The following is a 49,757-nucleotide window of genomic DNA, read 5'->3' on the forward strand; positions in this document are numbered from 1 at the left end:
CGTGGATGGCGACACGGTGGTGGCCAGCGAGAAAACCGCCCCGGCCCATGGCAGCGTGCTGATCAACGGCACCGACATCCAGTACACCCCGGTGGCGGACTATCATGGCGAGGACAGTTTTGTCATCACCTTGACCGATAGCAACGGTTTTAGTGTGGACAAAACCGTGAGCGTCAGTGTCAGCAGCATCAATGATGTGCCCACCATCACCATCGACTCCACCCTGAGCACCGATGAAGACAACCACAGCACCTTGAGCTTCAGCTTCAATGACGTGGATGGCGACACGGTGGTGGCCAGCGAGAAAACCGCCCCGGCCCATGGCAGCGTGCAAATTGACGGCACCGACATCCTCTACACCCCGGTGGCGGACTATCATGGTGAGGACAGCTTTGTCATCACCTTGACCGATGGCAACGGTTTTAGTGTGGACAAAACCGTGAGCGTCAGTGTCAGCAGCATCAACGATGCCCCCGTGGCAACCGATGATAATGATTTTGCCTTTAGCGCCAATGATCAGGGCCGTTATGTTCTGGATGTGCTGGCCAATGACACCGACATTGATCAGGATGTGTTGCACTTGTTGTGGGTGACCACGGATGTGGGACAAGCCAGCATTGACGGCGCCAGCATCGTGCTGGAAACCGCCTCAATCGGTAAGGTCAACCTCAAGTACGGCATCGCCGATCCCCACGGCGCCAGCGCCATGGGACACGCCAAAGTGCAGATCACCTCAGATAATGCGTTGGCGCCTACCATTGTGGCGCCATCGCCCGTGGAAGTGGATGCCACCGCCTTGTTTACCAAAGTGGATTTGGGCGTGGCCGTGGCAGAAGACAGTCAGGGCCGGCCGTTGCCGGTATCCCTAGTGGATGGTGACACCTTCTTTGCGCCCGGGCGCCATACGGTGTACTGGCACACCCAGGATGAAAATGGCCTGGAAGCCCGCGCCAGTCAGGAAGTGATTGTGCATCCGCTGATCTCCATCAGCAAGGATGACACCACCATTGAAGGCACCACCCATACGGTGAAAGTCTTCCTGAACGGTGAAGCCCCCAGTTACCCGCTGACCATTCCGTATACCGTCAGTGGCAGCAGTGATGGTGACGATCACTCCCTGACCGATGGCGAAGTGGTGATCAATGAGGGCACGGAGGGCAGCCTGAGCTTCACCCTGCAGGCCGATGATCAGATTGAAGGCACCGAAACCTTGCAGATCACGCTGGACAAACAGCTGAACCTCGGGAGTAAATCCCGATATACCCTGACGGTGTACGAAGACAACGTGGCACCGGAAGTGAGTGTGTCGGTTGCCCAGCAAGGCGAGTTGCGGCCACTGATCGTCAACAACGAGCAACTGGTGACACTGACGGCAACGGTGAGCGATCCCGATGCCAATGATGACCACCAGTATCACTGGATTAACGACAATCCCCAGTTGGCCAACATCAGCCAGCAGGAGGCACAGTTTGTCTTTTCGCCGCAGGGATTAACCCCAGGCAACTATCAGCTGCAACTGGCGGTGAGCGACAGCCAAGGCGCAAGCGTCACCACCGACGTGTACTTCGAGGTGGTGGCCGAGTTAACCGTACTGGGAGATGAAGACAGCGACGGCGATTTGATCCCGGACAATCAGGAAGGCCTTGGCGACAGTGATAACGACGGCATTCTGGACTATCAGGATGCCATTGATGAATGCAACGTCATTCAGGAGCAAGCCCTGGAGTCGCAGCGTTATCTGGTTGAGGGCGAGCCCGGCGTCTGCCTGCGCAAAGGGGTGACGTTAGCCAATAACGCCACCGGCGGTGCCCAGTTGCTGCACCATGAGTTAACGGCGGACGCTGGCGCCACCAACATCGGCGGGATCTTCGACTTTGTCGCCTATGGCTTGCCCACTGTCGGGCAGACCTATCAGGTGGTCTTCCCCCAACGGCTGCCCATTCCTGCCGGTGCGGTATACCGTAAATACCGTGGACAGGCGGGCTGGAGTGACTTCCAGCAGGATGCCAACAACCTGGTGTCCTCCACCGCAGGGGAAGGCGGCTACTGTCCACCACCGGGGGATGCCGCCTGGCGTCCCGGCCTGACCGAAGGCCACTGGTGCGTACAGCTCACCATTGAAGATGGCGGGCCCAACGATGATGACGGCATGGCCAACGGCCGTATTGTGGATCCGGGCGGTGTGGCCACCGTGTCGGCCAATACCCTGCCGGCAGCCGTCAATGATGAAGTCTATGTAACCGTGGCCGGCAGCTTGCAAATTGACGTACTGGCCAACGACCATGACGACGATAACGACCGGCTGACACTGGTCAGTGCCAGCGCCCACTTTGGTCAGGTCTCCATGGAAAACGGCATGCTCACCTATCAGGCGGCCGATGAATTCCAGGGGATAGATACCATCCACTACAGCGTTACCGACAATAACGGCGGTACGGCCCATGCCCAGGTGACCGTGCATGTGACCCCGTCGGCCGGTGGCAATGTCAACAACCGGGCAGGAGGGAGTATGGACGGGCTACTGGTGTTATGTTTGGGACTGTGGGGCGCACTGCGCCGTTACGGTGGCAAACTGGCGGCCATGGTGCTGGCGTTGCTTAGCTTTAACAGCCAGGCCCACTGGTATCTGCAGGCGGATGCAGGTTTCAGCCAGGCTCATGGCCAATTGTCAGTGGCAGAAGCGCAGCGCCTGCAAAGCGATAACCAGGACCGCGCTTGGGCCCTGGGGCTGGGCTACCAGCTATCTTCGGACTGGGCCGCCACCGCACGCTATCTGGATTTGGGTGAAGGCCATGCAAGCCTGCGGCCCGATCCCCACATGGCGCCGGACGAGTACCATGCCCAAGTGGCCAAAGTCACCCCGGTATTGGCCAATGGGGTGGCGCTGGATATGGCTTACAACCTGTCTCAAAGTGAACGTTATGCGCTACAGACACGGGTGGGGGCCTTTCGCTGGCGAGCAGACTTTGACAGTGAATATCAAGGGCAGCACCTGCGCAGCAGTGAACATGGCCTGGCGCCCTACTTGGGGGTGAGTGCGGATTACCGCCTCAACCGCCAATGGCAAGTCGGCGCCCGGGTGGATCACTATTTCATCGAGCAAAATGATGTGACCATGTGGTCATTGCAGCTTAGCTGGCACTTTGATTAATCCGTAACCGCTTAGCAACAACCTCAAAGCCGGGAGCCATGCCTCCCGGCTTTTTCGTGGCAGACAAGCTTCAGCGCCAGCGCACTCCTTGAGCCTTTTATGGTGATTGGCCGTCAATACGTTCATTGTTGGTGGGTAGGTTGTCATGTGTTCTAGCCACAAGCTGGCAGCGCGGTTTGTTCGGCAGTTTTTACGGCAATATCGATTTGGTTCAGCTGGCTGCTATGGCATCAGCACCCGCTAATTTGTTATAACATCCCCCTTGGCTGCGGGGACGATTATCTCGTGGCACCTGTGACATAGTCTGAAAACGGAGACAAAGTCGTCTTGATGTGGAAGCCCCATGACAACTGCTAACAATAACCGCAAACCTGCCAGCCCTAAGCGTCGTGCTGGCCAGAAACCTCGCGGCAAGAAAAATCCCGCTCCCAGCGTGTGGCGCAAACTGTGGTCGTTGGGCTGGAAAATCGGCCTGGTGGCGGTGGCGGCGCTGACGATTTACTGCATTTATCTGGATCAGATTATTGCCCGTAAATTTGAAGGACAAAAGTGGTATCTGCCGGCACAGATTTTCAGCCGTTCCATGTCGCTCTACCCCGGCGCGCCGGTGAGCCATGCCCAATTGATTGATGAGCTGAAATTGTTGGGCTATCGCAAAGTGGCCAACCCCAAGCAAATCGGTGAGTTTTCGGCATCATCCAGCCGGGTGGAGTTATGGCGCAGACCCTTTTTGCATCCACAGGGGCAGCAGGATGCGCAGCGGGCCATGATCAGTTTTGACAGCAATGGCGTCACCCGGGTTGAGCGCATGAGCGACCGGCGGCAACTGGCCGTATTCCACCTGGAGCCGGTGTTGCTGGACCGGATTATCGCAGATGATGGTGAAGACCGTTTGTTTGTGCCTACCAAGGCGATACCTGCATCGGTGGTGGATGGTTTGCTGCTGACGGAGGATCGCAGCTTTTACGAGCACCTGGGGGTCAATCCGTTGGCCATTGTGCGGGCCGCCATGGTGAATATCAGTGCGGGTCGCACGGTGCAGGGTGGTTCCACCTTAACCCAGCAGCTGGCAAAGAATTTCTTTCTCAGCAGTGAGCGTTCTTTAAGCCGGAAAGCACGAGAAGCCCTGATGGCGGTGATTATTGATGCCCGTTACAGCAAGGAGGAGATCCTTGAAGCCTACCTCAATGAGGTTTACATGGGGCAGGATCGCAGCCGGGCCATTCACGGTATGGGGCTGGCATCCCAGTTCTATTTCGGTCGTCCCATCGGCGAGCTGACGCTGGCGCAGCAAGCGCTGTTGGTGGCTGAAATCAAGGGGCCTTCTTATTACAATCCCTGGCGTTATCCGCAACGGGCTCAAGAGCGCCGGGATTTGGTGCTGCGCTTGATGATGGAAGGCAACAAGATCAGTGTTGAACAGTACAAGGTGGCGGCCTCTTCACCTTTGGGACTGCGTAATGCCAAGCGGCCATCGCACCAGAAACTGCCGGCATTTTTTGCCCGGGTGAAGCAGGAGCTGCGTGAGCGCTATGGCGATGTCTTGCTAAAGCAAAATGGCATCAAGGTGTATACCACGCTTGACCCCTTGGCCCAGGAAGCGGCAGAAACCGCTGTCAGCAAGGTGGTGCAGTCACTGGATGGGAAAAACAGCGGATTACAGGCCGGGATGGTGGTGACGGAGCGCCATACTTACGGCATTGCGGCCATGGTGGGCGATCGTAACCCTACGTATGACGGTTATGATCGGGCTCAGGCCATTCGGCGACCCATCGGCTCACTGGTAAAACCCTTTGTTTATGCAACGGCGTTGGCACAGGGGAGCCATTATCATTTGCGCACGCCGCTGCAGGATCAGCCGATCACGCTGGAAAACGGTCAGGGGCAGAGCTGGTCACCGCAAAATTACGATCATCAATTCCGTGGGCAGGTGCCGTTAATGACGGCGTTGACCAAATCCATCAACGTGCCCACGGTCAATCTGGGCATGGCCGTGGGGCTGGATGCCGTGGTGACCACCCTTGAGCAAAGCGGCTGGCATGAAGCCATTGCGGCTTATCCCTCCATGCTGTTGGGCGCATTGAACGGCTCACCGTTCATGGTGGCCCAGGTGTATCAGACGCTGGCCAACCGCGGGCGCTACCAGCCGCTGCATGCGGTTACTGCCGTGCTGGATAAGGATAACCAACCGTTGGCGGCCGCGGGTCTGTCGCAACAGGAGGCACTGGACCCTGCGGTGAATTATCTGGTGCAGTACGCACTGATGCAGGTGGTGCAGTCAGGTACGGCAAGCAAGCTGGGCAGTGCTTTCCCCGGTGTGGAACTGGCCGGCAAAACCGGCACCAGTAATGATCAGCGGGACTCTTGGTATGCAGGATTTGATGAGCGTAATGTGGCTGCCATTTGGGTCGGACGGGATGATAACGGTAAAACCGGACTTTATGGCAGTAATGGTGCCATGGCCATTTACCGCAGTTTTCTGAATCACCGGGCGCCGTTGTCGTTGCGGCTGCCGCCGGTAAATGGCGTTGTGCAGGGCTATTTTGACCGGGATACCGGTGCGGCCAAACAACCCGATTGCCCTAATGTGGTTGCCTCTCCGGCGTTGGCCAGCAGTTATCATCCGGCTGCCAACTGTGGTGAGCCGCTTCCCTGGTGGCAGCGCATGTTTCGTGATTAGCCGGTCGTCGTCTGGGCAAACACCTCAAAACACAAAGGGCCGTTAAGGCCCTTTGTGTTTTTGGTCATCAAGTTTTACGATTGGCTTTAAGCCCGCCGGCGGCTGATGGCCGTGAGCGTGGCAAAGGCAAGAAACAGCCAACCCAGGCTGCCACCGGAGGATTTCTGAGGCTCGTCTTTTTCGGTCGCCAGATAATTGGTGATATCCACCAAATCCTTTACGCTGCGCATTTCTGACAGGTTAATCAAGTATTTATCATTCACGATAAAGGCTGGCACACTGTCGATGCGAAAATCATTTTGTTGCTGGCGCCACAACTTGATGGTGCTGTTTACCTCATTCCCATCGGCCACTTCATCATATTTGGCAGCATCCACGCCGGCTTGGGCAAAAATGGCCTTGATGTCATCACGGCTGTTAATGGTGGACTGGTGCTGATGATCGGGCTGACTGTGATCCGCATCGCCCTGAACCGCGGCAAACATCGGGTTTGCCAGCTGTTTTTCCAAACCCAGCTGTTCCATTACCGCCAGTGATTTCATCACCTCCGTCCCTAGGGCACTGTTCATGAAGTCCACATGCTTGCTTTCAAATGTCACTTCGGGCTTGAGGTTGCTTTTGATGAAAGGCAGGTATTTCTGGGACATCTGATAGCAGTGGGGGCAGTAAAAAGAGAAAAACTCGCTGATTTTTGGGGTGTCACTGCCTTTGTTGGCAATTTGGGTATAGTGTTTACCTTCAACAAAATCCGCTGCCTGGGCGGATAAAGATGCTACGGAAATTACCACAGCAGCCAGAATGGGCTTTAGCAAAATAGACTCCTTATTTTCGTTGAGTACCATCAGAACAGCTGTTGCCGAGCTTAGGTGGAAATGCTTAATTATCGCTTAATTGGTGATGCACACTTGCCGGTGGCTGGCATCGCAATGCCTGCAATTTATCCGGTTCTTTCTATGACGTCAGCTTTAACCTCAAGGTTCCCGTAAAATCTGCCACGCTTCGCACACTTCCCGAAATTTCTCCGCATCGCCCCCTTGGCGATCCGGATGCCAGCGCAGCGCCAGTTTGCGCCAGCGGCGACGGATGTCACTGGCACTGCAACCTGGTTCGAGTTCCATCGCCTGCAGCGCTTGCCGGTAAGCCAAACCTTGGGGTTTTACGCCTATATAGGCTTGATAAGACTGCCAAAACGATGCCAGCATCTGTTTGACTACATTGGCACATGTATCATAGTTCTGCCAGTCCAGATAATACTGGCGCAGTGCCTGATCCCGCTGCAGCTGCAGTTGGCCGTCCGCGGGCGGTACCCGATAAAGCCGGATATCCATGGCCTGTACCTGTAACCATTGTTGTGGCCAGAGTAATTGCTGCAATTGATACAGTGCATTCATCAGCAAGAAGTTCCGTTTGAACAGGTCCTTGTCCGGATTGTCATCCAATTGGCGCATCAAGTTGCGCTGCTGCAATTCTGTGGCGAGGTGATGCACTTTCCAGCCTCGCACCGACTGCTTTAGCAGTGTTAGCAGCGGCCATATCAAGGGATTGTCCTGATGCTGGCACAATTCATGCTCGCCGGCGGCGCCGGTTTGGCTGGCGTTTTCGGGCGCATTGGCAAGGATGGAGTGGCTGGGGGACATGGCCTCATGCTTTTTGAAATGGCGGTAATGGCCACTATGCCACAGTCGCCCGGCAGGGTGAAATTAACATGGGTTGCAAGGGAGGGGAGCGATGTAGTGCCGCTCCCCCAATGTTCAGATTTCTTCTATTACCTGCTGCTGGGGCAGCCGGGATTTTGGCAATGTGGCATTAAAATCCGTTTCATCGCTGTAGCCAAGAGCCACTATCACGCTGGCGGTGAAGCCTTTCTCCCGCAGCCCCAATACCTGGTTCAGGGTGGCGGCATCAAAGCCTTCAATGGGGGTGGCATTCACCTCAAGCACACTGGCGCCCAAAAGCAGGGTGCCCAGTGCCAGATAGGTCTGTTTCTCCATCCAGTGCTGCAAGTCCTTAAGCTCATAGCGGTGCAGATTGACGAAAAATTGCCGGCCGGTTTGCAATGCCTGTTTGGCGGTGTCATCGGGAATGCGGCCGTCCTGTTGCTCCTGCGCCAGCAGTTGCTGCAGGTAATCATCAGTAATGTAATTGCGGGTGCACAGCACTGCCACATGGGACGCGTTAAGGATTTTGGGGGTATTGAAGGCGTAGTTGGCAGTGGCTTCGGCAATTTTGGCTTTGCCTTCCTCGGTTGCGGCAATCACGAAGTGCCAAGGTTGGGAGTTTACCGAAGAGGGGGCGAAGCGCAGCAGGGTTTTGAGCTGTTCAATCTTGTCCTGCGGGATCTTTTTATGGGGATCCAGCGCCTTACTAGTGTAGCGGCGCTTAACAATTGTTGTTAAATCAGTCATTTGATTTTCCTGTATTACACTAGAGATGAGACTAGCATTCTACGAGCTTAAGCGGGTTTTACAATGCACAATCCGGTGAATATTTCACCTGTGCCGGTTTGCCAATGGCAGATGGCAAGAGTTTTGCGGCATTTCACAAAAGTATCTGCATAAAGCAAGGCAGCGAGTGGAAAATTGGTATAAAATGCGCGCCCAAAACCGCAGTCCGTATTTTTGCTTGGGCAGGAAACGGTGCTGTTAACGTCGGGTTGACAGTCTTCCGGCGGCAGGTAGTTGGCATGTTACAAGATGGGGTCGTTGCAATGATCGAAAAACGTTATATCACCGCACAGGAGTTGCTGGAGGATTCATTCCGCTTGGCAGCACAGGTCTACAACAGTGGTTTTAGGCCACAATTCATTGTGGGGATCTGGCGTGGCGGCGCACCTATCGGGATTGCCGTGCAGGAATATTTTGATTTCAAGAAAGTCGATACTGACCATATTGCCGTGCGTACCTCTTCTTATTACGGCATTGGTAACGACAAGCAAAATAAAGAGATTAAAGTGCATGGCCTGCATTATATCGTGGAACGTGCCAATGCCGGCGATGGCGTACTGATTGTGGATGATGTGTTTGATTCCGGCCGCAGCGTGTTTGCCCTCAAGGAAAAACTGTTTCAGGCGATGCGCCTGAATCTGCCACGGGACATTCGCATTGCTTGCCCTTACTACAAGCCGAAAAACACCATGGTGCCGATGAAGCCCGATTACTATATCCATGCCTCTGACGAATGGCTGGTTTTCCCACACGAGGTTTCCGGGCTGTCTCCTGAAGAGCTGTCTGAAGGCAAAAGCGATTTGCACAATATCCGCGAACTGTTTTTGTAACGGTTTTAAGATGAAAACGAAAGGGCGCCTTAAGGTGCCCTTTTTGTTGCTTGGCAATCGGCGTCAGTTTATAGATCGCGAAACTTTTGCCGCAGCATCTCGTCTCGGTCAATTACGATGGTTTCCAGTGCCGCCACCCGCTGTTTCAGTTCATCCACTTGTTGCTGCAGCGCAGCTGTTCGCTGTTGCTCCTGTTGCTGGCTATGGCGGGATTGCTGCAGTTGACCAAACAGCAGATAACCCAAGACAATAATGGCCAACAGTATAATCAAGCCCATGGGGCCTCCTGTCACTTGGGTGCCGGTCAGCATGGCTGCTGCCGGCACCAGCATTTAGTAGGTGATGTTTTCCGATATCATCACACATCGCCGGTCTTCTTGTAACCGCTCTTGCAGTGGTCGCATGGTGGTCACCGATAATCGGGGATTATCCTTGATGGTCTGTTGCAGGCGGTTGACCGATGCATGGTTGCAGGCAGCGGGGATGAGCTGCGGTGCATAACTGCGCATGAATACGGGTGATTGCTTTTTGTCCAGTGCGGGCAGCACCTCTAGGCGCTCCTCGGCGCTGGCGGCACTCAGGTGCTGCTGCTCAGCCGGGTACAGGTATGTCATGGCGATACGCTGCTCTGGAAACGGTGCGCCTTCATGGAGGATGCGGTTAAGCCAGTCACGCTTGATGGCTGCTTCCGGGCGACTGACCATGGCTGCAAGTGCCGCTTTGCGACCGCTGTCGCTGGGATCTTTTGCCGCCTCTTGTTGTAGCAGTTGCTTGCTGGCGGGATAGTCATAACGGTTGAGCTGCTGCACGATATGCCAGCGGCTGTCTTGATCCAGCGTGATGCCTTGTAGCCGGCTGTGTCCGGCCAGCAGTTCGGCCAGATGGTTCATGGATGCCATGTCTCTGGCAAAGTCCACATAAGCATTGAACCAGCGCCGTTGCAGATCCGGCGCGGCGGTATGCTCCATGGTCAGGCGCAGGCTCATTTGCGCCAGTGCGCGAATGGCCTTGTCCCGGTAGTCGGTATGCAAGGGCGCCATCTGTTCCAGCCACTGTTTGCTGGTGTGCAGGGTTTGCAGTATCTGTCCTGTCAGCGTGTAATCCCGTTCTTGGGGCAGATTGATAAACACCGTATCAAGGTAATCGTTCAGTGGCAGATGGCCACTCATGACACTGTCCCACAAACTCTGCCATAACATGGCCCGCAGCAGCGGATCCTCTACCCGTGCCAGCTGTTGTCTGGCGGTTGTAAATGAGCGTTTATCCAGCGCCACTTTGACAAAGCCCCAGTCATCATAGTTGGGGTAAACCAGATCCGGGCAGCGCTCGCCCAGCAGCGGGGTGACGGTGGTGCTGGCGCCCTGATAGGTTACCGGCAGCACCTTGGTGATGCTGAGTTGCTGCCCGTCTTGTTGTAGCAGGGCGATTTGCACTTTTTGTTCCCGCAGGATGCTTTGCCCGGTTGTTGCCGCAGATTGCGTGAGCGTGAAACTGCTGATGCTGCCATTATGGCACTGGAAGTCAGCCTGCAAGTGGTTGACGCCTGCCGTATATAACCAAGCCTTGGTCCATTGGCTCAAGTCCCGTCCGGCGGCCCGGGACAGACTGTTGATAAAGTCATCCAGGGTGGCATTTTGCCAGGCAAAGGTGTGCAGGTAATCACTCACGCCCTGGCGAAACACCTCGTTGCCCAGCAGATGGCGCAGCTGTTTTAGCACCGATGCCCCTTTGGAATAGGTGATGGCATCAATGTTATCAAAGGCGTTGGCTGTGCTGGCTACCGGCACTTCGATGGGATGGGTGGTGACCAGGCTGTCTTTGATGTAGGCCTGCTGCTTGCCGCTGGCGTAAAACCTGCGCCAGGTATCATCAAACTCCGTGGCATGGGCGGTGGCCAGGGTGCCCATGAATGAGGCAAAGCTTTCATTCAGCCACAGGCCGTTCCACCATTTCATGGTCACCAGATCGCCAAACCACTGATGGGCCATTTCGTGCATGATGACCCCGGCAAGCTGTTGCTGCTGGGCTTGGGTCATTTTGGCGTTATAGAGGAAACGGGATTCGGAGAAGGTAATGGCGGCGGCATTTTCCATGGCGCCGTACAGAAATTCCGGCACCAGTACCTGATCATATTTTTGAAACGGGTATTTCACGCGGAAATAGCGTTCAAAAAAGTCCAGACCCGCGGCGGTGTAGCGAAACCAGTCATCAGGCGTCACTTGGGATGCCACCGACTGCCGGGCAAACAAGCGCATGGGATAAGGGCCGCGGTCGTCCTGCCATACATGGTATGGGCCTGCGTGCAGTGAAAAGTTATAGGGGCTCAATTTGGGGCTCGCCGGGAAATGCCAGATGCGCTGACCGTCCCGCTGCTCTATGCGGCTCTCTCTCATGGCGCTGATCACTTGCCAGTCTGCCGGGGCCTGTACGGTGAGCTGGTAGCTGGCCTTGATGTCGGGCTGATCGAATACCGCAAACATCTGCTGAGCTGCGGCTGGCTCAAAATGGGAGTAGAGATACACCTTGCCGTCAACAGGGTCCACAAAGCGGTGCAAGCCCTCCCCATTGGTGGAGTGATGGCGGCTGAAACTGATGTTTATCAGATTGCTGCCGGTTTGCAGTAGTTTGGGATTGAGCGTGAGATAGTGGCCGTTGTAGTTGGGATATAACAGGTGGCCGTTGATTTCCAGGCGCTGGATGTGGGCCTGGCTGATGTCCAGTGTCAGGGGCCGCTCGGTGTCGGTCAGCTGGAAGCTTATGGTGGTTTGATTGCTAAAGCGTTCACTGCCGTCCAGCTGCATGTTCATCTGATAACGGACATCACTGACCCGCGCCGCCCGTGCCTGGGCTTGCGCCTGGGTCAGGTAAGGGGAGTCGTCTCTGGGAGCAATCTGGGTGGATTGGGTACTGCAGGCGCTAATGAGAAGGCTACTGAAGGCGGCCAGTGCAATACTGCGAAACAGGCGAGGCAATGGCATTGTTGGCATAGGCGATGTCACGGTGATTCCTTGCGGTTTTGTTATGGTTGTTTGCAGGTGATAAGACCAAGGCTATACGTTACGTCAAATTCCCCAGAATGCCCAAGCGGGCAGCCACAAAAAAGCCGCCCGCAGGCGGCCATTGTGTCAGGGTTTGCTTACAGCCCCAGGAAAGACTTGCTGCGGGTTTTGCGGATCTCTTTTTCATCAGACCACTCAATCAACCCGGTTTCCAGATCCATCAGGCGCATGGTCATTTTGTAGTAGACATCCTTGGTACTACCGTTTTGTTTCACAATGCTGGACAGGTTGCCATACAGCATGTACTGGGCGCCGATTTGGCGGCCGAATTTAATGGCGGTGGACGGGTCCACCATGCCGGCGCTGTTTTGGTAATCCAGCTGTTTGCGTACCGCATCCACCTTGGTCATGTCAATGAAGCGGAACTTGCCGGAGCGCAGCAGTTTGTTGCTGATGGAATCGGTAACCGACTCCGTATCAATATGTTCGGAGGTTTTGTTTTTAATGGAATCCACGAAAATGATCGGGCGGCTGGTGGCTGTCATGGCAACCACCGGGGGGAAGGTCATCATGCTGTCGACCATTTTACTGGTGATGGCCTGCAGATCGGTGGAACTGAAGTTTTCATTGACGGTTTCCACTTCGGTGGCATCGCCATATTCCACTTTTGATTGGCAGGCAGAGAGTCCGATGGCCATTACCATCAGCATAAGCAGCTTAGCGTGTTTCATAGTCAGTTCCATTTCCATGTTGTCAGATCAATTTAGTATAAAAGCGCGTGACATTGCCAGTGTCGATTACCCACACCAGCGTGGTTTTACCTTGTTGTACCTGAATCTGCGTTGTACCGTGCAACAGTTTTACCGGATACGTCCCCGCGTTGAGATAACGATGGGCAATTTGCGCCTCGGCGGGCAGTGTCAGCCAACTGCGGCGGTCAGCTTGCTCGGTGACCACGTTGAAAATCTGCACCAGTACACTGCCTACATTGGGGCCGTTACGTCCTTCCATCTGGTGTGCCAGTTCCGACTTGGCATAAACCCTTGCCACCTGCCGGGTCAGCAGCCAGGGTAACTGTTCTTTCAGGGCGGTAATGGCCAGTGCGCCGATGTTGGCAATCGGCGCTGTTGTCAATGGCGTGCCCAATCCCTCTACCTGAGCGCCCATGGGCATTTCATAGTTCCGGTAAGTGGGCAGCGAAATGGCCTGCCAGTTACCGTTAATGGTGAAAGGAACGCTGAAGCTGTCTTTGTAGGGCACAAACCCCTGCTCAACAATGAATACCACGCGTCCTTGACCTGCATCCGGCATGACCGCATCCCCCCAGCGCTGGCGAAATTCATCATGCTGGGGCATGTGCAGTTGTTTTGCCAAGCGGACTAAATCCTGTTGTAAATAAGGATTTTGCGGTGCCAGCAGGGCGGCTTTTCGATAGTCAATGAAAGCATCATTGGGCTCATTTAGCAATTCATGCAACAGCCCGGTGACATAATAACTGTATGGGTTGAGAAAGGAGCTGGCCAGATTGCCGGTGTGTTGGCTCAATCGCGCCATTTCAGCGCTTACTGTGCCATTGGCCATCTGTTGCACGGTTTTGTTGCCGGCTTCATAGCGTTGCTGTTCAAGTTGCTGTAATTCATTGCTGCGGCGCACTTCTACCAGCGCCCCTTGGGGATCGCCGCCAAACAGGTAATTCAGCGCCTGGTACTGGTGCAGTAAAATTCTTTCGTAGCCAGCGCCGCTGTAGGGGATCACGTTGTCGTTCACCAGCAGGCTGCTGCCTTTGGCTCCAATATCGGACAGGCTGACACTGGCCTGTTCATCCACTTGTCTGTAGCCCTTTTCCGCAGCCTGGTAATAGCTTTTGCTGGCGTTGAAATCGCCCGCTATCTGGGCGGCACGCCCGGCTTCACTGGCGTAGAGTAATCCGTCTTTGCTCTCAATACCCTCTGCCACCTGTTTAATGGCCGCTTGAGGCGTTGGCGTGTCTAGAGCGGTTTTAAGCGGGGCCAATTGGGCCGGATAGGGCAATAATACACTGTTATAGGCGCATCCTTGCAGCAGGCCCAACAGTAAAAAGACGACCCCGATACGTGAGCTGCAACGCACTATAAAGTCTCCTGTTGCATGGCTTGCCGTTCTCTTAAGGTAATGCCATGAAGGTGATCGTATTCGTGCTGGAAAATTCTGGCAATGAATCCGCTGAGCCGCTCTTGGCACCATTCGCCACTCAAATCCTGATAACGCACCTCAATGGTTTCATGCCGCAGAATGGGGCGGCGCTCGCCGGGCAACGACAGGCAGCCCTCATCCCCCAGCAGCAGTGTGGCTGAGTGGCTGATGATTTGCGGGTTTATGACCACTTGGGGGGCCATCACCGGTGCATCTGGGTAACGGGGATTGGGGTTGGAAGCCATGATGAACAGCTGCAGACGCTGATTGACCTGTGGCGCCGCAATGCCTACGCCATTGGCGTGCTGCATGGTATGCAACATCTGTTGCGCCAAGGCATGCAATGCTTCATCAAACTGTGTCACCGGCATGGCCGTTGCCATTAAGGTTGGCTGGCCGTGGGTTAAAATTGTCAGCATCCGTTATGCCTCCTTCGGGGCTTTCCCGTTACATCCTGTGCGGTTAATAATGGGGCGGCGGAGTTTCCTCACCCTGGGTGGCGATATTGCTGGGTTCAATCGCCTTGAGTTTTGAAAGCATTAATTGTAATTGGAATTGTTGCTCAGCCACGAGTTTATTCAAGGTAATCACTTCTTGGTTTAACGCTTCCACGGTTTCTTCCTGAAAGGCCAGTTTGGTTTCCAGCTCTTCAATTCTGTCCGCCATTTGTTGCATTTTTCACCTCTGTTGCGGGATGGGCCAGCGCTCAAGCAGACTGGTGCTGCTAAGGCTTTGCACGCTGTTTCCCTGCCATTGTGACACAGAGTAAACCACAGCGCTCTGTGGTTGCGGCCGCTTGGGTAAAGAAACCTGCCAGGTGGCGATTTTTTTGCCAGTTGCCACTTGCCACAGTTGCAGGGCGCGGGCCGGGGTTCCGGTCAGCAGCAATCTGTTGTCTTGGATGAACCGGGCGCTGGAAAAGTTCATCTGCCGGGTACGAATGTTCAGCTTGCTCAATGTGGTGCCATCCCGGGCGTGGCGTACCCAGGCATTGCCGGTACTGTCCGACATGAACAGCAGTGCGCCGTCATGGCTCATGGTTACCTTCAGCACCCTGGAGTCCAGTTGCCAATGCTGCTGTATTTGGGCGCTGCCGGTGTGCCACAACAATACGCGGGCGCTGTTGTCACCGCTCAGTGCCAGTGTGCCGTCGGCAGAGATGGCCACACTGTTGACCTTTTCATGATGCCCCAGAAATTTTATCAGCACCTGTTGCCGGGGATTGAGGGCCATGACACTGCCATCAATGAGCCCCACCAGGAATTGCCCGTTATTGGCAACGGCGGCGCTTTGGGCGGCCACGGGCAACGACCACCATCCCAGTGCCTGACCATCATCAGTGTTCCATAAGGCCACGGCATCCTTGCTCAAGGTCAGGGCGTAACGGTTATTGGGGGAAATGTCCGTGGCGATGACATTGTTATTGCCGCTGGTTTGGCGCCAGTGATAACGGGGTTGCGCTTGGGTGACATCCCAGAAAAACACCCCGTTGCGGTTACTTACCAGCGCATATTGGCCGTCATCCGACAAACTGGCGCTGTAACAGGCTTCTGCCAGCAGTGCCTTGCTGCTCTGGGGGGCCGGGGTGCAGCCACTGAGTAATGCGGCTGACAAACATGCAGTGCAAAATTGCAACAAACGGTAAAAATCCATGAACTAGTCCTGCGGTTAATGGTCTGTTTTCCGTAAAGGCTGTCATCGCTTCATTATCACTGTTGCTGTGTTTTGTAAGTTATCGGCAACTGGTATAAAGTGAGTCGCTCCAATTATTTTAGGTTAATTGTAACCAACTGAAGATCCTGAGGAAGCTTTTCATGAAACCATTTTACAAATTTTCATTGGTAGCGCTGGCGGTGCTTGGGCTGGCGGCTTGTAACCAGGAACAGAAAACTGCGGCAAGTGATACCAATGTTCAACTCAATACTGATGCACAAAAAGAAGCATACAGTGTTGGGGCTTCCATCGGTCGTTATATGGCTGGTCATATCAAAGAGCAGGAAGCCTTGGGATTGCCAGTGGATCGCACGCTGATTGTTACCGGTTTCACACAGGGGCTTGAGGGCAAAATTCAGCTTCAGGACGAAGAGATGCAAAAAATCCTCGAAGCGCTGGACAAGAAAGTGAATGACAAGCGTCAAGCCAAAGCCAAGGAAGTGTCAGATAAAAGCCTGAAAGACGGTGAGGCATATCTTGAGCAAAACAAGAGCAAGCCAGAGGTGAAAACCACTGAATCCGGCCTGCAATATGAAGTGTTGCAAGCGGGTAACGGGCCCAAGCCCAAAGCGGAAGATACCGTTAAAGTGAAATACAAAGGTACCCTGATTGACGGTACTGAATTTGACAGCACTGAAAAGCATGGCGGTGAACCCATTGAGTTTCCGCTAAACCGGGTGATCCCGGGGTGGACCGAAGGGGTTCAGTTGATGTCGGTAGGTGCCAAATACCGTTTTGTTATCCCTTCCAACCTGGCTTATGGCGAGCGTGACATGGGCACCATCCCTGCCAACTCCACGCTGATTTTTGAGGTGGAACTGTTGGGGGTTACGCCAGCAGATGCCCCAGCGGCGGATGAAGCCAAAGCAGAAAGCAGCAAATAGGCACGTTTTTCAAAGTGTAAAAAGGATGCCGCGAGGCATCCTTTTTTTGTGCCATAAAACGGCTCATAACCAGCGAAAACGGTAAAACAGCCAGAGTTGCCCTCCCACCAGCAATAACAGGAAACCGCAAAAAATCACAAAGGCCCAGGGGTTATCGGCACCGGGAATGCCGGTGATATTGACACCGAGCAGGCCGGTGAGAAAACTTAGCGGCAAGAAGATGGCGCTTATCAGCGCTAAAAAATACAGCCGTTGGTTAAGCGCCTCTGTTTGCCGGTTTAACAGCTCTTCCTGGGTGACCATCGCCCTGTCCCGAATGGCATCCAAATCTTCAATGCCCCGGATGAGGGTGTTGCTGACTTCGCTGAAAATCCGTTTTTGTGGGGCATCAAACAGTGTGAATCCGTCACTTAACAGCTTGATATAGGCTTCCCGCTGCGGTGCCAGATAGCGGCGCACACTCACGGATTGCCGCCGCAGCGCTGCCACATTGTTTTGCAGTGTTGCCCGGGGGGCGGACAGAGACTGCTCTTCCAGCTGTGCCAGCCGATCTTCCAGTTGGTCGATAAAGTCGATATGGCGGCTGGTCAACTGTTCGCACAGGGATAACAAAAACTCGCCACTGCTTTGGGGGCCGTCTCCGGCCATGATGGCTTGTTGCAATGCCTGGATGGAGAACAGTTGGCGACTGCAGGTGCTGATAATCCGCTGCTCATCCATGTACAGCCTGATGGACACCATATCCTCCGGCGCCGCCTGGGGATTCAAATTGATGCCGCGCAGCGCCAGTAGCCAGCCGGTTCCTGCACGCACCACCCGTGGCCGGGTGTCTTGCATGAGCAGGGCCTCGCTTTCCAGCTTGGGTAACTGGCACAGTTGTGTAAGCCAATGAGCGCTCTTTTTATGCTTGTAATCAAAATGCAGCCACAGCAGCCCCTGCTGCGGTTGCCAATTTTTTGCCTGTGCCAGCGTGACGGTTTGCCCCGCATTGGCACCGTTGAGTAATAATCCGCTGATAAGTCCTTCTGGCATGAAAACTCCCGCTTACTTTAGATAATGAAAAACTACCGCACTCAGGCATGAAAAAGAAGCCACCTATGGGAGGATTGGGCAGCATTCCCATGCTGGCTGGGTTAAAATCAGTAATAAGCATTGATTGGATGAGAATAGCCATGGAATATGAATTTCGGTGCAACCCCATTACCGGCCTGCCATCGGCCAGTTTCAGTATGGAACATGAAGCCATCGGCCGCTGGCTTTCTGAAGAGCTGGCCGATAACCAGACCTTATGTGATCAGGTCAAAAGCGCCATTGACACTTTGCAGCAAGGGCGCATTCAGGAGTGGCGCTGGGTTGGTCATGATTTAACGCTGGAGATGGATCGGGAACAGGTACGCTTTTATGCCAATGCCCTGGGCTTTGCCGATGGAGCAGAGGTGGCAAACGCCGAAGGTTTATCGCTTTATGACGCCGAGTCTGCCGCTGACTGTGGTCTGGAAGATTTTCAGGCCGTATTGAGTAGCTGGTGCGATTACCTGCAAGGCCTGCAAGGCCTGCATGGCTAAAGGGTGGCTAAGGGGGGAGAGATTAAACCAAACCACCACTTGATATTTCAGCCTATCATGTTTGATGTGACGGCAGGGTGGGAGAGCGCTGACTTACATTCCCAAACACGTTCCAGCCCCCGGGTATTGCCATTAATGCCGGGGGCTTTGCATTTTCTGGGCGCATTTTTTTGGCCACAACGCCAGGCAGCATTGGCAATGGGGGCATGCAGTTAGTGGTTCAGGTAGCGCACGGCCATTTCGGTTCTGGATTTGGCATTGGCCTTTCGCAGCAGGTTTTTTACATGCACTTTCACGGTGCCTTCGCTGATGTGCAGCACTTCGGATAAACCGCGGTTACTGAGCCCTTCGGCCAGATGTTGCAGCAATTGCAGCTCACGGGGGGTAAGGGCTCCAATCCAGTCCTCTTCTGTTTCGTTATTGAGCGCCAGCATGAATTCGGCGATTTGGCTGCTGACAACCCGCTCTCCGGACATGATTTTTTGCAATTGCTCCAGAAGCAGATCCGGCTCGGTATCTTTCAGCAGATAGCCGTCAGCACCGGCCTTTAACAGGCGCACCACATCCTGCTTGGCATCTGATACGGTGAGGATCACGATGCGGGAGGTGATGCCTTCCTGGCGCAGGGCATTCAGGGTATCCAGCCCTGACATGCCTTTCATGTTCAAATCCAGCAGCACAATATCCGGCTCATGCTCTGCCGTGGCCGATAAGGCATCCAGGCCGCTGCCCACTTCACCAAACAGGGTAAAGTGGCCGTCAGACTGCAGCAGCTGACAGATGCCACGGCGCAACAATGGATGATCGTCAACCACCAGTACGGAATAGGTTTTAGTCATGGCTGGACTCCTGTTGGGGCGGAAACATCAAGGTGACACAAGTGCCGCCTTCTGCATTGCCGGAAAAGCTTACCGTACCTGCCAGGCGATTGGCACGCTCATGCATGATGCCGATGCCGAAATGTTGATCCCGCTCCTGAATGTGCGCTAAGCCAATACCGTCATCACTGATTTCAATCACCACCATGTTATCAGCATTTTTTGTACAGGAAACCTTGATTTGCTGGGCCTTGGCATGTTTGATGGCATTGAGGGTGGCTTCGCGGGTGAGCTGCAAAATGTGGATATGCTGGTGGGCGCCCAGCAGGTGCAGCGGTAATGCGTAATCCAAGGTGATGCGGCTGTCAGTTTGGGCCCGCAATTGCTCAAGCATCACTTCCAGGGCATTGTGCAGATTGGGCTCTTTGACCGTTAAGCGGAAATTGGACAGCAGTTCACGCAGTTGCGCATAAGCGGTGCTGACGCCCTTGTTCAGTTCGTTGAGCTGTTGATCCACCGCTTGGGTGCGGCAACTGCCACTGAGGCTTTTTCGCAGCAGATTGAGCTGAATCTTCAGGAATGACAGCAGTTGCCCCAGCGAATCATGGAGTTCTCTGGCAATCACCGCCCTTTCTTCCAGCAGGGCCAGTTGTTGGCGTTCTTCACTGGCGTTGTGAATGACGATGGAGCGCGCCAGCATGATGGCAAAATTTTCAAATAGCGGCGCATTCAACGGTTGGGCACAAATGACTTCCAGATACCCAAGTTGCTTGTTTTCAAAGGTTAGCTCAACGCGGGTGCCAGAATGCTGCTGGGGCCAGGTGTCATCGGTGGCGATGATGTCCATCTCTTGTTCATCTTGCTGGATAACCAGTCGCAGATGTTGCAGATGCTCGTAATTTTGTAGTTGTATCAGTGAGTTTCGCAGCAACTCTACATTTAACTTGCCAGAGTTAAGCAGGATCAGATTGTCGTAGAGAAAACTCAGCTCATTGTTGGCCTTGGTAAGTGCCAGGGTTTTTTCCTGTACTTGGGACTCCAGATCCCCATACAGGGCCGCCAGCTCCTTGACGGTATAGCGCAGCGCTTCTGACAGGGCACTCAACTCCACATAATCGGTGGTGGGCAGGCTGACGTTGAAATCGCCGCTGGCAATGGTATTGGCAGATTCCATCATTTGTTGCAAAGGTGCTGCCACCTTTTTACGCATGAAGCGCACGGCAATCAGGGCAATCACCAGCATCAGTCCCAGGCCAATGACCTGAATTACCACCAACAGGCGTAATTTGAATGCGGCGTGATGTTCCATTTCCAGTACCAGCATGTCGATGGTATCCACAAAATCTTTCACCGACGCGGCATAGTCCCGGGAGTTTTCCTGCTGCACATAGGTTTTCATCACCTGCCATTTGTGGATCACCAGCTGGTACTGCTGCTGTAGCGCCCGTGGCGATGACCAGGCCATGGAGCGCTTCAATTCATCGGAGTGCAACGTCTGTTCAAACTCCAGGATTTTTTCATTGGCTTTGTCACTTCCTGAATTGGCATAAAACAACAAGCGATAACTTTGCATGCGCAGGGAGCCGGACGCATTAATCGCCTTGGCATCACCCAGACTGTAACTGAGGCTGATAATGGCAAAGGTCGCCAGACTGCTGGATAACAAAATGAGCAGTAGCATTGACCAAAAGATAGAAGCGGTGAGGCTGCCGCGTTTCATTGGCGCAACTCCCAGTCAGATTTGTTAAAAATGATGATTTTATTGGGAATGTTATGTCATTAGCCCAGTGCTGCCAATTGGTAAAGCCCCATAATCGGTGCTATATAACCTAGGACTGCTTTAGCATGGAATAAAGTTACTTAACAAAAGCTTAAAATGTGACCTGAATCGTGTTTACATTTTGATCTGGCGCATGTTTGGTTTCAGATACCCCCTTTGAGGTATTTTTTAGCACGCCTTTTGTAGCTAATTTCATCCTGTAAATGTCGTAGCTTTAGCTTATAAATACAATGACTCGGAGATGATATGGTGAACACATTTAATCAAAAATCTGTTGCACTTGGTGTCCTGGTTGCGGCCTCAGCCTTTGCTGCAGGCGCGTTCGCCAGTGACAAAACTGAGCCGCGCAGCGATGTCTACAAAGACAGATTCAGCAAACAATACAACAGCTGGCACGATACAGCCAAAAGTACCGAGAATACCGATCTGCTGGCGGCCGATCCTAATTTGGTCGTGTTGTGGGCGGGTTACGGCTTTGCCAAAGATTACAATGCTCCCCGGGGGCACATGTATGCGGTAACGGATGTGCGCAATACTCTGCGTACTGGTGCGCCGCGCAGTGCTGAAGACGGCCCCATGCCCATGGCTTGCTGGAGCTGTAAGAGCCCGGATGTACCACGGGTGATTGAAGAGCAGGGCGAAGCGGCTTACTTTTCCGGCAAATGGTTTAAAGGCGGTGCGGAAATCACCAATACCATTGGCTGCGCCGACTGCCATGAAAAAGGCTCGCCAAAATTACGCATCAGCCGGCCATTTGCCGAGCGCGCCTTTGACACCATGGGCAAGCCTTTTGATAAAGCCTCTCGCGCCGACAAACAATCCATGGTCTGCGGTCAGTGCCATGTGGAATACTATTTTGAAAAAGTGGATGGCCGTAAGGGCTTTGTGAAATTCCCCTGGGATGATGGCGTGACCGTGGATCAAATGGAAGTCTATTACGACAAGATGAATTTTGCCGACTGGACCCATAAAATCTCCAAAACGCCCATGCTCAAGGCGCAGCATCCCGGTTATGAAACCTGGTCATTAGGGGTACACGGGCAGAATAATGTGACCTGTGTTGACTGCCATATGCCAAAAGTGACCAACGCCGAAGGCAAACGCTTTACCGACCACAAAGTGGGCAATCCCTTTGATCGCTTTGAAGAAACCTGCGCCCGTTGTCACAGCCAGAGCAAAGAGTTCATGCTGGGGCAATATGATGCCGGTATGGCCAAAGTGAAAGAGCTGAAAGCCAAGGCGGAGCAGCAACTGGTGCATGCCCACTTTGAAGCGGGAGCCGCTTGGTCTGCCGGTGCCACTGAAGCCGAAATGAAGCCGATTTTGATGGATATTCGCCATGCGCAATGGCGCTGGGATTATGCCATTGCCTCTCACGGGGTATATGCCCACAACCCAACCGAAGCGTTACGCGTACTGGGCACTGCCGTGGATAATGCCGCCAATGCCCGGGTGAAACTGGCTCAGTTACTGGCACAAAAAGGGGTGAAGCAGCCTGTTGCCATTCCGGATATCTCCACCAAGGCCAAAGCGCAAGCGGCTGTGGGGCTGAACATGAAGAAACTGGTGGCAGACAAGGAAGCGTTCAAGAAAGAAGTGCTGCCCGCATGGGATGCTGAAGCCAAAAAACGCGAGGCCACTTACAAGTAAGCCCGTATATACATCAACCTCTGTCCCCGGCTTTGTTCGGGGACGCATCAAAGTGGCTCCTGTCGGCAATGCATATGATGAACATCTGCAGCGCCAACCGACAGGGGCTCTTTTTCTTTGGCGGATTTATCCTTTGGCATATGCCAGACATCAGCGGCGCAAGGTGGCATCACGGCAATCAATGGGGCAGGATGGTGTTGTTGCCACTTAAGGCGCGCCATGTTGGCCAAAGGCTATCATGAGGGTTATCGTCTTTAGCCGTTAAGCAATCACATAAGGAGCCACAATGCTGTTATCAACTACCGATACCATCCCCGGTTATGACATCACGGAGTTCAAGGGAATGGTTTGCGGCAATATCGTGCAGTCCAAGCATTTGGGACGGGATATCATGGCCGGGTTAAAAACGATTATTGGCGGCGAAATTGCCGGATATTCAGAGATGTTGTCAGAGGCTCGGGAGCGGGCGGTGCAGCGCATGGTGGCGTCTGCGGATGAGTTGGGTGCCAATGCCATTGTGAATGTGCGTTTTACCACCAGTACCGTATCTCAGGGAATGGCGGAAATACTTGCCTATGGTACGGCTGTCAGCGTGGGGCATATGTAACCGCAAAGGCTCGGGCGCATGGCTGCAGGCAATAAAAAACCCGCCAATATGGCGGGTTTTTTGTGACTAAGGCATGAAGCGATTATTTAGCCGCTTTTTTAGCCTTGGTGTCAGCGATAACTTTTTCTGCCACGTTGTTAGGACATGGTGCATAGTGGGAGAACTCCATGGAGAACTGGCCACGACCAGAGGTCATAGTACGCAGGTTACCGATATAACCGAACATTTCGGCCAGTGGTACGTCAGCTTTAACACGTACGCCAGTCAGACCGGCTTCCTGATCCTTGATCATGCCGCGACGACGGTTCAAGTCACCAATCACGTCACCCACGTTGGCTTCAGGTGTGAACACGTCAACCTTCATGATGGGTTCCAGCAGCTGTGGACCAGCTTTAGGCATGGACTGACGGAAAGCGGCTTTGGCAGCGATTTCGAACGCGATGGCTGAGGAGTCAACTGCGTGGTAACCACCGTCGAACAGTTCAACTTCAACGTCCAGTACAGGGAAGCCTGCCAGCGGACCTTCTTTCATCATGGATTCGAAACCAGACTCAACGGCTGGCCAGAATTCACGAGGTACGTTACCGCCCACAACAGTTGAAGTGAACGTGAAGCCAGAGTTGGCTTCCCCTGGACGGATGCGGTAATCAATCTTACCAAACTGACCAGAACCACCAGACTGTTTCTTGTGGGTGTAGCTGTCTTCAACGGCTTTGGTGATGGTTTCACGGTAAGCCACCTGTGGGGCGCCTACGTTCAGTTCAACACCGAAGGTACGTTTCAGGATGTCCACTTTGATGTCCAGGTGCAGTTCACCCATGCCCTTGAGGATGGTGTCGCCGGTTTCCTGGTCGGTTTCCACCTGGAATGATGGGTCTTCAGCCACCATTTTACCCAGTGCGATACCCAGTTTTTCAGACGCGGCTTTATCTTTTGGTGTTACCGCAATGGAGATTACTGGTTCTGGGAAGATCATGGGTTCCAGTGTGCACTCATGCTTAGGATCACACAGGGTGTGACCGGTCTGCACGTTTTTCATGCCTACAACCGCGATGATGTCACCTGCCTGAGCAGTGTCGATTTCGCTACGGTCGTTAGCGTGCATCATTACCATACGGCCAATACGCTCGGTTTTGCCGGTGGCGCTGTTCAGTATGGTATCGCCTTTTTTCATTACGCCGGAGTAGATGCGGATAAAGGTCAGGGCGCCGAAACGGTCATCCATGATCTTGAACGCCAGGGCGCGCAGGGGTTCATCTACAGAAACTGTGGCCACTTCACCGGTTTCTTCACCGGTTTCTGGGTCAGTCAGCGGTTGAGGTTCAACTTCGGTAGGTGATGGCAGGTAGTCTACAACCGCATCCAGCAACAACTGCATCCCTTTGTTCTTGAATGCAGAGCCACAGAAAGTGGGGAAGAAGGACAGGTTGATGGTACCTTTGCGGATACAACGTTTCAGGTCTTCAATAGAAGGTTCTTCACCTTCCATGTAAGCTTCCATCAAGTCGTCGTCCTGTTCAACGGCAGTTTCTACCAGTTGTTCATGGTATTCGTTTACCTGATCAACCATATCGGCAGGCACGTCGGTAACGGTGAAGTTTTCTGGCAGGCCAGAATCATCCCATACATATGCCTTGCGGTGCAGTACGTCTACTACGCCGACAAATTCATCTTCACGGCCGATAGGCAGGGTCATAACCAATGGAGTGGCTGCCAGTACGCGTTTGATCTGACCTACTACGCGCAGGAAGTCTGCACCCATGCGGTCCAGTTTGTTCACGAAGATCAGACGGGCTACTTCAGATTCGTTCGCATAACGCCAGTTGGTTTCGGACTGAGGTTCAACACCGCCGCTACCACAGAATACACCCACACCGCCGTCCAGTACTTTCAAAGAACGGTAAACTTCAACGGTGAAGTCAACGTGCCCGGGGGTGTCAATAACGTTGAAACGGTGATCTTTCCAGAAGCAGGTGGTCGCAGCTGACTGAATGGTGATACCACGTTCAGCTTCCTGATCCATGAAGTCCATGGTTGAAGCGCCATCATGTACTTCACCCAGTTTGTGGATCTTACCAGTGAGTTTCAGGATACGCTCGGTGGTGGTAGTTTTGCCCGCGTCAACGTGAGCGAAAATACCGATATTTCTGTATTTCGATAAGTCAGTCATGATTCAACTTCATTATGAGTTAGTTAATAGGAGACGGAGTATGCCACTTCGTTCGTTGCTGCGACAGACGGAACCCCATAATTTAAGGCGCGTATTATAACACCGAAATCCCCGTATCCTGCAATGAGGAGTTTCAAATTTCACCAGTCCATTTGATACGAGTGTTCCATTTGCCCAGAAAGCAATAAAAAATAGATATTATTCAATTAGTTATTATTTTATGGCAAACATGAAAACACCAGGGGGAATTCGGTTGCTCCTCATGTTCTCGCAATTAATGGAAACTTTTATGACATTTTTTGCCAGAAGCCGGGTTATCTCACGTCGCACAATGCCCGATTGCCGTTGGAAATCCGGGCTGGCTGGCCCGGCGATGATGATCAGGCACGGAGCCTGATGCCATTACCGGGCTTAAGCCGGTGGTTTAGTTGCGTTTGAGCCGCTTTTGGGTAACTTTTTGATCGGATTCAAGATGCCACAACGTCAAGTACTGATCCCAGCAGCAGCCAGTATCCAGCGCCCGAATGTGCGGATTGCCGGTTTCGCCCATCAGGGCGGCCCAGTGACCGAACACCTTGGTGAAGTTGTCGGTATGGGAAGGAAAGCGGAACCAGGGTTTCAGGTTTGGCACATTGCAGTCATCCGGCGGTAATTTGCAGGCAAAATCCAGTCGCCCGTCCAGATACAAAAAGCGGATCCGGGTTAACGCGTTGATGCAGTAGCGGATCAGTGTGCGTTCGTCTTGTTGTGGCTGCCAGCCCTCGGGGGCGTCGGTGTACATATGGCTGATCACGGTTTGCAGATAATCAGGCCGTTGTAACGCTTCAGAAACCCGTTGAGCCTCTTGGCGCAGGGTGTGAATGTCCCACTGGGGAGGAATGCCGGCATGGGTCATCAGCAGTTGTTGCTCTGGCATTTCCTGCAGCAGGGGTTGTTGTCGCAGCCATTGCAACAGGCGCGGGAGATCATCCGACTGCAACAGTTCGGTGAGTTGGCAAGAGGGGCGAGGGCTGCGTAGCCCCGCATGGATGCCAAACAGGTTCAACTCATGATTGCCCAGCACCACGCGGGCGGCATTGTCCAGCCGTTCAAAGAAGCGCAGGGTGGCCAATGATTCAGGGCCTCGGGCAATCAGATCGCCCACGGACCAGAGCACATCCCGGGATGGATTGAAATCCACCTCGTTCAACAATTTTTTCAATTCACGAAAACAGCCGTGAATGTCACCCACAAAATAATTCGACACAGATAATTCCTTCTAATGGAGCATTCCGGGGACAGCCAGGCGGAAAGCATCGATAGGTGCGTAAAAGCTCCGGCCCTGGGCCGTTTCCATCAGATATTGGCCTTCCATAAAACCAAGCGGGGTTTCAAGCACTGTGCCACTACTGTATTGATAGGCGGTATTTGGCTCAATGGCGGGGGTTTCTCCAACCACGCCAGCCCCCTGTACTTCGGTCTTTTTACCGTTGGCATCCGTAATAATCCAGTGACGGCTCTTTAAGGTGATGCGCTGGTCACCCAAATTGGTAATCGTGATGGTGTAACTGAACAGATATCGTTCATCATCCGGTGCGGATTGATGGGTGAGATACTCGGTTTGCACGGCTATTTTCACCGGATATTGCGGATCCATTTCCCTTCCTTTGATTTTGAATGCGCGGGGGAAGCAAAAGACGCCGAAAGTGGCGTCTTTGTCATTTAACCCTGTTTGCCATAAAGGCAGTTTGCTAGTGCCACATACTGGCTGACGCTGATCTGTTCCGGACGCAAGGTGGGGTCTATGCCCAGTGCGGCAAAATCATTATCACTGAATAGCTGCTTGAGGTTGTTTCGCAGGGTTTTGCGGCGCATGTTAAAGGCCGTGGAGGTGACCTGCTCCAGCAACTTGATGTCGTGACATTGCCATGGCTTTTGCGCGTAAGGCACCAATCTTACCACGGCAGAGTCCACTTTTGGCGGCGGGGTAAAGCTTTCTGGCGGCACTTCCAATACGGGCACAACCTGGCAGTAATACTGGGCCATGACGGTCAAACGGCCATAGGCCTTGCTGCCTGGGGCCGCGGACAAACGCAGCACCACCTCTTTTTGCAGCATGAAATGCATATTGGCAATATGCTCTGCAAAAGTGAACAGATGGAACATGAGCGGGGTGGAGATATTGTAAGGCAGGTTGCCGAATACCTTCAGTTTCTTGCCCTCTTGCAGCAGCTGATTGAAGTCAAACCGCAGTGCGTCTCCCTGGTGGATTTCCAACTTGTCTTTTAACAGCGGATGCTGCTGCAGACGTTCTACCAAATCCCGGTCCAGTTCAATCACCGTGAGTTTATCAATGCCTTCTGCTACCGGTTCGGTAAGGGCTGCCAACCCGGGGCCGATTTCCACCATGACATGGTCGTTATCCGGGGCAATGGCACCCACAATGCGGTTGATGATGTTGCTGTCGGTCAGAAAGTTCTGACCAAAACGTTTTCTGGCCGTGTGGCCCAAGTGTACTTTATTACTCATTAATGCTCAGTTGGGATCAGTTGTTGGGTGCCAGTTCGATGGCTTTTTCCAGTGCGCAGATAAAGCTGCCAAGATCGGCTTTGCCGGTGCCCGCCAGTTCCAGCGCGGTACCGTGATCAACGGATGTGCGGATGTAGGGTAATCCCAGGGTGATGTTCACGGATTTCCCGAACCCCATGGATTTCAATACCGGCAAGCCCTGGTCATGGTACATGGACAACACCACGTCGGCATCTTCCAGGTATTTGGGCTGGAACAGGGTGTCGGCAGGTAATGGCCCTACAATGTTCATTCCTTGCTCGCGCAGTTCATCCAGCGCCGGAATGATGGTGTCCAGCTCTTCCCGTCCCAAATGGCCGTTTTCACCGGCATGGGGGTTAAGGCCACATACGTAGATTTTGGGATTGTTGATGGCAAAACGATGTACCAGATCGTGATGCAGGATATTGATGACCTGATGCAGGCGATCCCGGGTAATGGCTTTGGCCACATAGGCCAGCGGAATGTGGGTGGTGACCAATGCCACTTGCAAGCCGGGGCAGGCCAGCATCATGACCACATCCTTGCAACCTGCCTGATGGGCAAAAAACTCGGTATGGCCTGAAAACGGGATCCCCGCCTGGTTGATGATCCCCTTGTGCACCGGGCCTGTGACCACGGCGTCAAATTCGCCGTTCATGTTTTTTTCACCGGCATAGGTGAGGGTTTCCACCACATACGCGCTGTTTTGTTCATCCAGTACGCCGCAGCGGGCTTCTGTCACCATCTGAAACGGTACGATGGTAAGCGTACCGGCCTCCTGGGCCTTGGCAGGCTGGGAGGGTTGGTAGGGACGCAGCTGCAGGCTTAGCCCGAGCATTTTGGCCCGTGTTTGCAATAAGGCCGGATCAGCGCAGACCACCAGCTCTGCCGGCCAACTGCGCTGTGCCAGTTGTACTACCAGTTCCGGGCCAATTCCGGCAGGATCCCCGGCGGTGATGGCAATACGTTTAATGTTCAAACTGCTTAACCTCTGTTGGATTGAGGATCGAAAATCTCAATGTATGCGCTTGCCCGCATTTCGTCCAGCCAGTTCTGTAATTCTTCATTGAATTTGCGACGGAATATCAGTTCATGGGCGCGGTTGGTATTGAACTCCTTGGTGGCGTCGGTAGTGCGACGGCCTTCGAGCTGTATGATGTGCCAGCCAAAAGAGGAGCGGAAAGGTTCGCTGATTTCATCGGTTTTAAGCTGTGCCAGTGCCTGGGCAAACTCCGGTACATAGACGGATGGTTCAGCCCAGCCCAGTTCACCGCCCTTGGCGGCAGAGCCCGGGTCTTCTGAATACTTGCTGGCCAAATCCTCAAACTTGGCCTTGCCGCTTTTTATGTCCTGGATGAATTGGCTCAGGGTGGCTTTGGCGCGCTCTTCAGACAGGATGGGCGAGGGTTTCATCAGAATGTGACGAGCCTTCACTTCTTCCACTTCCTTGGTTTCCAGTCCGCGGGCATCCATCACCTTGATGATGTGGAAACCGGCGCTGCTTTTGATTGGGCCAATAATGTCGTCTTTTTTGGCATTGTTGACCACTTCAGCAAACAGGGTGGGCATTTCGTTGATGTTCATGTAATCCCATATTCCGCCTTCCAGTGCCTTGGGGCCGGCAGATGAGGCAATGGCCATCTCCCTGAAATCCGCGCCGTCCTTCAACCGGGTCAGTACCGCATCGGCGCGCTTGCGGGATTGCTCCAGCTGTTCCGGGGTGGGGTTTTGCGGCGTTTCAATCAGGATATGGCCAATCTGGAACTCCACATCCTTGAGCCCTTGCTCCTGGATCAGGTTTACCAGATGCGCCACTTCCTGAGGGGAGACCTGAATGCGGCGCTGTACCTGGATGCGCTGGATTTCACCAAGCGTGATGTTTTCCCGCAGTTGTTCTCGGTACTGGCTGAAACTCTGGCCGTCAGCCTCGACGTTGGACTGCAACTGGGCCACGGTCATGTTCTGTTGTTTGGCTATGTTGGCAATGGTTTGATCCAGTTGCAGATCCCCCACATGCAGGCCTATGCGGTCAGCGGTTTGCAGCTGTAATTTGGTGAGGATTAACCGTTCAATCACCTGGGTTCGCAGGGCGTTGTCAGAGGGGAGGTTTTGATTTTTTTCCTGGGCAGTGGCTTTAATCTGCGCCAGCATTTGCTGCACTTCGCTTTCCAGTATGACGCCGTTGTTCACCTGTACGGCAATGCTATCCAGCGGTTGGGGTGCGGCGATGGCCAAATGGCTCAGTACCAGTGCACAAAATGCAAACACTAAACTTTTACTGGGGGTCATTAACAAAATCCTTGCCACATTTTTTATTGGATCAACGGCAGTAACGCTGCCGCGGTTGTCCAGTTTTGACTGTCAGTTTTATCCGAGGTTCAGCAATCTACCACAAATCTGCGTTAATTCCTCAGATAAAGTGGTTTGCGGTAATTGAACAGGCCTTCGTTCATCATGTCGCTCACACCAAGGGGGCCGGTGCCACCCAAACCCTTGATAACAAAGTTGAGGGAGAAGCCGGTTTCGAATAATTCCCGGTTATCAATGGCCGGGTTATAGTTGTCTTCGTAGTTGGTTTTAATGTGGTAGTGGTAGGCCAAGCGCACCGCCCAGCAGCAGGATTCATACTGAAATCCGGTGTAGGTTTCCACGGAGCGATCTTCATTGAGATCATAATACCAGTTGCCCACAAAATAGAGGTTGTCGCTCAGCGGCCAGGTGGTTCTGAAGCCCGCCTGGGAAATATCCACCCGGTCGTTGGTATTACGGTTGAGCAAGTCAGGTACAAAGCGGTAACTCAGTTGCATCAGCTGGTTGGGACCCGGCCGGTAATCCAGGGTCACTTCACTTTTTTTATTGTCTTTGTTGCGGGTGTCATACTGAATGGCGCTGCTGATAAACCAGTCACTATAAAGGCGGGCGTCCAGCTCTGCCGCCAATACGGACGTCGAGCTGTCCTGTTGCAACTGGTCGGCATAGAGGTTCACCTTGCTGTTGTCAAAGTACAGGATTTGCCCCAAGCTGAATTTCAGCTGTTCCAGATTATGCTCATCAAACAGGCGGGTGGTTAACCCCAAGGTCAACTGGTTGGCATCGGCGATGCGATCAAGCCCGGAGTACAGGCGATCACGGAACAGTCCGGAGTAATCCTGCTGCAGCTCGGCACTGTCATAAATGCCGATGCCATCCTGATTCTTGTAGCCCACGTAGAGATACTGGAACTGTGGCTCCAGTGTCTGGCGGTAGTTTTCTGCAAAGTAGCGGGTCTGGCGCTCAAAATTGACCTGTCCATGCACCCGCAGTTGTGGCAGGGTGCGGTTAACGGTTTTATCCAGTGGGTCATCCTGGCGTTTATGTTGCCAGTAGTTGGTTTGCAGCAGTTTGATTTCACTGGTTAAGGAGCCGGCCGGCCCCTGGAATGGCAAGGTGATGGTCGGCTCGATATGCAGTCGCTCGGCGGTTTGCGAGCTGTCGCTGCGATGCTCGAAGTTGGTCAGTTCTGAGTAAAGCCTGAAATCCAGTCCGTGCCAGTTGTGGGGGGCGCGGAAGTTATAGGTCAGTTGGGGCATCACCTGATAGGGGGAGGTGTCTTCACCGAGCACCTTGATATCCTGCAAACGGATGCCAAAATCCCAGTTGTCACTGTAGTAATTCAGTTCGCCGATGCGGTTCAACTGGTTGTCCGTGGCGCGGTTCACGTCGGATTTGAGATCGTTGAAGTAGTTGTTGTCTGACACATCGGTAAAGTTGGTCTGCACCCGCCAGTGATCCGTGATGGCGCCCTGGTGTTGCCAGTGCACCATGTAGCGGTCCGGATTGTTTTCCAGTTTGCCGTCATTGCCCAGATATTCCAGATTGAGCTGCCCCCGTTGCTGTTCATCTGTCAGATACCGGAACTCGGTTTTGGCAAACAGTCCGCGGGAGGTCATGTAGGTCGGGGTGAAGGTGAGATCGTACTCCGGCGCAATGTTCCAGTAAAAGGGCGTGGCCACTTCAATGCCGTTGGTGGTACTGGAGCTTAATGTGGGAAATAAAAAGCCGGTTTTGCGCTTGTCGGTAATGGGAACGGTCATGTAGGGCATGTAAAACACCGGCACGCCGCCGATACGCAGTTTGGCGTCCCAGATTTCGCCCCACTCATCTTCTGAATCAATATGGATGCGTTTGGCTTCCAGCACCCAGGATTCGTGCTCCGGCGGACAGGTGGTAAAGCTGCTGTTTTGCAGGATGAGATTGTTGTCGGGCGTGATTTGCAGCTCTTTGGCCTGACCGTGCAGTTGCTGGCCGTGCAGCCAATACTGGGCGCCGGACAGTGACGCCATGTTGGAGCGCAGTTGTGCCTGCATGGACTGGGCGGTGACGGTGACCACGGAGTCCTGGAATATCAGATTGCCGTCTGCGGAAAATTGCTGCTGCAACTGATCTACGGCGGCTTTGTCGGCACTGATTTTTCGCTCTGCTTGCGACAGTGCCACATTGCCTTCAAAAACGGCACTTTTACCCAAAATGCCTTCAGAATAATCCGACGAAATTTCAATCCGTTGATCCTTTTTATCCGCGGCTTTTTGGCCAGCGGGAACATAAGGCACCGGGGGCACAATGGCGCACTGGCTGGCAGTTTCATCCATTGCTGAGTCAGTGGCGGCAAATACCACCGGGGAGACAAGGCTCATGGCCAGAATCAGTCGCTTGCGCATCTTGGGTCTTTATAGGATCTTTTTGTCTGGAGTTATGTTTGGGAGAGTATAGTTGCATCCGTCTGGTTGCAACGTCAGCCGGGAAAAACTCTGCCATCACCGGCTGTATCCTGTTTTTTCCGTCGCTATAATAAAGCAATTTTGTCCCAAGAGCCACGAGGTGAGCTTGTCTGATCCCAGATTTCTTCAACTGCAGCAATGGTTAGCGTGTCATTTTAAGGCGCCTTTTGATATTGAATTGATTTCCGGTGATGCCAGTTTCCGGCGTTATTTCAGGGTGAGGGTGGCCATGCAGCATTACATTGTGGCGGACTCATCGCCGGCGCTGGTGGACAACCGGCCGTTTTTGGCATTGGCATCCGCTTATCGGCAAGCGGGCATCGCCACGCCCGAGATTATGGCAGTGGATGCAACACAGGGTTTTATTTTGCAGCAGGATTTGGGCGACCAGTCGCTATTATCACAGCTGACAGCGGATAATGCGGTGCACTGGTACCAGCAGGCATTACGGCTGCTGCCTAAAATCGCGGCCGTTACCCATAGCGCTGACGGGCCCTTGCCCCAATATGATGCCGCCTTTGTGCAGCGGGAGCTGGATATTTTCCCTGAGTGGCTGCTTGGGCACCATTGGCAATTGGCGCTGACAGACCGCGAGCGGCAACTGCTGGCACAGGCATTTGCGCTGTTAACCGACAATGCCTTGGCGCAGCCCCAGGTTGGCATGCACCGGGATTTTCACAGCCGTAACTTGATGGTGCATCAAGGGCAGCTGTATGTGATTGATTTTCAAGATGCGGTGCAAGGCCCCATCACCTATGACGGGGTGTCATTGCTGCGGGATTGCTACATCCGCTGGCCGGATGCGGTGGTGACGCAACTGCGCAGCGCCTTTTACCGGCAATGCCTGGCTCATTCCTTGTTGGATGCCCGTGTGACCGAATCACAGTTTAACCGCTGGTTTGACTTGATGGGGCTGCAGCGACACTTAAAAGCCGCAGGCATTTTTGCCCGTCTGCTGCACCGTGACGGGAAGTCAGGTTATATCAAGGATATTCCCCTTACCCTGCAGTATGTGGCGGATGTCAGCGCCGCTTATCCGGAACTGTATGATTTTGGCCGTTGGGTGCAGCAGCGGTTATTGCCTTTATGTGGAGAGAATGCCTGATGCGTGCAATGATTCTGGCCGCGGGCCGGGGCGAGCGCCTGCGGCCCCTGACCGATACGGTGCCCAAACCCTTGGTGGAGGTGGGTGGGCAACCCCTTATCACCTATCATCTGCAGCACCTTGCCGCCGCGGGGTTTCGTGAGGTGGTGATCAATTGTGCCTGGCTGGCACCATTGCTGATGGAAACACTGGGGGATGGCCATCGTTACGGGGTGAAGTTGCAATACAGCGTAGAGCCCGAGGCGCTGGAAACCGGCGGCGGTATCAAGAAAGCCTTGCCGTTATTGGGCGATGCCCCTTTTTTGGTGATCAATGGCGATATTTTTATTGACCGGCTACCCGAGTTGCCGCAACTTGCCGATAATTGCCTGGCCCATCTGTGGCTGGTGGATAATCCGCCGCACCATCCCGAGGGGGATTTTGTATTGCAGGGGCAGCAACTGCTGGCGGATGATAAGCCCGGGAGCAAACTGACATTTTCCGGCATGGGCCTTTATCATCCGCAGCTGTTTGCCGGGATTGACTCGTCCCGCTTTGCCTTGGGGCCTGTGCTGCGACAATACATCAGCCAAGGGCGGGTGAGCGGTGAGCACTGGCAGGATTATTGGTGCGATGTGGGCACTGTGGCACGGTTGCAGACATTGGAGCGGCGACTGGCAGACAAACGCTGATACGGGTATTGGCAGGGGCCAGAGGCTGGATAAACACATTAGGTGAGAAGCAGGAAAAACAATGCAAATTTGGGGAAAGTTTTTTGGCGGTGTGATTGGTTTCATGTTCGGCCGCTTTTTTGGTGCTCTGCTCGGGATCTGGCTGGGGCACCAACTGGATAAACGCATGGCGCAAAATAGCGCACTAACCCGTCAGACCCAGTTCTTCAATACCACTTTTGCGGTGATGGGACATATTGCCAAAGCGTCCGGACGGGTGACTGAAAACGATATCCGCATCGCCTCCATGTTGATGGACACCTTGCGGCTGGACAGCCTTGCCCGCAAAGAGGCGCAGCAAGCCTTCAGGGACGGGAAATCGGCAGATTTCGACCTGTTGTATTACTTGCGCCGCTTCCGCACCCTGACCTTGGGACGCCGGGAAGTGCAGCAGATGTTTTTGGAAATCCAAATTCAAACGGCGTTGTCTGATGGTGAACTGCATCCCAAAGAGCTGAATATTTTACGCACCATCGCCAGCGAATTGGGTTTTAGCCAGTCCCAGCTGGATGCCTTGCTGAAACGCTGGCAGGCGGAGTTTCGTTTCCAGCAGCCAAGCAGCAATGCCCCGTCAGAACACGATGCCTACCATGTGCTGGGGATAACCCCTGCCGCCTCCGATCAGGACGTGAAACGGGCTTACCGCAAACTGATGAATGAATACCACCCAGACAAACTGGTGGCAAAAGGGTTGCCGCAGGAGATGATGGAAATCGCCAAACGCAAGGCGCAGGACATTCAGGCCGCTTATGAACGGGTCAAGCTGGCGCGGGGCATGCGCTGAGCCTTCATCGCCACGGGCAAGTTGACGGGCATGGCATAACGGTTTTATAGCAGAGGAGAAGGATGTGATGACTGAAGCAGTCAAGATAGTGGTACTTGATGGTTACACCCTCAATTCCGGCGATCTTTCCTGGGCGCCATTGGCGCAATTGGGACAGTTGCAGGTGTACGACCGCACCGGTGCGGAAGATACACTGGAAAGAGCCCGCGGCGCCCAGATTTTGCTGACCAACAAAACCGTGCTCGATGCCGACACGCTGCGCCAGTTACCGGATGTGCGTTATATCGGGGTGCTGGCCACCGGTTACAATGTGGTGGATTTACAGGCCGCAGCGGCCCGGGGCATTGTGGTGACCAATGTGCCGGCCTATGGCCCGGATGCCGTGGCGCAAATGGTGTTTGCCCACATTTTGCATCATACCCAGAGGGTGGCGCAGCATCATGAGGCGGTTGCTGCCGGGCAGTGGAGCAGCAGCATTGATTTTTGCTTTACCCTGGCACCGTTGACATCCCTGAGCGGCAAGCAGTTGGGGGTGGTGGGTTACGGCGATATCGGCTCACAGGTGGCGCGCATTGGGCTGGCACTTGGCATGAACGTACTGCTGCACACCCGTACGCCCCGCACGGACTTGCCTGACGGCATTACCCAAGTCCCTCTGGAAACCCTGTATCAGCAAGCGGATGTGATCTCCTTGCATTGTCCCCTCAGTGAGACGACTGCCGGCATGATCAATCGTCAGACCCTGGCCTTGATGAAACCGGGCTGCATTTTAATCAACACCGCCAGAGGTGGGCTGGTGGATGAAGCGGCACTGGCAGAAGCATTACATGCCGGCCATCTGCGGGCGGGAGTGGATGTGCTGTCAAGCGAGCCTCCCAAAACGGATAATCCGCTGCTTGGCGCGCCCAATATCAGCATCACCCCCCATAATGCCTGGGCGACGACCGAAGCCCGACAAAAGCTGATGAATATTGCCATTGATAATGTCAGCGCATTTTTGCATGGCAACGTCCAGCATCAGGTAAATTGAGCCGTTTCCCATAAAAACGCCCGGAAATATCCGGGCGTTTTTTCATGAAATCCATGTGCCATGCATGGCTGGATGAAGGCGCTGGCAGCGTCAGCAAGCCGGGTTTCTGGCGGTTAGCATGTCACCTTGACACAGGCTGCAGCCCGCAACGCTTTTTGAATGGCACCATCCACATCCTGCGCCCGGGCCAGGGCTACGCCCAAGCGGCGACGGCCGTGAATTTCCGGTTTGCCAAACAGGCGCAGCTGAGTGTCTGCCTCTGTCAGCGCTTCTGCCAGTCCGTCATAACGGATATTGCTGGAGTCCCCTTCACAGAGCACCACCGCTGACGCACTGGGCCCATGCTGCTGGATATTGGGGATGGGCAGACCCAGAATCGCCCGTACATGCAGGGCAAATTCAGACAAATCCTGGCTTATCAGCGTGACCATGCCGGTATCATGAGGACGGGGCGACACCTCGGAGAAATACACATCGTCGCCTTTTACAAACAACTCCACGCCAAACAGCCCATAGCCACCCAGCTCGCTGACCACCTTGCGGCCAATCTCCTGGGCTTTGGCCAGCGCTGCAGCGCTCATCATCTGTGGCTGCCAGCTTTCGCGGTAATCGCCGTCTTCCTGACGATGGCCTATGGGGGCGCAGAAGTGAATGCCGTTTACCGCGCTGATGGTCAGCAGGGTGATTTCATAATCAAAGGGAACAAAGCCTTCCACTATCACCCGACCTTCTCCGGCGCGGCCACCTTGCTGGGCATATTCCCAGGCATGGCTGATCTGCTGCTCGTCGCGGATAACGCTTTGCCCTTTACCGGAAGAACTCATCACGGGTTTGACCACGCACGGCATGCCGATATGGGCTACGGCTTGGTTAAACTCATCTTGCGTGTCACAAAAGACATAAGGGGAGGTGGGCAGCCCCAGGGTTTCTGCTGCCAGACGACGGATCCCTTCCCTGTCCATAGTCAGGCGGGTGGCTCTGGCGGTGGGCACCACATGCAGGCCTTCGGCTTCCAGTTCCACCAGGGTTTGGGTGGCAATGGCCTCGATTTCCGGAATGACAAGATGGGGCTGTTCCTTGGCAATGATCTGTCGCAGCGCCGCGCCATCCAGCATGTTGATCACGTGGGATCTGTGGGCAATCTGCATTGCCGGCGCATTGGGGTAGCGATCAACCCCAATCACTTCAATGCCAAGGCGTTGCAGTTCAATCGCCACTTCCTTGCCCAGTTCACCGCAGCCGAGCAACATGGCGCGCTTGGCGCCTTCACACAGGGGAGTGCCTATCATTTTGTGGGTACCTTTATGATTATATTGAAACGCCCTGGGGCGTAAGTAATCGCTAGTTTACTCATTTACGTTTACCACACGTAGCGTACCGGTTGAAATGTGATAAAAATCACATAAAATTAACTGTCGGTTTTATCGTCAAGCCAAGTGGACATCTGCCAGGTGCAACGGGAAAACAGCGCCTGTCATCAGGTGGTTATCATCAACGCTTGACGTTGTCACGGGGACAGCCTCCACGATATAGCGGGTCATTTATGGAACAGCTGGCGTTTTTTGAAATACCCAACCCCTGCGTTGGCATTTGCCAGTCGGATGAACGGGGCTACTGCAAAGGCTGCTTTCGCAGCCGTGAGGAACGTTTTGGCTGGCAACAGTTTTCCGATGCGCGCAAAGCGGATGTGATTCGTTTGTGCAAGGCCCGCAAGCGGCGGCGTCAGCTGGCGCTGTTAAAGCAGCTGCAACTGCAGCAACAACAGCAACAGGCGCAGCTCCTGTCGCAAAATCCACAGCTGAGTTTTGATGAACCGGATGAAGACAGGCTGGATTTTAGCGGCTTTGAGCTTGATTGAACCTGGAAACCTTGATGCCGCCGCAATGCTTGCCATTGTTGCCTAGGATAAGCCCCATTTGGCAGGGGTGGCTTGCTCCAGCGTGGTGCAGGTCGCTGGCGTGTAATCGCATACCCGGTTACGGCCGCGCATTTTGGCAAGGTACATTGCCTGGTCGGCATCGTGCATGAGCTGCTCCAGTTTATAGCCGGAGATGGCCGCTTCAGCCACCCCGAAACTGGCGGTGAGGGAAAACTCAAAGCCACTGTCACCGGTGTGCAGCGCGGCAAGTTGCTGGCGCAAACGCTCCGCCATATCCCGGGCCTGCAAAAGTTGGGTCTGGGGCAGCAAGATGCAGAACTCCTCGCCGCCCACCCGTCCCAGCAAATCGTTATGACGACACACCTTGCGGCCAAGTGCGGCAATTTTTTGCAGCGCCCAGTCACCGGTTTTGTGCCCCTTGGTATCGTTAATCTGTTTGAAGTGGTCAATGTCAAACATCACGCAACTGACCGGCTCCTGGTAGCGTTGGGCTTGCTCCAGTAACCGCTGGGCCATGACGGTAAAATGGTTGCGGCTGAAGATTTGCGTCAGGCCGTCATATTGTGCCAATTGGCGAAAATGGCGTTGGTTTCGCCAAAATTGCGCCGTGCCCAGCAGCAGTAAGGCGATAACGCAAATCAGGGCAATGATCAGCGCTCTTTGGGTGTGGCTTTCGCTGTCGGCCAGTTTTTGTTGCAGGGTCAACAAGCGGTTTTGCTGGTTTAACAGGGTGATGCGGCTTTGCTGTTCAATGCCTTGGTGCTGGGCTAGTTGATAAGCCACAGTTTTGGTCTTGATTTCGTCCAGATTGGCCTGCTGGGTATTGGCATATTGAATATGGGCTTCCAGCGCGGCCGGGTAATTGCCCTGTGCCCGATAGTATTGGTAGAGCACCTGGTAAGCCCGGGTGCGTGGGCCGTTAAGCGGTGCCTGTTCATCTAAAATGGCAATGGCTTGTTGGGCGTACAGCTTGGCCTGCTGGGGGCGCTGTTGTTGCCAGTAAGCTTCACTCAGCAATGCATAAAACACCGCCAATGTGGGTTTGTAGGCCGTGAGCTGCAAGGCGGAAAGATGTCTTTCCAGCAAGTCGATGGTTGTATGGGGTTGCCCTTGTGTCAGATAGAGCTTGGCCTGGGTCGCGATAATCACACTGGCAATCACCACTTCATTGATGTGCTGGCATTGTTGGTAGGCTGTTGCAAATTGGGGATCGTCCGCGCCGATGGTGCCCATCTCGGCTTGCGCTTCCAGCGACAGCTGGACGGCCATACATTGTTGGCGGTTGTTGACGGCTGCCAGCTTAAGCCGCTGGGCATAGCTTAATGCCTGGGGATACTGGTTTAAGGCATTGAGAAAAACGGCCGCCACGGCCAGCCCGTTGGCCTGCAGGTCTTTATCCTGCAGTTGGGAGAGTTCTGCCGTGGTGTTGTTCAGGTACTGCAGTCCTGCCAACCAGTTTTTTTTCACCGCGTAAATATTGATGAGCGACAGCTTGGTGCGGATTTTTTGTGCCAGGGTGGCATCAGCATTGAGCAGTTGCTGATAGGTGTCAATGGCGCGTTCAAAATCGCCGTTAAATGAATACTGGTAGCCGATGAGATAGCGCAGGTAATGTTGTTCAAACGGGGAAAGCTGCGCCTGATGTTGCTGCAGGTTTGCCAGTTGTTCGGCAAATTGCCGGGGCTTGCTGGAGCGGATGTTGTCAGCGGCCTGCAGTTGTTGCAGATAGGAGGCACCCGTTGCCGTTGGTGCCATCCACAGGGAAAAGAGGATTACCAGACCAGCGTTAGCGCATCGCGATATGCTCTTGTGCTTGTTTGTCATTCCCTTTCTCTTCTGGCTCATCGGGGGCATCTTCTGCCGGCACCATTATGCAGCATAACGGTGCAATGTTTAAAAGCGTTTTCAGATGCGCCTCATCTGCGTGCAACACGGTGTGTGTCAGGGAGGCATTTAAGCCACTTTGCTGTATATATGCTTTGCGCAACGCTTCGTTTTGTAATGTACCGTCGCTGGCGAGTTTTTCCAATAAATCCATCAATTTTTGCATGACTGTTTCCTTTTCTTTTTCTTACTGAACGGAATGACATTGTTTTGTTGGGTAGTGACTTTTTCGCGATGCTGGAGCTGTTGCAGGCGACTGCGCAAGTGGGGGTTGGGGATCATCGGCGTCAAGGGCGGAATGACCAGCGTGGTGTGCAGGGATATTTCGGCAAACAGCAACGATTGCAGCGACAGGCGCTCCATTCGGGGATTTTGCAGCGGGGTGGTGGCCGCTTCATATAGCCAGCACTGATGATCCAGCGGGTAATCCTGGGATAACAGCTCCAGCAACAGGCGGCGCTCGGCGGTACCGGTGGCTTCAATGCCCATGGTCAAATCGCCGGCAAGTCCTATCTGCCACAAAATCAGCAGGGCCGAGGGGTCAATCCGGCGCTGGTACAACATGAATTGGCTGGCTTCATAATGCTGGCAGCCGTGTTGCCCCGGGTCCATGCCCAAATCGGCAAACAAGCAGTCACCTGCCGAGATCCCCGGGATCATTTTTGCCTCGAATCCCAATTCGCGGGCTTTGGCAATGGCGTCGTGGGGCACTTTGGCAAATACGCCGGGGTGGCCATAAAAGGCGGCCACAACATTCTTGTGTTGTTTTACTTCCGCCAAAATGGCATCCACCATTTCCCGGTAACTGATATGGCGGGATTTCCCTTTGCCGTAAAAGGGTTGCAAGCTGCGCACATCCGGGTGCATTTCATGGAGCCATAATTCAACTAAACCGTCCGAGACGCCGGAAAACACCACGTCTGCGTTTTCAATATAACTGCGACTAAGCGGGCAGATATGCGCCCCTAATGTCATGCCCACGCCCACACAATAAAGGCTGCCTGTCATTGTCTTTCCCTGGTTGTTGTGCTGGCGGTGAAGCGCAGCATTGCTGAATCATTCATGCCAGACATTTGCTAAAAACCTTGCTTGTCAGCGCCATTTCCAGGCGCGATGGCAATCTTTTTATCGGTGGCATAAGGCGGATGTCATGCGGTGGTACCGGCCATTACTGATGAATGAATGCGGCAACGCCTGTGCCGGTAGCGCCAATCTTCCATCTCGCGCTGTTGCCCAAATAGCCTGTGAGATTAATCACATAAGCGCCGTTGCAAAAAATGCTATCTGAAAATGATCAACGAATTATGACAATCGTTCGGATGATCGCTAAAAAATAGCGGCAGATGATGACAACACCGTGAAGCCCAGGAGAGAAAACCTGCTGGTTGGCACTTGCAGCAGGGCGGGTAAAAGCTCATGGACACGCCAGAAAAGGCGGATAGGTAAGGTGCAAACGTGCTTGAGGTTATTCCGGCATAAAAAATGAGTGAGCCGTTAACCCGTGATATTGGGGTAATGTGCTCACTCATGCAGGTTTGTCTGTTTTCAAGGGAAATGCGCTGGGCGCCCGTTCCCTTGATATTCAGGCGGCTTAGCCTTCCAGCTTGGCCAGTTCCAGTTTTTGCTCGGCCAGTTTTTCCTGATCCCGCTTGAACTCGGCCAATTTGGCGCGTTCCTTGTCAATCACGGCGGCAGGGGCTTTTGCCACGAAACCTTCGTTGCCGAGCTTTTTCTCAACCCGTTGGGCTTCTTGCTGCAGTTTTTCCAGCTGTTTGTCGATACGGGCCATTTCGGCGGCCACATCGATGAGGCCGGCCATGGGGATCAGCAGCTCCATGTCGCCCACCAGCTGTGTGCTTGCCATGGGGGCGGTTTCATCGGCAGCCAATACCTGAATGCTGTCCAGTTTGGCCAGTGCCATCAGGAATGCCCGGTTGTCATCCAGCCTGGCCTGATCTTGTGCACTCACATCCCGCAGCAGCATGTTCAAAGGCTTGCCCGGCCCGATATTGAGCTCGGCGCGGATATTGCGCACGGCGGTAATCACCTGTTTCACCCATTCCAGATCCGCTTCGGCTGCCGGGTTGGCTTTTTCTGCCTGATATTCGGGGAATGGCATCAGCATCAAGGTGTCGCCACTCACGCCTGCCAACGGTTTTACCCGCTGCCAGATGGTTTCCGTGATATAGGGGGTCAGCGGGTGCATCAGGCGCAGCAGTTGCTCCAGCACGGTCACTAACGTATGGCGGGTGCCACGCAGTTCTGCTTCGCTGCCGTTTTGCAATACCGGTTTGGTCAGCTCCAGATACCAGTCGCAGAACTGGTTCCAGGTGAATTCATACAGGGTGTTGGCAGCCAGATCAAAGCGGAAGGCGCTGATCTGTTCATCGAAGGTTTTCACGGTGTCGTTGAACAGGCTGATAATCCAGCGGTCTGCCAGTGACAATTGCAGCTCGCCGCCCTGGCTGTTGGGAGACGCCGGGCCGCAGTCCTGTTCTTCGGTGTTCATCAGCACATAGCGTGAGGCGTTCCACAGCTTGTTGCAGAAACTGCGGTAACCATCAAGGCGCTTCATGTCCCAGTTGATGTCACGGCCGGTAGAGGCCATGGCCGCCAGGGTAAAGCGCAGTGCATCGGTGCCGTGGGCTTCAATGCCGTCGGCAAACTCTTTGCGGGTACTTTTTTCAATCTTGGCGGCAAGTTGCGGCTGCATCATGTTGCCGGTGCGCTTGGTCACCAGTGATTCCAGATCGATGCCGTCAATCATGTCCAGTGGATCGAGCACATTGCCCTTGGACTTGGACATCTTGTTGCCCTGCTCGTCACGGATAAGGCCGGTGACGTACACGGTCTTGAAGGGCACTTGCGGTTTGCCGTCTTCGTCCTTGATGAAGTACATGGTCATCATGATCATGCGCGCCACCCAGAAGAAGATGATGTCAAAACCTGTCACCAGCACATCTGACGGATGGAAGGTTTTCAGCTCCGGTGTTTGTTCCGGCCAGCCGAGGGTTGAGAAAGTCCACAGTGCCGAGCTGAACCAGGTGTCCAGTACGTCATCGTCCTGGCGCAGCGCAATGCTGTCATCCAGTTGATGCTCGGCGCGCACTTCCGCTTCGTTGCGGCCTACATATACATGCCCGGCGTCGTCATACCAGGCGGGAATGCGGTGGCCCCACCACAGCTGGCGGGAGATGCACCAGTCCTGAATGTCGCGCATCCAGGAAAAATACATGTTTTCGTACTGCTGGGGGACAAACTTGATGTCGCCGTTTTCCACCGCTTCAATGGCGGTTTTGGCCAGCGGTTTTACCGACACGTACCACTGGTCGGTCAGCAACGGTTCAATCACCACTCCTGAGCGATCGCCGTAAGGCACTTTCAGGGCATGTGGCTCGATTTTTTCCAGCAGCCCCAGGGTTTCGAATTCGGTCACAATGGCCTGACGGGCCTTGAAACGCTCCAGCCCGGCATAACGGCTGGGCAGGCTGTTATCCAGAGTGGTGTTCTGGCTGCCGTCACTGTTGAGTACCTCCGCCACGCTGCGGATATCGCCGTTAAGGGTCATGATGTTGAACATCGGCAGGTTGTGGCGTTTGCCCACTTCATAGTCATTGAAGTCATGGGCCGGGGTGATTTTCACGCAACCGGTGCCAAACTCCCGGTCCACATAGTCATCGGCAACAATGGGAATGCGGCGATTGACGATGGGCAGGATGATCTCCTGACCGATGAGGGAGGCGTAACGCTCATCTTCCGGATGCACTGCCACCGCGCTGTCGCCCAGCATGGTTTCCGGACGGGTGGTGGCAATAATCAGGTAATCCTTGCCGTCAGCGGTCAGGGCATCGCCTGCCAATGGGTAGCGGAAGTGCCACATGTGGCCCTGTTTTTCCTTGTTTTCCACTTCCAGATCGGAAATCGCGGTGTGCAGTTTCGGATCCCAGTTCACTAGGCGTTTGCCGCGGTAAATCAGGTTGTCCTTGTAAAGGCGTACAAACACTTCCTGTACGGCCTTGGACAGCCCTTCATCCATGGTGAAACGTTCCCGGTCCCAGTCCACCGAGGCGCCCATGCGGCGCAGCTGTTTGGTGATGGTGCCGCCGGATTGTTCTTTCCACTCCCACACTTTGTCGATAAAGGCATCCCGCCCCAAATCGTGGCGGTTCTTGCCCTGTTCGGCTTCAAGCTTGCGCTCCACCAGCATCTGGGTGGCAATGCCGGCGTGGTCAGTACCCACTTGCCACAGGGTGTTTTTGCCTTTCATGCGCTGATAACGGATCAGCGTATCCATGATGGTGTCTTGGAAAGCATGCCCCATGTGCAGGCTGCCGGTGACGTTGGGCGGCGGGATCATGATGCTGTAATTGCCTTTGCTGCTGTCACCGCTGGGTTTGAAGTAGCCTTTCTCTTCCCAGGCTTGATAAAGCGCCTGTTCAATTGACTTGGGGTTGTATGTTTTTTCCATGGGAACCAGTTTTCTCAAACAAAATTAATGGGGTGTGTTGCTAAATCCTGGGTGCTGAGCGCAATGCCCTGGGCACGGTACTGGCGGTAACGTTGCCTGGCTTGTCGCTTCAGTGTTTCATTACCCGCAACAAAATCAAATATCTGGCTGAAATTGGCTGCGAATGCAGGTACCTCTTGCGCCAGATTAATCAGTAAGGGCCGTCTTGCATTGGGCCCTAACCGGTCAAAACCTATCTCCACCGGCGCGCCGTTTTTGGGCCCTTCCCCTTTCAGGTTATGGGGCACAAAGGCACTGGGTTCAAACTGCCATAGCAGTTCATCAACGGCGTACGCCTGTGGCTGATCTTCACAATGAATGTACAGCCATTGTCCCTGCTGAAAATGCTGTCTGGCAATACGGCAGGCCAGCAGCGAAACATCTTCGCCGGCATGGGCATCCGGATTGGCGGGCAGCAGATAAAACAGCGCTTGGCTCATGTGTCAGAAATGCCTTTGGAGAACCTTTCGGGAATAGGGGATTCTACACTAAAGCGGCTTGCAGGTTAAAGGTTAACAAAGCAGCGAACGCAAAGGAGTTGCTCACGGCTGACCCTCAATGGCGTTAGCTGGCAATCTCCCAAGGCGGCTTATGCCATGGCAAGCATCTTTGGGCGCCTGGCCAGCGCCCAAAGATGCGCTGGAGCGACTAGTGGCTACCCGCCGTGGTTAGCACCAGTTTGTGGCTGCCATCGCCTGTGGGCACAAAGTCGGCAAAATTCTGTATGGCGTCCAGTGTGTCTTCATGGTGATGGGTGACATAAAGCAACTGGCTGATATTACTGGCGGCAATGCGGTTGAGTGCATGGAAAACCAGTTTGCGGTTCAGGTAATCCAGCCCTTGATAGGGCTCATCCAGAATGAGCAAGGCAGGCTGTTTTATCAAGGCCCTGGCAATCAGCAACAGCCGCTGCTGGCCATAATCCAGCGAGCGGAAACCGGTTTTGGCAAGGCCACCCATTTCCAGCATTTCCAGCCAGGTATGGGCATTATTGATTTGCAGCGCCGAGGGTTTCTGATACAGGCCAATGGAGTCAAAGTAACCGGAAAGCAGCACTTCCAGCGCGCTGCAGTTGACCCGGTATTGCAGGTGCAGTGATGAAGACACCACCCCGATGTTCTTTTTGATTTCCCAGATACTTTCGCCGCTGCCCCGTTTGACGCCGAGGATGGTGATGTCGTTGCTGTAACACTGGGGGTGATCGCCCAGAATCAGCCCCAGCAGGGTGCTTTTGCCGGCGCCATTGGGACCGCGTAGTTGCCAGTGTTCACCGGGGCGGATACACCAGTTCACGTGTTCAAAAATCAGGCTGTCGGTGTATGCCACCCGCACATCCTTGAGTTGTACCAAAGGGTCGGGATGGTTGACTTGTTCCTGCTGTTTGAGCAGTGCCAGCAAGCGATCGCTTTTTTCCTCCGACAATGCCCGCATTTGCGCCAGCAACGGATGCTGCTGCCAGGCTTTGCGGCTCAGGGTCTGGGTCAGCTGCTGGTCATCAAACAGTGCCATATGGCTGATGAATGGCGGCAGCTCGTCTTCACGACTGGTGAGCAGCAGCAATTGGGTGTGCTTGGCAAGTACGCCCAGCAGGCGGGTCAATGCCGCCCGGTGCGCGACATCCAGCCCAGCATAGGGTTCATCCAGTATCAGCCATTGGGGCTGGCTGGCAATGGCTTTTGCCAGCATCAGCCGGCGGGTTTCGCCGGTGGATAACAGCCGAAAGCCCCGATGCTCAAGATGGGTCAAATCGGTGATGGCCAGCAACTCGGGCAGGGAGGTTTCATCACAGCCGCTGCTTAACAGGATTTGCGACACGCTATTGCCGCTTTGCATTTCACTTTCATCGTCGGCAATCTGCTGCTCCAGCAGTTTTTGCTGCTGTTGCAGTGACACGCAGGCCACATTGTCTGGCAGCCCTTCAATGCTGCCTTTATGGGGCGTGAGCTCGCCGGTGAGCAGTCCCACCAACAATTCCGCCGTTTGGCCTTGTCCGGCAAAGACTCCCCAGTGTTCACCGGCGGCGATTTGCCATTTTTCAATCAACAGTTTGCTGGAAGCAGTTTGGTATTTCAGATCCTGGATAAGCATGTGATGGTGATTATAAACAGTAGCGACAGCAGGGGATTCATACTGCAATAATCATGTGCCAAATACCAGCCTTTAAATGAGGCATTAGCCTAAAGAGGGGATAGCATGCCGCACCCGGTGGGCACGGCATCACTGGGAGATTACAGCGTCAGGCTGTTGTTGGCCCGATTGGCATCCGGCAGCTTGTGCTCAGGATCCAGCTCGGCGCTTTTCACGGATTTGCTAACGGGCAACATGAGGGTGGGATTGGCGCTGTGCATCCAGCTTTCCACCGGAATGCGAAAATCCTCATGGCTGCCGTCACCATAGTGCAGGCGCAGCGTGGCCGGCATCACCAGCTTTTGTTTGCTGGTAAGGCTTACTGCCGTGGCTTTGCCTTTTTTGTCTTCCACGGCGTTGATGGCGGTAATGCCCATGTCCAGCTGCCAGTTATTGAAATACCAGCCGCGCCACCACCAGGACAGATCTTCACCACCGGCGCTTTCCATAAAGCGGAAAAAATCGGAAGGTGAGGGATGTTTATAGGCCCAGGTGGCAATGTATTCTTTGAATGCCGGGTCAAAACGCTCTGGCCCCAGAATCTGCTCCCGCAGCAGGATAAGCCCAAGCGCCCCTTTAAAATAGGTGACGGAGTGGCGGTATTTTTCCGCGGTGGCTTCGGCGGGCATCATCAGGTTGGGGGCCGCATCATCCGCCAGCACCGACAGGATTTCATCCACCGGATTGCCGCCTTTGGGAGCGTATTCGCCGTCCCGTTTGGGGGCGTATTCGCCATTATTGAAAGCATCGGAGGCGTAAACGTCAATAAAGGTGTTAAAGCCTTCATCCATAAACGCGTGGCGGCGCTCGTCAGAACCCACAATCATCGGAAACCAGTTATGCCCCAGTTCGTGGGCGGAAATCCAGAACAGCACATCATCCTTGTCATCCATCCCGTCAAAGGCAATGCCGGGGTATTCCATGCCCGCACCGTGCCCGGCCAAATTCACCGCCACCGGCCAAGGGTAGGGATACCACTGGGAAAAGTGCTCAATGCTGGCTTTGACATATTCTGTGGAGCGATCCCATTTGTTGGGCCCCACGGCTTCCACCGGATAGGCGGACATGGCCAGCGAGCTTTTGCCATTGGGCAGATTGATGCGGGCGGCATCCACAATGAAAGCCGGTGAGGCGGCAAAGGCCACATCACGGGTATGCTCCATGCGAAAATGCCAGTCCAGCGTGCCTTGGGTTACTGGGCGGCTGTGGGCCTTGCCGACTTCATCTGCGCGGCGGATGTACACGGTCTGGTCACTTGACTGGGCCTGTTTCAACCGCTGCTGCTCGGTTTTGGTGAGCACGTCCTTGGGGTTGATCAGTTGCCCTGAGCCCACCACCCAGTAATCCCACGGAACGGTAACAATGTAGTCGATGGTGCCGTATTCAAGATAAAACTCTGAGGTGATGTACGGATTGTTGTTCCAGCCATGACGATCGTCATAAACCGCCATGCGCGGAAACCATTGTGCCACTTCAAAAATGTTGCCACGGGATGATGGCGTGACCGCCGTGCGTCCGCCCCAGGTGCCGGGAAACTGGTAATGATAGTGGATTTCCAGTTGCAGCTTGCCGCCTTTTGCCGCCAGCTTTTGGGGTAAATCCACCCGCATTCTGGTGTCGTCTATCAGGAATTTTGCCGCATGGGTTTCACCTGCCATGCGGACGTTGACGGTATCAAGTTGATATCCTTCGGTATATTTCCCCCGGCGCCACTCCGAGGCCATGGTGGCGCGGCTGTCCTTGCGGTACATGTTCTGATCCAGCTGCAACCATAACACCGGCAAGCTATCTGAACTGTTATTGGTGTAAGTGATCACTTCCTTGCCGTGCAGCGTGTTGCTGTGGGTATCGAGCGTGGCATGCAATTTGTAATCGGCCCGATTTTGCCAGTACATGGCGCCGGGTTTGCCGGCACCGGTACGCAGCGCATTGGCCGGGGTCGGCAGTGTCAAAGGCGCAAACAGTGCTTGAGGATCAAATGTGTCCTGCGCGGTTACCGGCGCTGCCACGGCGGCAGTGCCAAGTGTCATCAGGACGGCACAGAACCTGAACCAGTGAAACATAACCATTCCTTTCATGTTATTCAGGGGGTGTTTGGCTGATAAGGATGTCAGCCTTCACAAAACAGACTGCATAAGATAGCAAGTGTCAGCACGGGAGACGAGTAGCGCCGGCGTGGTAAACCGGCGTACTGGCGCAGGGAATTGTTACAAATATTGTGCTGGCAGCCCATGGACATGCGCTGCCAGTCTTGACTTTTCAGGCCCTTTGGCCCGGTGTTTATGCGGGCTCGCCAATGGGCAATACGGTTTTGCCGTATTTCTCATTGAGCACTTCCGCCATGGCCAGATAAATGGCCGAGGCGCCACAGAAAATGCCTTCAAAGCCCGCCATGGTGCCCAGCCATTTATTGCCGGTGAAATCTTTTATGGCCAGCATGAAAAACAGCACTACCAGTGAACCAAACACCACTTGCAATGCCTTGGGCCCTTTGAGGGTGCCGAAAAACATCAGCAGGGTGAAAATGCCCCACATCAGCAGATAGCAGCCCATGGACAGCTCGTCTGCCGCTTCGGCCCAGCCCCATTTGGGCAGTAATAGCAGCAATACCAGGCTTATCCAGAAAAAGCCGTAGGAGGTAAAAGCGGTAACCCCAAAGGTGTTGCCTTTACGGTATTCCAGTATGCCCGCAATGATTTGGGCGCAGCCGCCATAAGCCAGCCCCATGGCCAGGATCATGGCATTCAGGCTAAAAAAGCCGGCGTTGTGTATGTTAAGCAGGACGGTGGTCATGCCAAATCCCATCAGGCCAAGAGGCGCTGGATTTGCCAGTTTTTCGCTCACAAATAGTCTCCAGAAATTGGTGGTGATGACACTACACCCGTGGTGCAGTTTAAAATAACGGCGGGATTCTAGAGGGCGCTGGCGTGGCCGGGCAATAGCTGCCCATGGCAGACTGTTGCATTATTTTAACATTGTGAA

The 49,757-nt window shown here is 54.1% G+C and carries 41 protein-coding genes; 12 read left to right on the top strand and 29 right to left on the bottom strand.

The features are described 5' to 3' along the window. Both ACIDEJ_RS13880 and mrcB read left to right on the top strand, forming a co-directional pair. Window positions 1-3,151, top strand: a 3,151-nt coding sequence (locus tag ACIDEJ_RS13880; RefSeq protein ID WP_411988665.1) for an Ig-like domain-containing protein, incomplete at its 5' end; no start/stop codon positions are given. Window positions 3,152-3,494: 343 nt separating this feature from the next. Continuing rightward, window positions 3,495-5,831, top strand: a complete 2,337-nt coding sequence (mrcB, locus tag ACIDEJ_RS13885) for a penicillin-binding protein 1B (RefSeq protein ID WP_411988666.1) — start codon at window positions 3,495-3,497, stop codon at window positions 5,829-5,831. An 86-nt stretch (window positions 5,832-5,917) separates the two neighbouring features. Here the strand turns inward: mrcB and ACIDEJ_RS13890 are convergent, their stop codons facing one another. The 3 genes from ACIDEJ_RS13890 to nfsB form a co-directional block, all read right to left on the bottom strand. Further along, window positions 5,918-6,643: a DsbA family protein gene (locus tag ACIDEJ_RS13890; RefSeq protein WP_411988667.1), complete on the bottom strand. Its 726-nt coding sequence runs from the start codon at window positions 6,641-6,643 to the stop codon at window positions 5,918-5,920. A gap of 159 nt (window positions 6,644-6,802) precedes the next feature. Continuing rightward, on the bottom strand, window positions 6,803-7,468 hold the full coding sequence (locus tag ACIDEJ_RS13895; RefSeq protein WP_411988668.1) for a DNA-J related domain-containing protein: 666 nt from the start codon (window positions 7,466-7,468) through the stop codon (window positions 6,803-6,805). Window positions 7,469-7,582: 114 nt separating this feature from the next. Continuing rightward, window positions 7,583-8,236: an oxygen-insensitive NAD(P)H nitroreductase gene (gene nfsB, locus ACIDEJ_RS13900; RefSeq protein WP_411988669.1), complete on the bottom strand. Its 654-nt coding sequence runs from the start codon at window positions 8,234-8,236 to the stop codon at window positions 7,583-7,585. Window positions 8,237-8,538: 302 nt separating this feature from the next. Here nfsB and ACIDEJ_RS13905 point away from each other — a divergent pair, with 302 nt between their 5' ends. Beyond that, window positions 8,539-9,105 carry a phosphoribosyltransferase gene (locus ACIDEJ_RS13905; protein WP_411988670.1) on the top strand — a complete coding sequence of 189 codons (567 nt, stop codon included), beginning with the start codon at window positions 8,539-8,541 and terminating at the stop codon, window positions 9,103-9,105. A 68-nt stretch (window positions 9,106-9,173) separates the two neighbouring features. Here ACIDEJ_RS13905 and ACIDEJ_RS13910 read toward each other — a convergent pair whose 3' ends face one another. The 7 genes from ACIDEJ_RS13910 to ACIDEJ_RS13940 all read right to left on the bottom strand — a co-directional run bounded on the left by ACIDEJ_RS13910 (window position 9,174) and on the right by ACIDEJ_RS13940 (window position 15,929). Then, window positions 9,174-9,383 (bottom strand): hypothetical protein, encoded by a 210-nt coding sequence (locus ACIDEJ_RS13910; protein ID WP_411988671.1) that lies wholly within the window; start codon window positions 9,381-9,383, stop codon window positions 9,174-9,176. Window positions 9,384-9,437: 54 nt separating this feature from the next. Then, complete coding sequence (gene pepN, locus ACIDEJ_RS13915) at window positions 9,438-12,083, bottom strand: aminopeptidase N (protein ID WP_411988703.1); 2,646 nt, start codon at window positions 12,081-12,083, stop codon at window positions 9,438-9,440. Window positions 12,084-12,241: 158 nt separating this feature from the next. Further along, a complete protein-coding gene (gene lpoB / locus ACIDEJ_RS13920; RefSeq protein ID WP_411988672.1) occupies window positions 12,242-12,835 on the bottom strand; it encodes a penicillin-binding protein activator LpoB in 594 nt (197 codons plus the stop codon). 22 nt (window positions 12,836-12,857) lie between these two features. After that, window positions 12,858-14,213 (bottom strand): COG3014 family protein, encoded by a 1,356-nt coding sequence (locus tag ACIDEJ_RS13925; protein ID WP_411988673.1) that lies wholly within the window; start codon window positions 14,211-14,213, stop codon window positions 12,858-12,860. Continuing rightward, window positions 14,213-14,695 carry a peptide deformylase gene (def, locus tag ACIDEJ_RS13930; RefSeq protein WP_411988674.1) on the bottom strand — a complete coding sequence of 161 codons (483 nt, stop codon included), beginning with the start codon at window positions 14,693-14,695 and terminating at the stop codon, window positions 14,213-14,215. Before def ends, ACIDEJ_RS13925 begins: the two co-directional genes overlap by 1 nt. Before the next feature lie 43 nt (window positions 14,696-14,738). Next, a complete protein-coding gene (locus tag ACIDEJ_RS13935; RefSeq protein WP_411988675.1) occupies window positions 14,739-14,951 on the bottom strand; it encodes a SlyX family protein in 213 nt (70 codons plus the stop codon). Window positions 14,952-14,954: 3 nt separating this feature from the next. Beyond that, the gene (locus ACIDEJ_RS13940) at window positions 14,955-15,929 is read right to left on the bottom strand and encodes a WD40 repeat domain-containing protein (protein WP_411988676.1); all 975 of its coding nucleotides are present in this window, start codon (window positions 15,927-15,929) and stop codon (window positions 14,955-14,957) included. A 161-nt stretch (window positions 15,930-16,090) separates the two neighbouring features. On the opposite strand from ACIDEJ_RS13940, the gene fkpA reads away from it, so the two are divergent. Next, on the top strand, window positions 16,091-16,873 hold the full coding sequence (fkpA, locus tag ACIDEJ_RS13945; protein ID WP_411988677.1) for an FKBP-type peptidyl-prolyl cis-trans isomerase: 783 nt from the start codon (window positions 16,091-16,093) through the stop codon (window positions 16,871-16,873). Window positions 16,874-16,936: 63 nt separating this feature from the next. Here fkpA and ACIDEJ_RS13950 read toward each other — a convergent pair whose 3' ends face one another. Continuing rightward, window positions 16,937-17,905 (bottom strand): zinc transporter ZntB, encoded by a 969-nt coding sequence (locus ACIDEJ_RS13950; RefSeq protein WP_411988678.1) that lies wholly within the window; start codon window positions 17,903-17,905, stop codon window positions 16,937-16,939. Between the two features lie 140 nt (window positions 17,906-18,045). Here ACIDEJ_RS13950 and ACIDEJ_RS13955 point away from each other — a divergent pair, with 140 nt between their 5' ends. Beyond that, complete coding sequence (locus tag ACIDEJ_RS13955; protein ID WP_411988679.1) at window positions 18,046-18,438, top strand: YacL family protein; 393 nt, start codon at window positions 18,046-18,048, stop codon at window positions 18,436-18,438. Between the two features lie 212 nt (window positions 18,439-18,650). On the opposite strand, the gene ACIDEJ_RS13960 is transcribed toward ACIDEJ_RS13955, so the two are convergent. Together ACIDEJ_RS13960 and narQ are read right to left on the bottom strand one after the other, a co-directional pair. Then, window positions 18,651-19,277: a response regulator gene (locus ACIDEJ_RS13960; protein ID WP_411988680.1), complete on the bottom strand. Its 627-nt coding sequence runs from the start codon at window positions 19,275-19,277 to the stop codon at window positions 18,651-18,653. Further along, a complete protein-coding gene (gene narQ / locus ACIDEJ_RS13965; protein ID WP_411988681.1) occupies window positions 19,270-20,976 on the bottom strand; it encodes a nitrate/nitrite two-component system sensor histidine kinase NarQ in 1,707 nt (568 codons plus the stop codon). Before narQ ends, ACIDEJ_RS13960 begins: the two co-directional genes overlap by 8 nt. Before the next feature lie 306 nt (window positions 20,977-21,282). Here narQ and nrfA point away from each other — a divergent pair, with 306 nt between their 5' ends. Both nrfA and ACIDEJ_RS13975 read left to right on the top strand, forming a co-directional pair. Next, window positions 21,283-22,686 (top strand): ammonia-forming nitrite reductase cytochrome c552 subunit, encoded by a 1,404-nt coding sequence (gene nrfA, locus ACIDEJ_RS13970; protein WP_411988682.1) that lies wholly within the window; start codon window positions 21,283-21,285, stop codon window positions 22,684-22,686. A 286-nt stretch (window positions 22,687-22,972) separates the two neighbouring features. After that, on the top strand, window positions 22,973-23,293 hold the full coding sequence (locus tag ACIDEJ_RS13975) for a YbjQ family protein (RefSeq protein WP_411988683.1): 321 nt from the start codon (window positions 22,973-22,975) through the stop codon (window positions 23,291-23,293). Window positions 23,294-23,375: 82 nt separating this feature from the next. Here the strand turns inward: ACIDEJ_RS13975 and fusA are convergent, their stop codons facing one another. The 7 genes from fusA to lptD form a co-directional block, all read right to left on the bottom strand. Beyond that, window positions 23,376-25,463, bottom strand: a complete 2,088-nt coding sequence (gene fusA / locus ACIDEJ_RS13980; RefSeq protein ID WP_411988684.1) for an elongation factor G — start codon at window positions 25,461-25,463, stop codon at window positions 23,376-23,378. Window positions 25,464-25,887: 424 nt separating this feature from the next. After that, a complete protein-coding gene (locus tag ACIDEJ_RS13985) occupies window positions 25,888-26,709 on the bottom strand; it encodes a symmetrical bis(5'-nucleosyl)-tetraphosphatase (protein ID WP_411988685.1) in 822 nt (273 codons plus the stop codon). A 12-nt stretch (window positions 26,710-26,721) separates the two neighbouring features. Further along, a complete protein-coding gene (gene apaG, locus ACIDEJ_RS13990) occupies window positions 26,722-27,099 on the bottom strand; it encodes a Co2+/Mg2+ efflux protein ApaG (RefSeq protein WP_411988686.1) in 378 nt (125 codons plus the stop codon). A gap of 65 nt (window positions 27,100-27,164) precedes the next feature. Next, a complete protein-coding gene (gene rsmA / locus ACIDEJ_RS13995; RefSeq protein WP_411988687.1) occupies window positions 27,165-27,971 on the bottom strand; it encodes a 16S rRNA (adenine(1518)-N(6)/adenine(1519)-N(6))-dimethyltransferase RsmA in 807 nt (268 codons plus the stop codon). 16 nt (window positions 27,972-27,987) lie between these two features. Next, complete coding sequence (pdxA, locus tag ACIDEJ_RS14000; protein WP_411988688.1) at window positions 27,988-28,971, bottom strand: 4-hydroxythreonine-4-phosphate dehydrogenase PdxA; 984 nt, start codon at window positions 28,969-28,971, stop codon at window positions 27,988-27,990. 5 nt (window positions 28,972-28,976) lie between these two features. Then, window positions 28,977-30,281 carry a peptidylprolyl isomerase SurA gene (surA, locus tag ACIDEJ_RS14005; RefSeq protein WP_411988689.1) on the bottom strand — a complete coding sequence of 435 codons (1,305 nt, stop codon included), beginning with the start codon at window positions 30,279-30,281 and terminating at the stop codon, window positions 28,977-28,979. A gap of 113 nt (window positions 30,282-30,394) precedes the next feature. Beyond that, window positions 30,395-32,689, bottom strand: coding sequence for an LPS assembly protein LptD (gene lptD, locus ACIDEJ_RS14010; protein ID WP_411988690.1), 2,295 nt, complete (start codon window positions 32,687-32,689; stop codon window positions 30,395-30,397). Window positions 32,690-32,849: 160 nt separating this feature from the next. Here lptD and ACIDEJ_RS14015 point away from each other — a divergent pair, with 160 nt between their 5' ends. The 4 genes from ACIDEJ_RS14015 to ACIDEJ_RS14030 all read left to right on the top strand — a co-directional run bounded on the left by ACIDEJ_RS14015 (window position 32,850) and on the right by ACIDEJ_RS14030 (window position 36,378). Then, window positions 32,850-33,854, top strand: a complete 1,005-nt coding sequence (locus ACIDEJ_RS14015; RefSeq protein WP_411988691.1) for an aminoglycoside phosphotransferase family protein — start codon at window positions 32,850-32,852, stop codon at window positions 33,852-33,854. Continuing rightward, the gene (gene murU / locus ACIDEJ_RS14020) at window positions 33,854-34,525 is read left to right on the top strand and encodes an N-acetylmuramate alpha-1-phosphate uridylyltransferase MurU (protein ID WP_411988692.1); all 672 of its coding nucleotides are present in this window, start codon (window positions 33,854-33,856) and stop codon (window positions 34,523-34,525) included. Before ACIDEJ_RS14015 ends, murU begins: the two co-directional genes overlap by 1 nt. A gap of 61 nt (window positions 34,526-34,586) precedes the next feature. Beyond that, entirely contained in the window at window positions 34,587-35,348 is a 762-nt protein-coding gene (gene djlA / locus ACIDEJ_RS14025) for a co-chaperone DjlA (RefSeq protein WP_411988693.1), read from the top strand. A gap of 67 nt (window positions 35,349-35,415) precedes the next feature. Then, window positions 35,416-36,378: a D-2-hydroxyacid dehydrogenase gene (locus ACIDEJ_RS14030; protein ID WP_411988704.1), complete on the top strand. Its 963-nt coding sequence runs from the start codon at window positions 35,416-35,418 to the stop codon at window positions 36,376-36,378. A 113-nt stretch (window positions 36,379-36,491) separates the two neighbouring features. Here the strand turns inward: ACIDEJ_RS14030 and purT are convergent, their stop codons facing one another. After that, window positions 36,492-37,667, bottom strand: a complete 1,176-nt coding sequence (gene purT / locus ACIDEJ_RS14035) for a formate-dependent phosphoribosylglycinamide formyltransferase (protein WP_411988694.1) — start codon at window positions 37,665-37,667, stop codon at window positions 36,492-36,494. A gap of 254 nt (window positions 37,668-37,921) precedes the next feature. Here purT and ACIDEJ_RS14040 point away from each other — a divergent pair, with 254 nt between their 5' ends. Further along, a complete protein-coding gene (locus tag ACIDEJ_RS14040; protein WP_411988695.1) occupies window positions 37,922-38,236 on the top strand; it encodes a DUF1289 domain-containing protein in 315 nt (104 codons plus the stop codon). 42 nt (window positions 38,237-38,278) lie between these two features. On the opposite strand, the gene ACIDEJ_RS14045 is transcribed toward ACIDEJ_RS14040, so the two are convergent. The 8 genes from ACIDEJ_RS14045 to ACIDEJ_RS14080 form a co-directional block, all read right to left on the bottom strand. Continuing rightward, window positions 38,279-40,081: a tetratricopeptide repeat-containing diguanylate cyclase gene (locus ACIDEJ_RS14045; protein WP_411988696.1), complete on the bottom strand. Its 1,803-nt coding sequence runs from the start codon at window positions 40,079-40,081 to the stop codon at window positions 38,279-38,281. Continuing rightward, complete coding sequence (locus ACIDEJ_RS14050; protein WP_411988697.1) at window positions 40,044-40,307, bottom strand: hypothetical protein; 264 nt, start codon at window positions 40,305-40,307, stop codon at window positions 40,044-40,046. Before ACIDEJ_RS14050 ends, ACIDEJ_RS14045 begins: the two co-directional genes overlap by 38 nt. After that, window positions 40,295-41,149, bottom strand: coding sequence for an SAM-dependent methyltransferase (locus ACIDEJ_RS14055; RefSeq protein ID WP_411988698.1), 855 nt, complete (start codon window positions 41,147-41,149; stop codon window positions 40,295-40,297). Before ACIDEJ_RS14055 ends, ACIDEJ_RS14050 begins: the two co-directional genes overlap by 13 nt. A gap of 583 nt (window positions 41,150-41,732) precedes the next feature. Continuing rightward, on the bottom strand, window positions 41,733-44,609 hold the full coding sequence (locus ACIDEJ_RS14060) for a valine--tRNA ligase (protein ID WP_411988699.1): 2,877 nt from the start codon (window positions 44,607-44,609) through the stop codon (window positions 41,733-41,735). Window positions 44,610-44,623: 14 nt separating this feature from the next. Next, the gene (locus ACIDEJ_RS14065) at window positions 44,624-45,088 is read right to left on the bottom strand and encodes a DNA polymerase III subunit chi (protein WP_411988700.1); all 465 of its coding nucleotides are present in this window, start codon (window positions 45,086-45,088) and stop codon (window positions 44,624-44,626) included. 208 nt (window positions 45,089-45,296) lie between these two features. After that, complete coding sequence (locus tag ACIDEJ_RS14070; RefSeq protein ID WP_411988701.1) at window positions 45,297-46,736, bottom strand: ATP-binding cassette domain-containing protein; 1,440 nt, start codon at window positions 46,734-46,736, stop codon at window positions 45,297-45,299. Window positions 46,737-46,876: 140 nt separating this feature from the next. Further along, on the bottom strand, window positions 46,877-48,838 hold the full coding sequence (locus ACIDEJ_RS14075; RefSeq protein ID WP_411988702.1) for a M1 family metallopeptidase: 1,962 nt from the start codon (window positions 48,836-48,838) through the stop codon (window positions 46,877-46,879). 217 nt (window positions 48,839-49,055) lie between these two features. After that, window positions 49,056-49,619 (bottom strand): acetate uptake transporter, encoded by a 564-nt coding sequence (locus ACIDEJ_RS14080; RefSeq protein ID WP_411986041.1) that lies wholly within the window; start codon window positions 49,617-49,619, stop codon window positions 49,056-49,058. Between the last annotated feature and the right edge of the window lie 138 nt (window positions 49,620-49,757).

This window comes from Shewanella mytili, from assembly GCF_046765975.1.
Lineage (GTDB): Bacteria > Pseudomonadota > Gammaproteobacteria > Enterobacterales > Shewanellaceae > Shewanella > Shewanella mytili.

What these genes read in the sequence shown, in the direction of transcription:
- ACIDEJ_RS13910 (WP_411988671.1), bottom strand. Translation starts at nt 9,383, where the DNA reads ATGGGCTTGATTATACTGTTGGCCATTATTGTCTTGGGTTATCTGCTG.
- mrcB (WP_411988666.1), top strand. Translation starts at nt 3,495, where the DNA reads ATGACAACTGCTAACAATAACCGCAAACCTGCCAGCCCTAAGCGTCGT.
- ACIDEJ_RS13905 (WP_411988670.1), top strand. Translation starts at nt 8,539, where the DNA reads ATGATCGAAAAACGTTATATCACCGCACAGGAGTTGCTGGAGGATTCA.
- ACIDEJ_RS14030 (WP_411988704.1), top strand. Translation starts at nt 35,416, where the DNA reads ATGACTGAAGCAGTCAAGATAGTGGTACTTGATGGTTACACCCTCAAT.
- ACIDEJ_RS13975 (WP_411988683.1), top strand. Translation starts at nt 22,973, where the DNA reads ATGCTGTTATCAACTACCGATACCATCCCCGGTTATGACATCACGGAG.
- narQ (WP_411988681.1), bottom strand. Translation starts at nt 20,976, where the DNA reads ATGAAACGCGGCAGCCTCACCGCTTCTATCTTTTGGTCAATGCTACTG.
- ACIDEJ_RS14040 (WP_411988695.1), top strand. Translation starts at nt 37,922, where the DNA reads ATGGAACAGCTGGCGTTTTTTGAAATACCCAACCCCTGCGTTGGCATT.
- ACIDEJ_RS14075 (WP_411988702.1), bottom strand. Translation starts at nt 48,838, where the DNA reads ATGTTTCACTGGTTCAGGTTCTGTGCCGTCCTGATGACACTTGGCACT.
- nrfA (WP_411988682.1), top strand. Translation starts at nt 21,283, where the DNA reads ATGGTGAACACATTTAATCAAAAATCTGTTGCACTTGGTGTCCTGGTT.
- lptD (WP_411988690.1), bottom strand. Translation starts at nt 32,689, where the DNA reads ATGCGCAAGCGACTGATTCTGGCCATGAGCCTTGTCTCCCCGGTGGTA.
- purT (WP_411988694.1), bottom strand. Translation starts at nt 37,667, where the DNA reads ATGATAGGCACTCCCCTGTGTGAAGGCGCCAAGCGCGCCATGTTGCTC.
- djlA (WP_411988693.1), top strand. Translation starts at nt 34,587, where the DNA reads ATGCAAATTTGGGGAAAGTTTTTTGGCGGTGTGATTGGTTTCATGTTC.
- lpoB (WP_411988672.1), bottom strand. Translation starts at nt 12,835, where the DNA reads ATGAAACACGCTAAGCTGCTTATGCTGATGGTAATGGCCATCGGACTC.
- ACIDEJ_RS13960 (WP_411988680.1), bottom strand. Translation starts at nt 19,277, where the DNA reads ATGACTAAAACCTATTCCGTACTGGTGGTTGACGATCATCCATTGTTG.
- apaG (WP_411988686.1), bottom strand. Translation starts at nt 27,099, where the DNA reads ATGGATCCGCAATATCCGGTGAAAATAGCCGTGCAAACCGAGTATCTC.
- ACIDEJ_RS14045 (WP_411988696.1), bottom strand. Translation starts at nt 40,081, where the DNA reads ATGACAAACAAGCACAAGAGCATATCGCGATGCGCTAACGCTGGTCTG.
- ACIDEJ_RS13955 (WP_411988679.1), top strand. Translation starts at nt 18,046, where the DNA reads ATGGAATATGAATTTCGGTGCAACCCCATTACCGGCCTGCCATCGGCC.
- ACIDEJ_RS13895 (WP_411988668.1), bottom strand. Translation starts at nt 7,468, where the DNA reads ATGTCCCCCAGCCACTCCATCCTTGCCAATGCGCCCGAAAACGCCAGC.
- ACIDEJ_RS14065 (WP_411988700.1), bottom strand. Translation starts at nt 45,088, where the DNA reads ATGAGCCAAGCGCTGTTTTATCTGCTGCCCGCCAATCCGGATGCCCAT.
- ACIDEJ_RS13940 (WP_411988676.1), bottom strand. Translation starts at nt 15,929, where the DNA reads ATGGATTTTTACCGTTTGTTGCAATTTTGCACTGCATGTTTGTCAGCC.
- fusA (WP_411988684.1), bottom strand. Translation starts at nt 25,463, where the DNA reads ATGACTGACTTATCGAAATACAGAAATATCGGTATTTTCGCTCACGTT.
- ACIDEJ_RS13950 (WP_411988678.1), bottom strand. Translation starts at nt 17,905, where the DNA reads ATGCCAGAAGGACTTATCAGCGGATTATTACTCAACGGTGCCAATGCG.
- def (WP_411988674.1), bottom strand. Translation starts at nt 14,695, where the DNA reads ATGCTGACAATTTTAACCCACGGCCAGCCAACCTTAATGGCAACGGCC.
- murU (WP_411988692.1), top strand. Translation starts at nt 33,854, where the DNA reads ATGCGTGCAATGATTCTGGCCGCGGGCCGGGGCGAGCGCCTGCGGCCC.
- fkpA (WP_411988677.1), top strand. Translation starts at nt 16,091, where the DNA reads ATGAAACCATTTTACAAATTTTCATTGGTAGCGCTGGCGGTGCTTGGG.
- ACIDEJ_RS14070 (WP_411988701.1), bottom strand. Translation starts at nt 46,736, where the DNA reads ATGCTTATCCAGGATCTGAAATACCAAACTGCTTCCAGCAAACTGTTG.
- surA (WP_411988689.1), bottom strand. Translation starts at nt 30,281, where the DNA reads ATGACCCCCAGTAAAAGTTTAGTGTTTGCATTTTGTGCACTGGTACTG.
- pepN (WP_411988703.1), bottom strand. Translation starts at nt 12,083, where the DNA reads ATGCCATTGCCTCGCCTGTTTCGCAGTATTGCACTGGCCGCCTTCAGT.
- ACIDEJ_RS14055 (WP_411988698.1), bottom strand. Translation starts at nt 41,149, where the DNA reads ATGACAGGCAGCCTTTATTGTGTGGGCGTGGGCATGACATTAGGGGCG.
- ACIDEJ_RS13935 (WP_411988675.1), bottom strand. Translation starts at nt 14,951, where the DNA reads ATGCAACAAATGGCGGACAGAATTGAAGAGCTGGAAACCAAACTGGCC.
- rsmA (WP_411988687.1), bottom strand. Translation starts at nt 27,971, where the DNA reads ATGAGTAATAAAGTACACTTGGGCCACACGGCCAGAAAACGTTTTGGT.
- ACIDEJ_RS14050 (WP_411988697.1), bottom strand. Translation starts at nt 40,307, where the DNA reads ATGCAAAAATTGATGGATTTATTGGAAAAACTCGCCAGCGACGGTACA.
- ACIDEJ_RS14060 (WP_411988699.1), bottom strand. Translation starts at nt 44,609, where the DNA reads ATGGAAAAAACATACAACCCCAAGTCAATTGAACAGGCGCTTTATCAA.
- nfsB (WP_411988669.1), bottom strand. Translation starts at nt 8,236, where the DNA reads ATGACTGATTTAACAACAATTGTTAAGCGCCGCTACACTAGTAAGGCG.